At 48.7% G+C, this 57,671-nt stretch carries 52 protein-coding genes, 1 tRNA gene, 1 other RNA gene and 2 riboswitches (2 of these 56 cut by a window edge); of the genes, 15 read left to right on the top strand and 39 right to left on the bottom strand.

All coding sequences use genetic code 11. From position 1 onward, the window contains the following. A protein-coding gene (locus tag ACXAGC_RS12970; protein ID WP_474844846.1) for a M16 family metallopeptidase crosses the window boundary here: on the bottom strand, window positions 1–2,696 show its 5' portion. Its footprint begins 136 nt before the window's first position; only the first 2,696 of its 2,832 coding nucleotides appear in the window; its start codon is at window positions 2,694–2,696; the stop codon falls past the left edge of the window. 200 nt (window positions 2,697–2,896) lie between these two features. On the opposite strand from ACXAGC_RS12970, the gene ACXAGC_RS12965 reads away from it, so the two are divergent. Genes ACXAGC_RS12965 through ACXAGC_RS12955 form a run of 3 tightly spaced genes read left to right on the top strand, consistent with a single transcriptional unit; the run spans window position 2,897 to window position 5,164 of the window. Beyond that, entirely contained in the window at window positions 2,897–3,541 is a 645-nt protein-coding gene (locus ACXAGC_RS12965; protein WP_474844725.1) for an Hpt domain-containing protein, read from the top strand. Further along, window positions 3,534–4,244: a TIGR01621 family pseudouridine synthase gene (locus tag ACXAGC_RS12960; RefSeq protein ID WP_474844724.1), complete on the top strand. Its 711-nt coding sequence runs from the start codon at window positions 3,534–3,536 to the stop codon at window positions 4,242–4,244. The genes ACXAGC_RS12965 and ACXAGC_RS12960 overlap by 8 nt, the downstream gene beginning before the upstream one ends. Beyond that, entirely contained in the window at window positions 4,244–5,164 is a 921-nt protein-coding gene (locus tag ACXAGC_RS12955) for a ketopantoate reductase family protein (RefSeq protein WP_474844723.1), read from the top strand. Before ACXAGC_RS12960 ends, ACXAGC_RS12955 begins: the two co-directional genes overlap by 1 nt. Here ACXAGC_RS12955 and ACXAGC_RS12950 read toward each other — a convergent pair. From ACXAGC_RS12950 to ACXAGC_RS12935, 4 genes are all read right to left on the bottom strand, one after another. After that, window positions 5,161–6,003 (bottom strand): formate/nitrite transporter family protein, encoded by an 843-nt coding sequence (locus ACXAGC_RS12950; RefSeq protein ID WP_303575305.1) that lies wholly within the window; start codon window positions 6,001–6,003, stop codon window positions 5,161–5,163. The two genes, ACXAGC_RS12955 and ACXAGC_RS12950, sit on opposite strands and share 4 nt — an antisense overlap. 140 nt (window positions 6,004–6,143) lie before the next feature. After that, complete coding sequence (lysS, locus tag ACXAGC_RS12945; RefSeq protein WP_474844722.1) at window positions 6,144–7,685, bottom strand: lysine--tRNA ligase; 1,542 nt, start codon at window positions 7,683–7,685, stop codon at window positions 6,144–6,146. A 24-nt stretch (window positions 7,686–7,709) separates the two neighbouring features. Continuing rightward, a protein-coding gene (gene prfB / locus ACXAGC_RS12940) for a peptide chain release factor 2 (protein WP_303575307.1) occupies window positions 7,710–8,808 on the bottom strand; the annotation gives its coding sequence in 2 pieces (ribosomal slippage) (window positions 7,710–8,732 and window positions 8,734–8,808; 1,098 coding nt in all). 199 nt (window positions 8,809–9,007) lie between these two features. Next, window positions 9,008–9,763: an SDR family NAD(P)-dependent oxidoreductase gene (locus ACXAGC_RS12935; RefSeq protein WP_474844721.1), complete on the bottom strand. Its 756-nt coding sequence runs from the start codon at window positions 9,761–9,763 to the stop codon at window positions 9,008–9,010. A gap of 134 nt (window positions 9,764–9,897) precedes the next feature. On the opposite strand from ACXAGC_RS12935, the gene ACXAGC_RS12930 reads away from it, so the two are divergent. After that, a complete protein-coding gene (locus tag ACXAGC_RS12930) occupies window positions 9,898–10,785 on the top strand; it encodes a LysR family transcriptional regulator (protein WP_474844720.1) in 888 nt (295 codons plus the stop codon). A gap of 89 nt (window positions 10,786–10,874) precedes the next feature. On the opposite strand, the gene argS is transcribed toward ACXAGC_RS12930, so the two are convergent. The 11 genes from argS to ACXAGC_RS12875 form a co-directional block, all read right to left on the bottom strand. After that, a complete protein-coding gene (gene argS, locus ACXAGC_RS12925) occupies window positions 10,875–12,605 on the bottom strand; it encodes an arginine--tRNA ligase (protein ID WP_474844719.1) in 1,731 nt (576 codons plus the stop codon). A gap of 24 nt (window positions 12,606–12,629) precedes the next feature. After that, on the bottom strand, window positions 12,630–14,213 hold the full coding sequence (gene prfC, locus ACXAGC_RS12920) for a peptide chain release factor 3 (protein ID WP_474844718.1): 1,584 nt from the start codon (window positions 14,211–14,213) through the stop codon (window positions 12,630–12,632). Window positions 14,214–14,399: 186 nt separating this feature from the next. Then, complete coding sequence (locus ACXAGC_RS12915; protein WP_474844717.1) at window positions 14,400–14,576, bottom strand: hypothetical protein; 177 nt, start codon at window positions 14,574–14,576, stop codon at window positions 14,400–14,402. 140 nt (window positions 14,577–14,716) lie between these two features. Further along, complete coding sequence (gene rimI / locus ACXAGC_RS12910) at window positions 14,717–15,169, bottom strand: ribosomal protein S18-alanine N-acetyltransferase (protein ID WP_474844716.1); 453 nt, start codon at window positions 15,167–15,169, stop codon at window positions 14,717–14,719. 3 nt (window positions 15,170–15,172) lie between these two features. Continuing rightward, window positions 15,173–15,676, bottom strand: coding sequence for a hypothetical protein (locus ACXAGC_RS12905; protein ID WP_474844715.1), 504 nt, complete (start codon window positions 15,674–15,676; stop codon window positions 15,173–15,175). A 62-nt stretch (window positions 15,677–15,738) separates the two neighbouring features. After that, window positions 15,739–15,815, bottom strand: a tRNA-Trp gene (locus ACXAGC_RS12900). 124 nt (window positions 15,816–15,939) lie between these two features. Next, on the bottom strand, window positions 15,940–16,767 hold the full coding sequence (locus ACXAGC_RS12895; RefSeq protein WP_474844714.1) for a phosphotransferase: 828 nt from the start codon (window positions 16,765–16,767) through the stop codon (window positions 15,940–15,942). Further along, a complete protein-coding gene (gene pnuC, locus ACXAGC_RS12890) occupies window positions 16,745–17,365 on the bottom strand; it encodes a nicotinamide riboside transporter PnuC (RefSeq protein ID WP_303575320.1) in 621 nt (206 codons plus the stop codon). Before pnuC ends, ACXAGC_RS12895 begins: the two co-directional genes overlap by 23 nt. Next, window positions 17,358–17,627: a hypothetical protein gene (locus tag ACXAGC_RS12885; protein WP_119500648.1), complete on the bottom strand. Its 270-nt coding sequence runs from the start codon at window positions 17,625–17,627 to the stop codon at window positions 17,358–17,360. The genes pnuC and ACXAGC_RS12885 overlap by 8 nt, the downstream gene beginning before the upstream one ends. Before the next feature lie 9 nt (window positions 17,628–17,636). After that, window positions 17,637–19,691 carry a TonB-dependent receptor gene (locus ACXAGC_RS12880; RefSeq protein ID WP_474844713.1) on the bottom strand — a complete coding sequence of 685 codons (2,055 nt, stop codon included), beginning with the start codon at window positions 19,689–19,691 and terminating at the stop codon, window positions 17,637–17,639. Between the two features lie 57 nt (window positions 19,692–19,748). Next, window positions 19,749–19,851: riboswitch (TPP riboswitch) on the bottom strand. 123 nt (window positions 19,852–19,974) lie between these two features. Further along, complete coding sequence (locus tag ACXAGC_RS12875; RefSeq protein WP_474844712.1) at window positions 19,975–20,655, bottom strand: hypothetical protein; 681 nt, start codon at window positions 20,653–20,655, stop codon at window positions 19,975–19,977. 45 nt (window positions 20,656–20,700) lie between these two features. Continuing rightward, a riboswitch (cyclic di-GMP riboswitch) is annotated at window positions 20,701–20,782 on the bottom strand. 187 nt (window positions 20,783–20,969) lie between these two features. Between ACXAGC_RS12875 and ACXAGC_RS12870 the strand changes: the two genes are divergently transcribed. Then, complete coding sequence (locus ACXAGC_RS12870) at window positions 20,970–22,754, top strand: helix-turn-helix domain-containing protein (RefSeq protein WP_474844711.1); 1,785 nt, start codon at window positions 20,970–20,972, stop codon at window positions 22,752–22,754. A gap of 59 nt (window positions 22,755–22,813) precedes the next feature. On the opposite strand, the gene ACXAGC_RS12865 is transcribed toward ACXAGC_RS12870, so the two are convergent. Beyond that, window positions 22,814–23,233 carry an acyl-CoA thioesterase gene (locus tag ACXAGC_RS12865; protein WP_119500645.1) on the bottom strand — a complete coding sequence of 140 codons (420 nt, stop codon included), beginning with the start codon at window positions 23,231–23,233 and terminating at the stop codon, window positions 22,814–22,816. Window positions 23,234–23,293: 60 nt separating this feature from the next. Between ACXAGC_RS12865 and ACXAGC_RS12860 the strand changes: the two genes are divergently transcribed. Further along, window positions 23,294–25,327, top strand: coding sequence for a GNAT family N-acetyltransferase (locus ACXAGC_RS12860; protein WP_474844710.1), 2,034 nt, complete (start codon window positions 23,294–23,296; stop codon window positions 25,325–25,327). Between the two features lie 92 nt (window positions 25,328–25,419). Here the strand turns inward: ACXAGC_RS12860 and ACXAGC_RS12855 are convergent, their stop codons facing one another. The 6 genes from ACXAGC_RS12855 to ACXAGC_RS12830 are packed head-to-tail and all read right to left on the bottom strand — an operon-like array spanning window position 25,420 to window position 30,399. Continuing rightward, window positions 25,420–26,718 carry a tetratricopeptide repeat protein gene (locus ACXAGC_RS12855; RefSeq protein WP_474844709.1) on the bottom strand — a complete coding sequence of 433 codons (1,299 nt, stop codon included), beginning with the start codon at window positions 26,716–26,718 and terminating at the stop codon, window positions 25,420–25,422. A gap of 2 nt (window positions 26,719–26,720) precedes the next feature. Continuing rightward, window positions 26,721–27,332: an energy transducer TonB gene (locus tag ACXAGC_RS12850; RefSeq protein WP_119500643.1), complete on the bottom strand. Its 612-nt coding sequence runs from the start codon at window positions 27,330–27,332 to the stop codon at window positions 26,721–26,723. Window position 27,333: 1 nt separating this feature from the next. Continuing rightward, window positions 27,334–27,732, bottom strand: coding sequence for an ExbD/TolR family protein (locus tag ACXAGC_RS12845; protein ID WP_119500642.1), 399 nt, complete (start codon window positions 27,730–27,732; stop codon window positions 27,334–27,336). A gap of 11 nt (window positions 27,733–27,743) precedes the next feature. Then, window positions 27,744–28,268 (bottom strand): MotA/TolQ/ExbB proton channel family protein, encoded by a 525-nt coding sequence (locus ACXAGC_RS12840; protein ID WP_119500641.1) that lies wholly within the window; start codon window positions 28,266–28,268, stop codon window positions 27,744–27,746. A 1-nt stretch (window position 28,269) separates the two neighbouring features. Continuing rightward, complete coding sequence (locus ACXAGC_RS12835) at window positions 28,270–29,628, bottom strand: MotA/TolQ/ExbB proton channel family protein (protein ID WP_474844708.1); 1,359 nt, start codon at window positions 29,626–29,628, stop codon at window positions 28,270–28,272. Between the two features lie 6 nt (window positions 29,629–29,634). Beyond that, window positions 29,635–30,399: a DUF3450 domain-containing protein gene (locus ACXAGC_RS12830; protein ID WP_119503338.1), complete on the bottom strand. Its 765-nt coding sequence runs from the start codon at window positions 30,397–30,399 to the stop codon at window positions 29,635–29,637. A 674-nt stretch (window positions 30,400–31,073) separates the two neighbouring features. On the opposite strand from ACXAGC_RS12830, the gene ACXAGC_RS12825 reads away from it, so the two are divergent. Beyond that, on the top strand, window positions 31,074–32,714 hold the full coding sequence (locus ACXAGC_RS12825; RefSeq protein WP_474844707.1) for a tetratricopeptide repeat-containing sulfotransferase family protein: 1,641 nt from the start codon (window positions 31,074–31,076) through the stop codon (window positions 32,712–32,714). Here ACXAGC_RS12825 and ACXAGC_RS12820 read toward each other — a convergent pair. The 3 genes from ACXAGC_RS12820 to ACXAGC_RS12810 all read right to left on the bottom strand — a co-directional run bounded on the left by ACXAGC_RS12820 (window position 32,711) and on the right by ACXAGC_RS12810 (window position 38,975). After that, entirely contained in the window at window positions 32,711–34,444 is a 1,734-nt protein-coding gene (locus ACXAGC_RS12820; protein WP_474844706.1) for a 2OG-Fe(II) oxygenase family protein, read from the bottom strand. The genes ACXAGC_RS12825 and ACXAGC_RS12820 overlap by 4 nt on opposite strands. Window positions 34,445–34,628: 184 nt before the next feature. Next, window positions 34,629–37,463 carry a TonB-dependent receptor domain-containing protein gene (locus ACXAGC_RS12815; RefSeq protein ID WP_474844705.1) on the bottom strand — a complete coding sequence of 945 codons (2,835 nt, stop codon included), beginning with the start codon at window positions 37,461–37,463 and terminating at the stop codon, window positions 34,629–34,631. Window positions 37,464–37,886: 423 nt separating this feature from the next. Then, window positions 37,887–38,975: a tryptophan 2,3-dioxygenase family protein gene (locus ACXAGC_RS12810; RefSeq protein WP_474844704.1), complete on the bottom strand. Its 1,089-nt coding sequence runs from the start codon at window positions 38,973–38,975 to the stop codon at window positions 37,887–37,889. A gap of 241 nt (window positions 38,976–39,216) precedes the next feature. Here ACXAGC_RS12810 and ACXAGC_RS12805 point away from each other — a divergent pair, with 241 nt between their 5' ends. Beyond that, the gene (locus ACXAGC_RS12805; RefSeq protein ID WP_119500635.1) at window positions 39,217–39,495 is read left to right on the top strand and encodes a late competence development ComFB family protein; all 279 of its coding nucleotides are present in this window, start codon (window positions 39,217–39,219) and stop codon (window positions 39,493–39,495) included. Window positions 39,496–39,509: 14 nt separating this feature from the next. On the opposite strand, the gene ffs is transcribed toward ACXAGC_RS12805, so the two are convergent. Beyond that, window positions 39,510–39,606: signal recognition particle sRNA small type (gene ffs, locus ACXAGC_RS12800), an RNA gene on the bottom strand. 95 nt (window positions 39,607–39,701) lie between these two features. After that, window positions 39,702–40,757 (bottom strand): Glu/Leu/Phe/Val dehydrogenase dimerization domain-containing protein, encoded by a 1,056-nt coding sequence (locus tag ACXAGC_RS12795; protein WP_474844703.1) that lies wholly within the window; start codon window positions 40,755–40,757, stop codon window positions 39,702–39,704. 196 nt (window positions 40,758–40,953) lie between these two features. On the opposite strand from ACXAGC_RS12795, the gene ACXAGC_RS12790 reads away from it, so the two are divergent. Then, window positions 40,954–41,421, top strand: a complete 468-nt coding sequence (locus ACXAGC_RS12790) for an Lrp/AsnC family transcriptional regulator (RefSeq protein WP_119500633.1) — start codon at window positions 40,954–40,956, stop codon at window positions 41,419–41,421. Window positions 41,422–41,492: 71 nt separating this feature from the next. Here ACXAGC_RS12790 and maiA read toward each other — a convergent pair whose 3' ends face one another. The 9 genes from maiA to pspA all read right to left on the bottom strand — a co-directional run bounded on the left by maiA (window position 41,493) and on the right by pspA (window position 49,752). Beyond that, window positions 41,493–42,149 (bottom strand): maleylacetoacetate isomerase, encoded by a 657-nt coding sequence (gene maiA / locus ACXAGC_RS12785; protein WP_474844702.1) that lies wholly within the window; start codon window positions 42,147–42,149, stop codon window positions 41,493–41,495. Window positions 42,150–42,179: 30 nt separating this feature from the next. Beyond that, window positions 42,180–43,190, bottom strand: coding sequence for a fumarylacetoacetate hydrolase family protein (locus tag ACXAGC_RS12780; RefSeq protein ID WP_474844701.1), 1,011 nt, complete (start codon window positions 43,188–43,190; stop codon window positions 42,180–42,182). Next, window positions 43,187–44,335, bottom strand: coding sequence for a homogentisate 1,2-dioxygenase (locus ACXAGC_RS12775; protein WP_474844700.1), 1,149 nt, complete (start codon window positions 44,333–44,335; stop codon window positions 43,187–43,189). Before ACXAGC_RS12775 ends, ACXAGC_RS12780 begins: the two co-directional genes overlap by 4 nt. Next, entirely contained in the window at window positions 44,328–45,434 is a 1,107-nt protein-coding gene (hppD, locus tag ACXAGC_RS12770; RefSeq protein ID WP_474844699.1) for a 4-hydroxyphenylpyruvate dioxygenase, read from the bottom strand. Before hppD ends, ACXAGC_RS12775 begins: the two co-directional genes overlap by 8 nt. Before the next feature lie 204 nt (window positions 45,435–45,638). Beyond that, on the bottom strand, window positions 45,639–47,195 hold the full coding sequence (tyrR, locus tag ACXAGC_RS12765) for a transcriptional regulator TyrR (RefSeq protein WP_474844698.1): 1,557 nt from the start codon (window positions 47,193–47,195) through the stop codon (window positions 45,639–45,641). Between the two features lie 77 nt (window positions 47,196–47,272). Further along, window positions 47,273–48,073, bottom strand: a complete 801-nt coding sequence (gene phhA / locus ACXAGC_RS12760; RefSeq protein ID WP_474844697.1) for a phenylalanine 4-monooxygenase — start codon at window positions 48,071–48,073, stop codon at window positions 47,273–47,275. Window positions 48,074–48,294: 221 nt separating this feature from the next. Next, complete coding sequence (gene pspC / locus ACXAGC_RS12755) at window positions 48,295–48,756, bottom strand: envelope stress response membrane protein PspC (RefSeq protein ID WP_474844696.1); 462 nt, start codon at window positions 48,754–48,756, stop codon at window positions 48,295–48,297. Continuing rightward, window positions 48,753–48,992 (bottom strand): envelope stress response membrane protein PspB, encoded by a 240-nt coding sequence (gene pspB / locus ACXAGC_RS12750; RefSeq protein ID WP_303575340.1) that lies wholly within the window; start codon window positions 48,990–48,992, stop codon window positions 48,753–48,755. Before pspB ends, pspC begins: the two co-directional genes overlap by 4 nt. 88 nt (window positions 48,993–49,080) lie before the next feature. Beyond that, window positions 49,081–49,752, bottom strand: a complete 672-nt coding sequence (gene pspA / locus ACXAGC_RS12745) for a phage shock protein PspA (RefSeq protein ID WP_474844695.1) — start codon at window positions 49,750–49,752, stop codon at window positions 49,081–49,083. 227 nt (window positions 49,753–49,979) lie between these two features. Between pspA and pspF the strand changes: the two genes are divergently transcribed. Genes pspF through ACXAGC_RS12715 form a run of 6 tightly spaced genes read left to right on the top strand, consistent with a single transcriptional unit; the run spans window position 49,980 to window position 56,435 of the window. After that, window positions 49,980–51,092 (top strand): phage shock protein operon transcriptional activator, encoded by a 1,113-nt coding sequence (gene pspF / locus ACXAGC_RS12740; RefSeq protein ID WP_474844694.1) that lies wholly within the window; start codon window positions 49,980–49,982, stop codon window positions 51,090–51,092. 2 nt (window positions 51,093–51,094) lie between these two features. Then, on the top strand, window positions 51,095–52,729 hold the full coding sequence (locus ACXAGC_RS12735) for an ABC transporter substrate-binding protein (protein WP_474844693.1): 1,635 nt from the start codon (window positions 51,095–51,097) through the stop codon (window positions 52,727–52,729). After that, on the top strand, window positions 52,726–53,757 hold the full coding sequence (locus ACXAGC_RS12730; protein WP_119500621.1) for an ABC transporter permease: 1,032 nt from the start codon (window positions 52,726–52,728) through the stop codon (window positions 53,755–53,757). Before ACXAGC_RS12735 ends, ACXAGC_RS12730 begins: the two co-directional genes overlap by 4 nt. Beyond that, complete coding sequence (locus ACXAGC_RS12725; protein WP_119500620.1) at window positions 53,744–54,637, top strand: ABC transporter permease subunit; 894 nt, start codon at window positions 53,744–53,746, stop codon at window positions 54,635–54,637. Before ACXAGC_RS12730 ends, ACXAGC_RS12725 begins: the two co-directional genes overlap by 14 nt. Beyond that, entirely contained in the window at window positions 54,637–55,632 is a 996-nt protein-coding gene (locus tag ACXAGC_RS12720; RefSeq protein WP_119500619.1) for a peptide ABC transporter ATP-binding protein, read from the top strand. Before ACXAGC_RS12725 ends, ACXAGC_RS12720 begins: the two co-directional genes overlap by 1 nt. Next, on the top strand, window positions 55,629–56,435 hold the full coding sequence (locus ACXAGC_RS12715; protein WP_474844692.1) for an ATP-binding cassette domain-containing protein: 807 nt from the start codon (window positions 55,629–55,631) through the stop codon (window positions 56,433–56,435). Before ACXAGC_RS12720 ends, ACXAGC_RS12715 begins: the two co-directional genes overlap by 4 nt. 26 nt (window positions 56,436–56,461) lie before the next feature. On the opposite strand, the gene ACXAGC_RS12710 is transcribed toward ACXAGC_RS12715, so the two are convergent. Both ACXAGC_RS12710 and oadA read right to left on the bottom strand, forming a co-directional pair. Continuing rightward, window positions 56,462–57,592 carry a sodium ion-translocating decarboxylase subunit beta gene (locus ACXAGC_RS12710; RefSeq protein WP_119500617.1) on the bottom strand — a complete coding sequence of 377 codons (1,131 nt, stop codon included), beginning with the start codon at window positions 57,590–57,592 and terminating at the stop codon, window positions 56,462–56,464. Then, window positions 57,592–57,671, bottom strand: the end of a protein-coding gene (gene oadA, locus ACXAGC_RS12705) for a sodium-extruding oxaloacetate decarboxylase subunit alpha (protein ID WP_474844691.1). The gene runs 1,708 nt beyond the window's last position; 80 of the gene's 1,788 nt are visible here — the last part of the coding sequence; its start codon lies beyond the right edge, outside the window — the gene reads right to left on this strand; the stop codon is at window positions 57,592–57,594. The genes ACXAGC_RS12710 and oadA overlap by 1 nt, the downstream gene beginning before the upstream one ends.

The raw sequence follows: 57,671 nt of genomic DNA, 5'->3' as shown, positions 1-57,671 counted from the left end.
GTTGTCATATTCCTGATAAGGCTGGTCTGGGTTTCACGGTAATCATCTGCCAGATCGTAGGCCAGCAGTTGACGCAGAAATGCTACCTTGCTGTTCGGCGTTTCGTATTCCAGCGCATCACTGAGCGTAAAGGCGTTCTGCATGAAGCGGAGTTCTTCTTCCGTCATGCCCTGCTCTCTGTACAGCTTAATTTCTTTCATCATTTCTTTGATGGAGTCAGCGGTATTCGCCGCTGTCACATTTGCATGGGCTTCAAACCAGCCCAAGGTTTTACCGCCAATGAAAGACGTGGACGCACCGTAGGTATATCCCTTATCTTCCCGCAAATTTAGATTAATGCGGCTGTTAAATGCTCCGCCCAGCGGGAAATTCATCAATCGTGCTAAAAAGTAATCGCCGGTTGCATCGAAGGTCAGCGCCCGTTTCACCAGATATACCACCGACTGTACGGCCTGAGGATTATCTACAACGAAGATCTGTGTTTTATCATACTCAGGAAAATCGCTGAACACAGGAATGGTGTAGTCCGCAGGCTGCCACGTTGACAGGAATGATAAAGCAGAAGCCATCTGGATCTGCGTTAAATCACTGACTGCCACAATGGTGGCATGGGACGGCGTGTAGTACTTGCTGTAGAAGTCTTTAATGTCAGCCAGTTCGATATTAGCCAGTGTTTCAAGGGTACCGGAGGCCGGCAGACTTACCCGGTTTTCTTCTCCGTACAGTACTTTTTCTTTTGCACGGTTTGCCAGGTAATCCGGATTACGCATACTTTGCTGCAGACTCTGCGCCATGCGGGCTTTCAGCCGGTTGAAATCGTCTTCATTGAATGCAGGATGAAACAGCTTTTCCTGCACCAGTGCCATGGTTTCATCCAGATTCTTTGTCAGCGACGATACTGATACCTGGGTGTAACGGCCGGACGCACTGAAGCTCACCGAGCTGCCCAGTTTCGCCAGTTCATTTGATAACGCTTCGTTGGAATAATTTTCCGTTGATTCATTCATCATCGCAGCTGTGAGATAAGCCAGACCGGCCTTATCCTGCGGGTCGAGCAGCATGCCGCCTTCCAGATTCAGCGTCAGTGTCACCGTTGGCGTTTCTGCGCTGGTTACACCGAGCATATCGATACCCGGCGCAAGCTTGGTTTTCCAGAACTCAGGCACATGCACCGTCGGCGCAGGACCCGCTTCCGGTACCACTGTCCGGTCAAACGAATCTTTAATTTCCGCCGTCATCACGTCACCGGCAGACTCATCAGGTCCGGGAATACTACGGGGCGGAAGCGTGAAGTTTTGCGGGGCAGCCGCCATTTCCGGATGTCCTTTGGGTACCACAGACACGGTCACAGCATGCTTGCCTTTAATATACTGACGGTAAACCCGCATAACATCTTCTGCTGTCACGTTACGGTAACGGTCAAGATCAGCCTGAACCAGGTCAGGTTGGCCGTAAAAGGTTTCTCCGCCGGACAGGGCACTGACTTTACCCGATACACTTTGCAGACCGAAAATGGTTGATGCTTCAATCCCGCCTTTGGTGCGCTGAAGATCATCTTCATTAACGCCGCGGCTTTCAAACTCTGTCAGTGTTTCATCAACCAGCGTGTTCAGCGTAGCAAGCTTTTCTACCTTCTGCGGGTTCGCCAGTGCCAGTAACTGAAACTCGCAGGCCAGTTCACGACAGGGGTGAGAAACACCCGCCTGAACCGCGACGCCTTCTTTCACCAGGTTTTTATAGAACAGCGATGTTTTACCGCCGCCGAGAATGTCAGCGAGTACATCAAGGGGCGCTTCATCAGGGTGTCTGGCGTAAACCGTTGGAAACGTAATTTGCAGTAAAGGCAGATGCACTTTGTCTTCTACCGTCACGTACCGGTCTTCCGTCAGGGTTACCGGCTGAGGTTCAGGATCTGCCACCTCAGGACCACGGGGCACCGGGCCAAAATATTTTTCCACCCACGCTCTGGTCTGCGCAACATCTATGTCGCCACCAATGGTCAGCACGGCATTGTTAGGGCCATACCAGCGTTTAAAGAAGGCTTTCAGATCGTTGACATCAACACGGTCTAGATCTTCCACATAGCCGATGGTAGACCAGGAATAAGGATGGCCTGCCGGATACAGGGCTTCACCATTTTTCTCAGACCGCAATCCGTAGGGTTGATTATCCACCCGCTGCGCCCGCTCATTTTTCACGGTATCGCGCTGGTTCTCAAACTTCGTCTGATTTACCGCCGGCAGCAAAAAGCCCATGCGGTCGGCTTCAAGCCACAGTACTTTTTCAAGCTGATTAGCCGGTACACTTTCAAAGTAGTTGGTCCGGTCTGTATTGGTGGTCCCGTTAAGAGTACCGCCGGCTTCAGTGATGATCCTGAAGTGTTCTTCATCAGCAACATGCTCTGAGCCCTGGAACATCATGTGTTCGAAGAAGTGGGCAAAGCCGGACTTACCGGCATCTTCCCGCGCACTGCCTACGTGATACGTCACATCCACGTGTACCAGTGGATCGGAATGGTCCTCATGCAAAATAACGGTAAGACCGTTATCCAGCGTATATTTTTCGTAAGGGATATGGACTTGCTGCTCCTGCACCGCAACGGTTGTCTGCTCAGCAGGCTTCTGAGACTGACATCCGCTTAATGACACTGCAACGCTCGCACACACTAAAACTTTTGTGGCCAGAGATAACGCCATCAGGCTTCCTTTTTTCATTGTAAGTTCGTCACTGCTAAGACAATCCGTCTTAAACAGGTCTGCCCCGTTGTGCCGGAACAGAATACAGATTGTTACTGAGACTACCAGAATTTGGCTCAGAAAGCCCAGGTCTCCTTAACCCCTTTGTATCAATTTATTTATTAATGAAATACACTGGTGTAAACACCTGGAGAGACTGTATGGATTCTGCCGAAAAGATAATCAATCTCGAATTTGGCCTTTCTCAGTTAAGTGGGAATAAAACGCTGTTTCTGCGACTTTTGCAAAAGTTTGCCGACGAATACCAGCACGCCTCAGATAAACTTCAAACTTTACTCGATAACTGTGACTGGCAGGAAGCCAGAGTGTATATTCATACCATCAAAGGGGTATCGAGTAATCTGGGGATTAACCAGCTTCACCTGACCTGTAAAGAAGCAGAAAACGAGCTTAAAGCGCAGGAAACGGTGCCGGCTTCCCTCCCCGCCCTCAAGCAAACAGTGGTTGTTACCCTGGACGCTATCGCAACATTACAGGCTAATCCGGCCTTGCTTGACGACCTGCAAGCCGCAGAAGCCGCTATGAATGCGCCGGCAGCCGGTCATCAGGACAGCGAGCCTGCTGTAGCCACCGCCGGTACCGCTGAATCCCCGGCTTCTGCTCCGCAAACCGGTCAGGCGCCTGCAGCCTTTATTCAGGCGCTGGAACAAAGTGAATTTATTGCACAGGACCAATTGGACAGCTGGCTGGCCGCCACCACGCCGGATCCGGCATTACAACAAACCCTGCGCGATGCCATTGACGAACTTGATTACGATACCGCACTGAACCTGATCCGTGGATAGCCCCGCAACCTCTGTCGGGATGTGTTTTGAACATCCCGACTTCTATGTCATTCATAAACCTGTCGGCATGCCTATGCACGATGACGCGCTGGGCGTAATACATGCAGTCCGGGCACTCACTGGTGAACAGCAGCTTTACTTATGTCACCGTCTCGATACTGTGACTTCGGGCTGCCTGTTGATCGCCCGTAATGCTTCTGCAGCCGCACAGTTAAGCGGACTGTTTGCCGGTCGTGACATACAGAAATATTATCTGGCCATCCTGTCGGGAAAACCGGCGAAGAAACAGGGCACCATAGCCGGTGATATGAAAAACCGGCGCCGTGGACAGCATGTGCTGATGAAAACCCGTGACAACCCCGCTGTCACCCAGTTCTTCAGTTATCACCGGGCTGAAACCGGACGCATTGCGCTGGTTAAACCGCTTACCGGGAAAACCCATCAGATTCGTGTTGCCATGAAAAGTCTGGGTGCGCCTATTCTGGGTGACACGTTATATGGCGGCAAAGAGGCTGACCGGGTATATCTGCACGCGTGGCAATTACACTTTTGCTATAACGGCGAGAATTTCAGCATCACCTGTACGCCTGAGGAAGGCTCGCGCTTTGTCTCTGAGGCATTTTCCGGCTGGCTTGCGGAACAACCGGACAACCGGTCACTGCCCTGGCCATCTTTCACCCTGCCGGAAATAAAGAGCCGGTAATGTCAGTCAGGCTCTGTGTTATAGGCAGCGGCGCTGTAGGTTCACTCTTTGCTGCAAAGGCACTGAAAGCCGGCTTTGATGTCACCCGTGCAGTGAGACAGCCCCGCTCTGGTGCGCGACAGACCACCGTAAAAACGGTGACATTGCAAAATGACAGCACGGTTTCCTTGCCTGACGCCATTATTACTCCTGACGGTCCGGTGGATATCCTGTTCGATCTGATTGTTATTCCTGTGAAGGTTTATCAACTGAAAGAAGCGTTGACACAGTGGTCTCACCTTTTCACGAATAATACGCCGGCCTTGCTGCTGCAAAACGGTATGGGAGGAGATGAGATCTTTCGTTCTGTTTTGCCTTCTGTGAGACTTTATCAGGCAACCACCAGCCACGGCGCTCTGCGTCAGCAGAACGCTGTGCGCCATACCGGTTTTGGTGAAACGCTGGCAGGCCCGGCAGCAGGACAAAACAGGAATGACAGTGCGGATGAAAAAGTGTTTCATATCCTTGAGCAGGCATTTCCGCCGGTAACACGCTGCGACAATATTGCCCTGGCTCTCTGGCAGAAGTTGTCTGTCAATCTGGTGATTAATCCGCTCACGGCACTGCATAACATCCGAAACGGGCAACTTCTGGAGCCGGCATATGACGCAGTGATTTCATCGTTATGTCGCGAAACCAGCCTGGTCATGCAGGCTTGCGGTTACAAGGAAAGTGCAGATGTTGTGAAAAACCGTGTATTACGGGTTGCCGGGGCCACAGCGGCTAACTACTCCAGTATGCATCAGGACGGTGCTCACGGCCGCCCGCTGGAAACCGGCGCGATTACCGGATACCTGTTACAGAAAGCTGCAGCGCATCACATTCCGGTTCCCGCTCATCAGTCTTTGTTTGATGCACTGACAGACCGCTTTCCGCCTTAATCGATTTCGTGGGCGACCTGCCCGTGAGCCAGCATGGCAAATAACCCTGTCCCGCCGGCAATATTCCCCAGCAGCGTGGCAAAAATCAGCGAGCAGAGTTGGTACAGTGTGACTTCCCCCTGCATCGCAAGCAGGAACAATTCCGTAGACCCGGCAATCACGTGGGTGAAATTCCCCATAGCAATGAGATAAGTAAACATAACGATGACGAAGAAAGCCGCACTCTGCACCGACGGTTTCATCCAGACAATACCGGCAATAATGAAACCTGAAATGACCCCGTAGGAAAAGGCCTGCCCGAATTCCAGCTCCACATAATGTCTTGAAATAGCGTTCATCCCCTCAATGTATTCCGCCGGCACGGTATGTAACTGATACATTAACGTCGCGGCCAGTAATGTACCCGCCATGTTGGCGGCAAACACGATAGCCCACAACCTTGCGGTGCAGCCAAGCATGGCGAGAGAGCGGTGGTTAAGCAGCGGTAAAATGACAGTGAGAGTATTTTCAGTAAACAGTTGCAGCCGGCCCATGATCACAAGAACAAAACCGACGGTATACCCGAAGTTCTCCAGCGCAAACTGGTAGTCTGAACCTTCAAACACCGTATGCAGAATGCCCTCTGCAAGTACTGAGGTTGATATGCCAATGCCGGCAGCCACACCGGACCACCACAGCGACATACCCGGCCGCTCAAGCTCTTCAAGCCCCTCCCGGTGAATTACCGCATACAGAGAAACTGAACTCAGACTCTGGTGATCACGCACATCCTGTTCTTCTTCCTTAGTAAGCGGCGAGTCAACATGACGCTCGTCTTCGTGTTTCTCTTTCCCTGTCATATCCGGTTCCTGCAAAAGTGTTCTTAAATACGCCTTGTTACGAGTGATACGACAGGCCGGAGTAAAGCGATTGAATCAAAGACATAAAAAAAACGGTATGGGCTTACGCGCATACCGTTTTTAACAATCAGCAGAGAAATTTATTCCTGTACTTCCGGCTTCATGTGCGGGAACAGGATAACGTCTTTGATTGTCGGGCTGTCAGTGAACAGCATCGCCAGACGGTCGATACCGATCCCCTGACCCGCTGTTGGCGGCAAGCCATATTCCAGCGCACGGATGTAATCTTCATCGAAGTGCATGGCTTCATCATCGCCGGCATCCTTTTCTTCAACCTGCTTACGGAAACGGGCTTCCTGATCTTCAGGATCGTTAAGCTCGCTGAAACCGTTAGCCAGCTCACGGCCGCCCACGAAGAACTCGAAGCGGTCAGTGATGAACGGGTTGTCGTCGTTACGACGGGCCAGCGGAGACACTTCCCAGGGATACTCAGTGATAAACGTAGGCTGGATGAGTTTCTCTTCAGCTGTCGCCTCAAAGATTTCACAAAGGTACTTACCTGCACCCCAGATCCCGTCTACTTCAGGCTCTTTAATGTGCAGCTGTTTCGCCATGGCTTTCATTTCATCAAGGTGCGCTTCCGGGTCGCGGATAGCAGCCTCGTTGGCTTCTGGCCAGTATTTCAGGATAGCCTCGCCCATGCTCAGACGATCGAAAGGCTTACCGAAATCATAGCGGGTTTCAGACGTCACTTCGCCTTCGCTGTCACGGGTAGTATTAACCAGTTCTGTCGTGCCAAGAATGTCCTGAGCCAGCTTGCGCAGCATGTCTTCAGTCAGATTCATCAGGTCATTGTAATCAGAGTAGGCCATGTAGAATTCCAGCATGGTGAACTCAGGATTGTGACGGGTCGACAAACCTTCATTACGGAAGTTACGGTTGATTTCGAATACCCGCTCGAAGCCACCCACAACCAGACGCTTCAGGTACAGCTCCGGGGCGATACGCAGGTACATGTCGATGTCCAGCGCATTGTGGTGAGTCACGAAAGGCTTGGCCGTTGCACCGCCGGGAATGACCTGCAGCATAGGCGTTTCCACTTCCATAAAATCACGTTCGGTCAGGTACTGACGGATGCCGTTAATCAGGGCACTGCGGATTTTGAAGTTGCGGCGGGTATGTTCACTGGTGATCAGATCCACATAACGCTGACGGTATTTGGTTTCCTGATCGCTCAGACCATGGAATTTTTCTGGCAGCGGACGCAGTGATTTGGTCAGCAGTTGCCAGTTTTCCATGTTCACGTACAGGTCACCTTTACCTGACTTGTGCAGGTCGCCGGCTACACCGATGATGTCACCGATATCCAGGCTACCGAATTTCGCTTTAATTTCTTTTTGTGTTTCTTTGTCGGCGTAAGCCTGAATACGACCGGTCATATCCTGCAGCAGCAGAAACGGACCGCGCTTGGCCATAATACGGCCGGCCACGGAAACCTTATTACCCTGTTCCGCCAGCACTTCTTTTTCCACTTCACCGAACTGCGCCTGCAGTTCTTCAGCGTAGTTTTCGCGGCGGAAGTCATTGGGGAAACCATTTGCACGGCAGTTTTCCCGAATCGCGCTCAATTTAGCCCGGCGCTCGGCAATGAGTTTATTTTCGTCGAGTTGTTGGTCGGTCATAACCTGTTCACTTTTTAGTGTAATTTACAGGCCAGATTTCAAACTGGCTTGCAGGAATTTATCTAAATCACCGTCGAGGACGGCTTGCGTATTACGGGTTTCTACACCTGTACGTAAATCTTTAATACGGGAATCGTCCAGCACATAAGAGCGGATCTGGCTGCCCCAGCCGATATCAGACTTGTTATCTTCCAACGCCTGCTTCTCAGCATTCTGCTTCTGCAACTCAAACTCATAAAGTTTGGCTTTCAGTTGCTTCATCGCCTGATCTTTATTCTTGTGCTGTGAGCGGTCATTCTGACACTGCACTACGATGCCCGTGGGTTCATGCGTAATACGAACCGCCGAGTCTGTTCTGTTAACGTGCTGACCACCGGCACCGGAGGCGCGGTAAGTATCAATACGTAAATCAGACGGATCGATATCGATTTCAATATTGTCATCAATTTCAGGATAAACGAACGCAGAAGAGAACGACGTGTGACGGCGGTTCCCGGAGTCAAACGGTGACTTACGTACCAGGCGGTGTACGCCGGTTTCCGTTCTAAGCCAGCCAAACGCATACTCGCCTTCAAAGCGGATTGTGGCACTCTTAATACCCGCCACTTCGCCTTCTGACAGTTCGATAATTTCTGTTTTGAAGCCGTGTGCTTCACCCCAGCGCAAATACATACGCAGAAGCATATTGGCCCAGTCCTGAGCTTCCGTACCACCGGAACCCGCCTGCAAATCGATATACGCATCGCAGGCATCGTTAGGGCCTGCGAACATACGGCGGAATTCGAGGACTTCCAACACTTCAACAAGGGAATCCAGTTCAGATTTCGCTTCTTCGAAGGTTTCTTCATCTTCCGCTTCGATGGCCAGTTCCAGAAGGCCTTCAACGTCTTCAGCACCCTGTTCGAGCTTCTGAATGGTTTCAACCACCTGCTCCAGGGCTACTTTTTCTTTCCCTAAGGCTTGTGCGCGCTCAGGCTCATTCCAGACGTCCGGGCTTTCAAGCTCACGGTTAACTTCTTCTAAACGTTCAGACTTCGTATCGAAGTCAAAGATACCCCCTAAGTGCTTCAGAGCGCACCCGGATATCTGCTATGGCATTTTTGACAGGATTTACTTCAAACATGATTTCGCCAGGAGATAAATTAAAAAACAGGACGGCGGATAGTACCGAATCTGGCGGGATTTTGATAGTAGGCGCACCGGGAATCAGGCGAATTTCACCAGATTTTCAGTGGTTATGACCGGTTACGGCGAAGGGATGTGTCCGGCAACTGCTATGTAGCCTTTACCGGACGGTATAAAAACAAACAAATCTGATGATTTTACAAAAACATGCCGCCGGAAATTTCCACGCGCTGACCGGTCATCCATGCGCAATCATCACTGAGTATTTTGGCGATTGCCGGGCCGATATCGGAAGCTTCCCCTACTCTGCCCTTAGCCGTTACACTGCTGACAAACTGGTTCACGTCAGGGTTGTCTCTTACCGTACCGCCAGCGAAATCTGTGGCAATGGCACCCGGTGCGATGGTGTTTACGCTGATCCCCCGGCTGCCCAACTCTTTTGCCAGGTACCGCGTCAATACTTCCACACCACCTTTCATCACTGCATAAGCACTTGAGCCGGGCCAGCTGAACCGGGCCAGACCCGATGAGATATTCAGAATATGTCCGTTATCTTCAATATCACTGAGCAGTGCCTGCGTCAGAAAGTACGGTGCTTTCAAATGCAAATCTGACAGGGCATCGAACTCTTCCATACTGGTTTCGCTGAATGCTTTATGCAGTCCTGTGCCGGCGTTATTTACCAGATACTTCAGCTTGCCGCCCCCGAAGTGTTGCTGCAGGCAAGTACGCACGGTACTGATAAATAAAGAATAATCGCTGAATTTCGTTGCATCAAACTGCAGCGCCACGGCCTTTACGCCCCGCTTTTCTGCTTCAGCAACCACATCCTTTGCAGCGTTCTCGTCGTGAACAAACGTGAAAATGCTGTTCACCCCTTTGTTTGCCAGAGCCAGTACTGTGCTGCGACCAAGGCCACGACTGCCACCGGTGATCAGTGCGGTATCACTCATAGTTATTTCCTTACTGTGTCCGCCTGATTTAAGGCGGAAATTAATGACAGGTTCAGAGTATCGTTCCGCACTATATTGATAAACAGGGCAAATAAAGACACACTGTTCACATAAAATGAACAATGAGAAGTGTGATGGACACTGTAGAATGTATGCGCCGTTTTCTTGCCGTGGCTGAAACCGGTAGTTTTTCTCAGGCAGCCAGCCAGATGGATGTGCCTAAATCCGCGGTGTCATCCTCAGTGACAAAACTGGAAACCCGTTTGCAAACCCGCCTGTTTCACCGCAGTACCCGCCAGGTCACGCTGACAGAATCCGGCAGACAATACCTTCCTGAGTGTCAGCGTATTCTGGCCGATCTCGATGCAGTAGAGAGCCAGTTACAGGACGATGCCGGCCAGCTGACCGGAGACATTGTGGTAGATATGCCGGGCCGGTTATATGCCTCCGTCGTCGCACCGAAACTGGCTGAGTGGTTCCGCCTGCACCCGAAAACCCGCATCCGCCTGCTCGGCGCGGACTATCGCATCGATCCGGTGAAGGAAAGCGTGGATTGTGTGATCAGGGCAGGTACGCTTAAAGACAGCGAACTCATCGCCCGCCCGCTGGGTAATTTTGCGATGGTGAATTGTGTCAGCCCCGCTTACCTGAAAGCATATGGACACCCTGCTTCACCGGCTGATCTGAGCAATCATTTCGTGGTGGGCTACTCACCGGATATGCGCCCCGCTGCAGATTCCTTTGATTATTTTCACAACGGGCATAACTATCAGGTAGCGATGACAAGCCGGGTATCTGTGGCCACTACAGACGCCTACCTGACCTCCTGTCTGGCGGGACTGGGAATCATTCAGGTGCCTCATCACGGGGTTAAGCATTACCTTGCCAGTGGCGAGCTTGTAACAATTCTGGATGATTTTACCTGCCCACCCCTGCCACTTTCCGTGGTTTACACATCAAGACGCCATATGCCTAAACGAATCAGCACTTTCATAAACTGGCTCACAGAGCAATTTGCCTGATCCGGCGTACAAATTTGACCGGAAACAAAAAACCGGCAGACGCCACAAGCGACTGCCGGTTTCTCTGATATCAGTACTGCCTGATAAACTTACATTTTTTCCAGTGTTTCGATACCCAGCAGGCTCAGACCCTGTTCCAGTGTATTGGCCACCAGCGCAGCGAGTTCAAGCCGGCTGTTACGCACCGCTTCATCAATACCGTCTTTCAGGATCGGGCAGGCTTCGTAGAAACTCATGAATGCGCTTGCCACATCGTACAGGTAAGTACACAGCACGTGAGGCGTTGCTTCACGGGATACCAGACCAATCACTTCTTCAAATTGCAGTAACAGCACAGCAAGTGCATGCTCCTGCTTTTCGGTAAAGGTCATTGCACCTTTCAGATCTGCCACCGCAATTCCGGATTTACGGAAAATACTCTTAACGCGGGTAAACGCATATTGCAGATAAGGCGCGGTATTACCTTCAAAACTCAGCATGGTGTCCCAGTTAAACACGTAATCCGTGGTACGGTTTTTACTTAAGTCAGCGTATTTAACCGCACCAATACCCACTTTACGGGCCACTTCAGCCAGCTCAGCTGCTGACAGGTCATTGTCCCGCTCGCTGATCAGTTTGCCTGCGCGCTCTACCGCTTCGTCAAGTAACTCAACCAGTTTCACCGTGCCACCGGTACGGGTTTTAAATGGCTTGCCGTCACTGCCAAGCATCATACCGAAAGGACAATGCTCGTAAGTCTGTTCTGCTTTCATGAAACCGGCCTTACGGCCCACAATTTCAGTTTGCTTAAAGTGCAGCGCCTGGCGGGCGTCGGTAAGAATAAGGGTACGGTCAGCGTTCAGTTTGCCGCTGCGGTAGCGCATAGCTGCAAGGTCGGTAGTGGAATACAGGTAGCCGCCACCGGATTTTTGCACAATGTACACCGCCGGATTCCCTTCTTTGTCCGCCAATTCAGGAATAAACACAACCTGTGCACCCTGATCTTCTACCGCAATGCCTTTTTCTTTCAGGTCACGGATGACATTCGCCAGATCATCATTATAGGCAGACTCACCCATAATATCGTCACGGGTCAGACTGACATTCAGTTTGTCATACACTTCTTCGCTGTGCTGAACGGATACATCAATGAACTGTTTCCACAGCGTAAGGCACTGCTCGTCGCCCCCCTGTAATTTCACCACGTATTCACGGGCACGGTCAGCGAAGCCCTCTTCTTCGTCGAAGCGTACTTTCGCTTCACGGTAAAAGTCTTCCAGATCAGACAGTGCGGTTTCCGCAACCTCACTTTCCAGCTTGTCTGACAGGTGTGCCAGCAACATGCCGAACTGAGTCCCCCAGTCCCCCATGTGGTTCTGGCGGATAACCTTATGACCAAGGAACTCCAGCACTTTTACGACAGCGTCACCGATGATAGTGGTACGCAGGTGGCCCACGTGCATTTCTTTAGCAAGGTTCGGGGAAGAGTAATCCACCACAATGGTCTGCTGGCTGTCTTTTGCCACGCCCATGCGGGGATCATGTAGTGCCAGTTCACACTGATTCGCAAGCCACGAATCGCTGAGATGCACATTAATAAAACCGGGGCCTGCCACTTCCAGCTTGCTGGCAACGTCATCCAGGTTAACCAGTTCAACAATTTTCTCCGCAATATCACGGGGCTTTTGTCTTAACTGCTTCGCCAGTGCCATCGCACCGTTGAACTGATATTCACCAAACTCAGGCCGCGAACTGCGTGCCACAGGCACCGGCGCATTTTCAGCACCTAATTTTTCCAGTGCTTCGCTAAAACGGCTGACTAATAAAGCATGTATGTTCATCGTTTCTTCGTCTTCTGTCTGTTCTTAATGTTCGCGGGTTTCTTTGAATTCGATATCCGGGTAACGCTCTTTAGCCAGTTGCAGATTCACCATAGTGGGTGCAATGTAGGCCAGGTTGTCACCGCCATCCAGCGCCAGGTTTTGTTCAGCTTTACGGCGGAACTCATCCAGCTTTTTCGCATCTTTACTGTATACCCAGCGGGCTGTACTCACACTGATATGTTCGTAGATTGCATCTACGTTATATTCCGCTTTTAAGCGGGCCACAACCACATCAAACTGCAGTACACCTACCGCACCGACGATCAGGTCATTGTTGATCAGAGGACGGAAAACCTGCACAGCCCCTTCTTCAGACAACTGTATCAGTCCCTTAAGCAATTGTTTTTGCTTCAGCGGATCTTTCAGGCGGATACGCTTAAACAGTTCCGGCGCAAAGTTAGGAATACCGGTAAAGCGGAAATTATTGCCAGACGTGAACGTATCACCGATGCGGATAGTCCCGTGATTGTGCAAACCAATAATATCGCCGGCATAGGCTTCTTCCAGAAGTTCCCGGTCACCGGCCAGGAAGGTCAGCGCGTCAGAAATACGGACGTCTTTATTAATACGTGAATGACGCATTTTCATGCCCTTCTCGTATTTTCCGGAAACAATGCGGCAGAAGGCAATACGGTCGCGGTGTTTAGGATCCATATTCGCCTGGATCTTAAACACGAAACCACTGAACTCAGGCGCATCAGCACTGATTTCACCGTCTTCTGTCTGGCGTCCCTGCGGCGCAGGCGCCCACTCAACCAGACCATCCAGCATATGGTCAACACCAAAGTTACCAAGTGCAGTACCAAAAAATACCGGTGTCAGTTCCCCTTCAAGGAACAGTTCCTGATCAAACTCGTTAGACGCCCCCTGAACCAACTCCAGTTCGTCTTTCAATGTTTCCAGCAAACCGCTGCCAATAGCAGTTTCAAGTTCCGGATTATCCAGACCTTTGATAATGCGTACATCCTGAATCATGTGACCCAGACCGGATTTATACAAAATCACTTCATCACGGTGCAGATGATAAACACCTTTGAATTCTTTACCACAGCCGATTGGCCAGGTCACCGGCGCGCACAGGATTTTCAGCTCGTTTTCAACTTCATCAAGCAACTCCAGCGGGTCGCGGATATCGCGGTCAAGCTTGTTCATGAAGGTAATAATAGGCGTATCGCGCAGGCGGGTAACTTCCATCAGCTTACGGGTACGATCCTCAACACCTTTTGCCGCATCGATAACCATCAGACAGGAGTCAACGGCAGTCAGTGTGCGGTAGGTATCTTCAGAGAAGTCTTCGTGTCCCGGCGTATCCAGCAGGTTCACCAGATTTTCACGGTAAGGGAACTGCATGACCGAGGTCGTGACCGAGATCCCCCGCTCTTTTTCCATTTCCATCCAGTCAGATTTGGCATGCTGACCGGACTTCTTCCCTTTCACGGTACCGGCTTTTTGCAAAGCTTGTCCGAATAAAAGGACCTTTTCAGTAATGGTAGTTTTACCCGCATCGGGGTGACTGATAATCGCAAACGTACGGCGTTTGCTGATTTCGCTGGTTAGGTTACTCATGGATATTCTGATCTGTCACTGTGTGAGGGTAGACGCGGGTTCAGAGCTTGCGGGCGGCGCCACCTTGAATTTCAAAAATTGGCGCGCATGATACCAGAATTGAGAAAAATTGCCGCCCTTTTCTCTGCGGGGGAAATCCGCCGGCGCATTTGCACCGGCAGGCAGAAAGTTTGTACGCCGGAGGCCTTACTTTTTCTTCTCCGGTGTGGATTTATCGTATTCTACCAGCTCTTCTAACGCGGCCCCGGGATCTTCTTCCCCGGCGACAGAATCGAATTCTTCTTCATCATGACGAAAGTCTTCTTCCGCCAGCGTGATTTCCCGTTCATGTTCACGGGCTTTTTTATTGCTGTCAGCCATCATATTCACCTGCTAATTGAACAAAACACACTCTTGTTAATTATACGTGAAGAGAGGAATTTGGATGAGATTTCAAATTATTTTTCTGACCGGGAGATGGTTTACTCTGTAGGATACAACCGCCGGGTATAATCGCTGACGCCCTAAGCAAGCAACATACGCATTATCCGCGCGTCTTCTTTACCGCCATCACAGGGGTAGTAATTTTTACGCACTTCGATGTCTTCAAAACCGGCTTTTTCGTACAGTGAAATGGCTTTGTGGTTTCCGGCTCTTACCTCGAGCCACAGTGACTCAGCCTGTTGTTGCCGGCACCATGCAATCACACCGTCTAATAACTGTTTTCCGGCACCCTGCCCCCGGTCAGAAACAGCAACTGCAATGTCCATTAACGTGGCTTCGCCGGCAACCAGTAATATCACTGCGTAACCGGAGAGCTTAAGCTCACTGTTCAGTGCTGCCAAACCCGCATAGGGCGGTGTAAGACAGTCCGCAAAGGTAGATAAGGACCAGGGATTATAAGTGGCTTGCTGATGAATAGCATGGGCGTCATTGATCAGGGCTTCAGAAAGTGGCTGGAGTGTGAACGACGGCATCACTTACTGACCGGCACAAATGATCTGCCACAGACGGCGCTTTTCCGCAGCGTCTGATGGCGCAGTTTTATAAGGTAATGAAAGAATATTATTATTCAGGGACAACTCTGAACCATATTGCCAGCGAACAGACTTTGCATCGTGAAACAGAGACAACGCCTGCAAGATGTCTTGTCCGGCAGTTCCGAAGCTGCGGGGATCAATGGTTTCAACCACCGGTGATGCCGGTTTTGCTTCATTGTCCTGCACTTTTTCCGGGGCAGATGGTTTTTTATCCGGTTTATTTCCCAGCATGGAACGAAGCTGCGCAATGCGGGCCTGACCATTTGCGGCGGGTTGACCAGAAGACTGAGATGGAACGGCAGCGCCGGAAGGCGTTAGTTCAGCAGTGTGACTGTTACCGGCAGCAGATGTTGCCTGAGTCTGTGATACAGCCTGAGATTGCCATACACAGATACCCATTTCCTGAAGAACAGCAATTTGATATGGATTTAAACCGGACGTCATGAAAATGGATTTACTTTTGAGTGGAAGAAAGTAGGAACACTATAACTTACTCAGAGGAAAAGTGGCAGGGGTGGAGGGACTCGAACCCCCAACCATCGGTTTTGGAGACCGCTGTTCTACCAATTCGAACTACACCCCTAGCGCGCTGTGCATTATACGTATGCGTTAACAAAGGTAAAGCCTTTTTATGGCAAAAAAACAGCAAAACCAGTGCCTTTGCCTGGCATTCGCACAATACGCACAAAAAGCGCACAGTATGGCTGTTACTCCGGTTCACTCCCCTTCTGCCGGTTAGTGGTTTCCAGTGCTGCCTGCCAGAGGGCAGCAGTGACATTTACCACCCGGCGCTGCTGTTCACAGGCAAAGATGACCTTCTCTTCAGCGGCCCCGCTTAAAGCGGCGTAGTGTTTATACAAGCGCAAAGCGGCTTCGTCATTTAACTGATTAATCGCAGCACAGGATGCCACATCAAAATAACGATTGCCGCTGGCAGCATATTCCCAGTCTACGATAACGGGTTTAGCGCCACCGGCTCCGGTTCTCACAATGTGCGGCAAAGACAGATCGTTGTGACAAAGCACCGCCTGTTCAGCAGGCGGCTGCTGTGCATCACCGGAATCAATCACGTTTCTCAATGCTTCAGCCAGGGGATGACTGCTCTCAAGATCTGCACTTTCAAAATAGCGCACCAGTCTGGGCTCAAGACACAGAGGTGGCGCGTCAATAGCTGTACAGTGAATGGTGTGTAACGCAACGGCGAGCAGAATGATGCTGTCTTCACTGTTTGCGTTGTTCGCCGGTTCCGCATCCGTGGTGACCCAGCGTTCTGCCCACAGCGTGCAGTCAGGACTCAGCCACACAGGTTCAGGCGCAATGCCCTGACGGAACAGGCTGCTCTGAAGCGTAAACTGAGCATGTTTGTTTACACCGGTAAAACTATCACCGGCAGACCACTTAACAGCGAACTCACGCTCACCGTCAGTGATATTGAACAGGCGGTTCACATCCCCGCCCTGCCGTGATTCACAGATGGCATTACCGCTAAGCTTCAACGGCTCTGCTAACGCTTTAACGATAAGCGCGGGCGTCATGTTCCTGCATCTTCCATTGTTTCAGCCATTGTGCATAACCAAATACGGCAAATCCGACATATCCCAGAAACAGACACGCTGACAACATCAGGCCGCTTTGTGCGTAAAGATAAGCTGAAGCCAGATTGATCACTATCCAGTACAACCAGTTCTGTAAAACCTTATGGGCCACCATCACGGTAGTCACCACACTGACCACCTGAATGCTTGCATCAAGCAGCAGATGTTCGCTGTTGAACTGCCCCTGTGCCCAGAGGGATAAGCCCCAGGCAATCAGGAGTAGTCCCGGCACCAGCATGGCATGGGTATACCATGGCCAGGAATGCACCCGGTCGTCGCCGGCAGCCTGACGATTCCACTGATAATACCCGTATCCTGCCATCACCATGTAATACAGATTCAGGATGGCCTGAAACGGCAGTGTGACCTGCCAGAAGAGCCAGGTATAAATAGCCGTGCTGATAAATGCACAAAGCCAGCACCAGCGGTTTTGCCTGGCAGCCAGCCAGACATAGGCCAGCGCCAGCACCACAGCAACCCACTCGGCCAGTGATGTCGCGGCTATCTGTTCAAAGAAATGCGGGATGAAATCAGTCATCCTGATCCTTACGGGCCTGCATCACATCGAAGTTCAGAAACTTGGCCACAAAAATGGCCTGCCCGACTTCTTCATGGGTGCGCTGCATTTCTTTCCCCAGTACCGCCATAACGTCGGCATACTCGCCGGTGACCTGTGTACTGGTAGAACAGGTCGTCACATCAAGGGTGTCGTAACTGTTCAGTCTGTCAATGAACGACTTTATGGGTGGAATGTATTCATTCACCAGAGGATACAGAGATAACTCAACCATGACCTGCATAGAGATTCCTTAAAATTGAAAACGGGCTGTGACGCCGAACTGTCTGCCGTCACCTAACTGATAATAAGGTTCAGCAAACTCATAGTAATCACGGGGGTCGTTACTGAATCCACCGAAACCGCGGGTGTACCAGGTTTTATCAAACACGTTCTTCACCCACAGTGTGGTGCGCAACATGCCTTTTACCCAGGTGATATCTGTGTTGTACAACGTTGTGGCCGGCGCTGTTTCATCATGGCCATCAGAGAAGCGGTATTCGTCTTTAAAGTCCATATCAGCGCGCCATACCAGAGAATCAGTCAGCCACAACTCACTGAACAGGTTCGCTGTATATCTGGGTGCCTGAGCCTGACGCTGCTTACTGACATATTCACCGTCGGCTGTCTCGTAACCTTCAAAGGTGGCACTGAGGTAACCGGCGCTGGCCTGCACTGTCCAGGACGACGTTGCCTGCCAGGAAAGCTCCAGTTCTGCCCCTTTATTTGTGCCCACATCGGCATTCGCCGTAATATCGATAAAGGCGGCAGAACCGTCTTCACGTTCCTGAACATCAAAATCGCTGATTTGGGTATCTTCCCTTTCCATGAAGAAAACTGCTGCGCGGGCTGTCAATTCAGGAACAAACAATTTGCCTTTGTAGCCTGCCTCATAGTTCCAGTTGTATTCCGCATCAAAGAAGCGGCGCTCGCGGCTAACCTGCTCATCATAGTTAATGCCGGCACCTTTGTAGCCTCTGGATACGCTGGCATACAGGTAGTCCCCTCCCATATCCCAGGTCAGTGCAAGTTTGCCGCCGGTCATGGTCGTGTCATCGTCGTACACAACCTGCGCATTATCAGCATAATCATAGGCATAATTTTCAACACGCAGCGCGGACGTCAGCAATAAAGACGGAGTCAGCTGTGTATCAAGCTGACCGTAAACCGCTGTTGTCTGCGGTTCGAAAGTACTGATAAAGTCGCCGTCAGCATAAGTATACTGACGCAGTAGATCCTGTTCACTCTGATTGATGCGGCCGCCGATAACCCAGGTCGTAGTGTCATTGAAGATTTTTTTATCTTCTGCAGAAGTAAAACGCACCTCGGCAGATTGTTGGGAAACATCCCGGTAATATGCATCAAAGGACGTATAGCCCCAGGGGTGGAAACCGGTGTAGGTCCAGTCTTCGTCGTAGCCGTAAGCGATATCATGACCGGCCATAGTCGCAATGATTTCCAGCAAACCTCCGGCAGTTTCATGATTGATATGTGCACTGACCGCTTTAGTTTCCTGCTCATCAAAGCCGGGTTCATCAGACAATGTGTGACGGTTGTTATCCAGTGAGAAAGCATCGTAACCGTTATTGATATCGTACCAGCGTAAATCCACCGCAACGGATGTTTTGTCAGTCACATCCCACAGTGTGCCCAGCCTTACTGCATTCTCATGAATCCCGTTGGTATCGTCGGCACCCAAAAAGTCATTTTCAATAAAACCGTCACTGCTGTTGTGCACAAATGCTGCACGCCAGGCCAGAGAATCAGACGCTTGTCCGCCATGGGCACCTTCAGCGCGGAAGAAAGATGTGTTTCCCACAGACAATTCAAAATGACTGTCACTCTCTTCTGAGGGGGCATTGCTGACAATCTTAACCGCACCAGCCAGGGCACCGGTTCCGAAGACTGTCGCCTGCGGTCCCCGGTAAACTTCTACCTGCTGTGTATCAAAAAGTACACCTGCTGCAGCAAGACCGGAGAAATCAAAATCGTCGACCAGGAAACTGACTGAAGGATTAATCGGTTCAGCAAACTGGCTGCGCTCACCAATCCCCCGGATCTGAATAAAACGTCCGCGGGATGCTCCGGCCGCAAAATTCACATTCGGCGCAATACTTAATACGTTGTCAATATAGGTAGCCTGACGGCTGTCCAGGCGGTTGCCTGATAACACAGAAGCGCTGGCACTGAGTTGATCGAGAGTCGCTGTGCGGAAATCACCGCTGACGGTAATACGTTCGATGTCTGCTGTGTCATCAGCAAAAGCAGGCAGTGCAAGTAGTGCGAGAAGGATTGCGTTTTTTTTCATTAGGATCTCTTTAATCATCAAAAAGATCCGGCTTTACGGCAGGTATTGAGGTTTTCAGATTGCTTTTATCACCATCCCTACGCCGGTATTATCCGGATCAGGTTTAAGGGTTCCCATGGAATGGATCTCAGCCGTAAAGACGGCACCCCTTGGCCTAATGCTTATTACGGAGTCCGCAAATTAAGCGAGGGCAGTCTAACAACTTCAGTGACTTAGTCAAGTTGCCGGCAGCCCCGAAAAAGCAATAAAAAAGCCCGCGATGTGACGTGGCGGGCAATGAAGGTCAGGCGACCTTCTGATTCTGGCGTCTTGTGCGCCATCCCATAAACCCTATTCCCAGAAGGATCAGTGACATGGCGGTTGGCTCACTGACTTCTGTAATAGAGGCATTCCGGAAGCGAACCTTCATATCTCCGCAACCGCTGGCTGCATCACAATCGTTAATGAATACGATGTCGGTAATAAGTCCTGACATGTAATCATCCAGAGTAATAGAGAAGGTCTCCCAGGCTGGTTCGCTGGTATAAGTAAAGTCATCCAGACCGAAATTCTGTGTGCCACCCAGAGCAAACGTGCGGCTGGCATCGTTATTCTGTTCACCGGCAGAGAAATCTGCCAGCCAGATCCCGCCAATCTCAGAGTAAGGGTTTGCATTAGTATTGTTGTTGCCCGGCGTCATACGAAATTCAAATGACAACAAAATATCTGAAGCAGAATTGTCTAAATCCAGGCTCTGGATCCCGAAAGCATCATCCAGATTTAGTGTGAACCAGCTGTTTTCGCGCAGGTTCAGTACGCTGCCATTATTTGTCCATGTTCCGTAGTTAGACGTGCCGCTTTGTTGATGTGCAGTCAAAGTCTGGGCTGCGAAGTCAATATCGTAGCTGCTGATAATGTTGGCGTTAGCCGTGAATGCCGCACAGAAGCCGGTTAGCAGGGCTGCAGTTTTGATGCTAAATTTCATTTATGTTCCTTGAGCAGTGTGTGCCTGAAAATAGTTAAACAACTTCACTGCAACCCGGCTGTCTTATGGCGGTATAAGACCCGTGGCTTTCCGTCCCTGCCTCACGACAGGTTTGGCAAATCTACTCTGTGGAAGTGACGTTTCCACCAATGAGTCGACGGTTGTAATGATAGGGAGAGGCCCGCAAGTAAAACAGGACACTTCTGAACGAAATCCGGTACAAATTTGTACCAACACAAAATTCACCCTTTTTCTGTCAAGCCACAGGTAATTCTTATATCCTTGACTGAAGGGATCCGGTATAGGGAGCAAACGTGCAGTATCACGGTTTTTTCTGGTCGGCAGTCATCCGCGCTTTATTGAGTCTGAGAAGGGATAACGGACTTGATAACGAATATGACACAACGATGCTCGAAAGCGTCACACAAATAGAAAATGAGAAAATGGACGATGACGGGCTGGCGTCTATTCTTCACTCTCTTTGTCCTGCCAGTGAATATGAGACAATTGGCCGCTCCCTGATTGGCTATCTTGATTTCAACAAAATGAGTAATCTGGTGGTGTATCTCACGGCCAGTAAGCATATTGATGACGCACTCCATGTACTGGGGAAACACTACCACTATATTCTGGGCAACAGTGCAGCATTGACCGTAAAAACTGACGGAAATGAAACCTGTCTCCGGTTTCAGCCGTCATCACACCCTGTTCTTACTGAATTCCGCTGCTATTTTCTCCTCGCTTTGTGTCGTCACCTCGCCGGCAGAAAATTCGACTTCACCACGGTCACCTTACCGCCATCCGGCGAACATCTGGTAAGCCTGTTAAAGCCAGTCAGCAGCGGAGATATCAGACATGAGGGAGTCGTTGTAAGCCTGGTTTTTAATAGTAAGTGGCGTACACAGGCGTCGTTTTACTATTCTCAGTCGATTAAAAAAATGCTGGCGGGAAACCTCGACACCAGCAATGATTTGCCGTTAAAACAGCAGGTTAAAGAAGCATTTCTCAAAGCCCCGAGCCCGGCACGGATCCGTTCGGAATGGGTAGCGACGCAACTCGGTCAGACGGAGTCCGCTTTTCGTCGCCAGTTAAGGCAAGAGTCAATTTCCTTCAGCGCATTACTCAAAGAGTACATTCATGACCAGTCATGTCACCGGTTACTCAGTGGCGAAAAAACGGAAGACACCGCCGCCCGCCTTGGCTTCTCTGACCGCCGATCCTTTGAGCGCAGTTTTAAGGAACATGCCGGGATCAGTGCAGGACAGCTACGCCAGCTTGGCAACCGCCTGCGTTTTCAAAAAGGTAACGGTAATCTCATTAATGTGGTGGAGAACCTGCCTCCCCTGCCCAATTCAATTCAGTCTCTGCTGAATATGGACTGCGAAACAATGACGCTGGCGGATGTGATCTCCCTGATTGAAAAAGATCCGATTTTTCAGGCCCACGTTATGAGCAAGGCCAGCAGAGCGGTTTATGGCTCTGTACCCAAAAATCTTGAACAGGCAATCGGCCGGAATCTCGGGCTCGGCAATATCCGGAATCTTGCCGTAATTTTCGCAGCGCAGCAGTTGCTAACCTCTCAATGCCGGTTTGATAAAGTTAACCTGCTCACTGATGCGATGCTGCTGAGCCTGACTATCTTTCAGCGCCTGTTCGGTTTTAACCGCTTAAACGAGGACCAAACTGAGCAGGTCAAACAGCTTTTACTGTTTGGCACATTATCCCTGTTTCTAATTTTTCACGACGAATGTCTGTTTTCCGACGGCGCAGTCACTCACTGGGACGAAAGTGCTTCATTTGACGTTTTCCTTAACCGTATCAATGATGAATACGGCGTTTGCCTGTATGGTGCAACATCGTTAATGTTACTGAGATGGGGTTTTAACAGTGCAGTGAATCAGCAATTGTGGAAACTGTGCAGCAACGACGAAAATGGAAATTCTGACAACCTGACGGGTCAGATCACATTGTGTCATACTATTGCATTTAATCTGTTGAATTCACAGGAAACACCTGAATACAGTCAGGATACGCTGACTAAGGTGCAAAGTGAGATGCTGGAAGAGATCGTGACGAGCTGGCGGATTTCAGCGGCCTGAGATCAATGATCAGTGCCGCTTACCCGCATCAGAACTTGTGAGCAGGCGGCTTTAACCGTTTATTCTGCATTCAGATTCAGGCTGCGGATTTCAGCCTCTGTTTGTGCTTTCAATATCTCCATCGTTTTACCATGGGGCGTCGGAGTACGGGAATCCGGATCGAGAGTTACAAAAACAATATCATCAGCGAGACATATGGTTTTCTTGGTCGCTTTATTTCTCACCAGACATGTTACCGTAATCGACGTACGCCCCACCGATTTAGTTTCCAGACCAAACTCAACGATATCGCCCTGTAACGCCGGGGATTCAAACGTAATTTCACCAATATGCTTTGTGACCAGACAATTTGTTTCCAGCTGACAAATAGCGAAAATTGCCGCTTCCTCATCAATCCATTCCATCGCCCGGCCACCAAATAAAGCATTGGCGTAGTTAAGATCATTGGGCATGACAAGCCGGCGGGATAAAAAGCGCATTCGAATTCCTCGTAAACAATAGATAAAATAGCGGCTGGATTATACGTTAAATGATATCAAATGGCTCAGACAACTGTGACTGACTGGCTTACAGCACCCTTGTTTTGTAATACCAGCGATTATCACCGGCAAAGACTGGTGATCCATGGCGATAAGCATCACCTTGCCACCACAGTAGAAGGCATACTTTCATCACTGCCTGAAGGTATTTCTGTTTGCATTGCCGGCGAACTTAACGCCAGGCCTGTTGATACAGCAAAATCCACGATAACGAAGATCACGCCACTCAATTTATACCGGCAGTGTTTAGGCAGTGAGTATGACATTGTTATCATCGACTTCTCGGAGCAATTCAGGCCATCTGTACTGACGGCTCTGGCCGGCACAGTAAAAGTATCCGGAACACTAATACTCCTGACACCGCCATCAGATAGCTGGCACAATCATCCGTCGGTTACCCGCCCCTATTTTTTAAGCTACGGAGAAACACTGAATAGCAGTGTGTATATCGATAAGATTCTGCGCCCTTTAACAGACACTCCGGAGACGGGCGTGATCAGCCGTGACAGCGTGTACTTCCCCTCCCCGCAGCCTGTGGAAGTTTCCCGCATTTCAGAGTCTGACAGACTGACAGTTGCCCAGCAGAAGGTGTTTGACGAGATCACGCAGAATGACTGCAGCACTTACAAGTGTGTTTGTATTGAGGCAGCCAGAGGCAGAGGGAAGTCTTTTTTATCCGGTAAAATTATCGCCCACTTTCTGAAATTGGGGTTAAATGTAGCTGTTACAGCGTATTCGCAAGCCTCTGTCTCAGGATTACTCGCGTCCTTAGAATGCGAAAGCGGAAACAGAGCGCAGTGGATGGCTACGGACAACCCGCTGTTATCCGAAGATAACATTGACGTTCTCGTCATAGACGAAGCAGCAGCGCTGCCACTGCCGCTGCTACAGCGCTTATTATCAACACCTGCGTTTGTTATCTTAAGCTCTACCACAGACGGTTATGAAGGCAGTGGACAAGGATTCAGAACCAAGTTTCTCCAGCCTCAAAATATTCCGGTGAGAAAGCTGTCAGAGCCTGTACGATGGCGCGGTGGCGACCACCTGGAAACTCTGGTATCAAACCTGACATTCAGACAACCGCTGAGCCGTGAAGAACCAGGCGACCCGCGGGAACCTGTTTCACCGGAGCACCGTGTCCTGCAGGCAAAAGACATGGAACCGTCAACACTCCGCCAGGTACTGGAAATGCTTACTGCTGCGCATTACCAGAGTAGTCCCGATGACATGTTAAGACTGACAGACTCTCCTCAAGACAACTTCCACCTTCTTACTGTGAAAGGCAAGATTATTGCTGCCGCAGCAGTAGAGCATGAAGGCAGCATTGCGCCGGTAGCCCTCACGGAGCATATTGCAGAAGGAAAACGTCGTGTAAAGGGTCATCTGACGGCACAGAGTCTGGCTTTGATGAGCACTGATGCTAATTTTGCATCCATGAAAATAAGGCGGATTAACCGCATTGCCGTGAGTCCTGGCTGGCAGTCAAAAGGTCTCGGGTCAAAATTACTCAAGCAAATTGTTTTCACCTGCCAGACTGAAGGTGCTGATTTGATCACCTCATCGTTTGGCGCTGATGACCAGTTACTGAGATTCTGGGTAACTAATGGTTTTACCATTGTAAAACGGGGCAACAAACCGGACAAAGCATCAGGATTGATCAGTGCTCTGGTCGTCAATCCGGTCTCTAAGAGGGCAGAAGAAGCTATTGACCAGCTTTTGGCACTGGAAGAAAACGATGAGATCCCCCCGCTACTGCGTAGTCGCCATTTATTAAGGATCCGCCAGTTCGTTGAAGGCAGCCGGAGTATCGACCATTTATATTCCTCGCTGAATTATTTAACCCAACTGGCTGATAAAGCCCATTCCGGCACTGATATCGAATTAGCTGCAATACTTCGCAGATTATCTGCAGGTGACTCTTTGAAACAGTTAGCGGACCGCACGGGACTGCAAGGTAAGAAAGAGATGGTTAATGATCTGAGACACCGGTGTGAAAAACTACTGTCGTCGGTGCAAGACGGTGGTCAGGTGTGAAATCAGGTTCCGGGCCGGATACAAAAGATAAAATTAGAAGTACTGAAACAAAAAACCCTGCTGATGCAGGGTTTTTTAATTCTAATTAAGCATTAAATCTTAATGCCGCGGTTTTTAGCCTTATCTTTAATATAAGGTTCCCACGCCATCGCATTTCTACGTAAAGACTTATCTTTCTTAGCAATCTGAATGTGATCGTAAGCTGCTTTGTAGTTACCGATATAGAAGTTCGCTTCCATTAATGAGAAGTGAATCTTAGCGGGATCTTCAGCACCACGTTCCAGAGCATTGTTAAGAGCTTTGATAGCACCTTTATAATCTTCAGCTACGAGTAACAAAGTACCCTGCTTACGATAATATTCAGGATCGCTATCTGCTTCTGCAGCTTTGCCGTAATAACTGGCCGCATCTTTATAGTCCTTCGCCTGGTGATAAGAGTTAGCGATGTTTGCATACATCTCCGCATCTTTCTTCAGCAGGCCGCTCTTAACATACTTAGACAGTAGTTCAGCAGACTTATGTGGATTACCCGCATTTGCATATAGGGAAGCAAGCTGTTTGATTTGACTGTCTTTCTCAAGATAACCCGCCGTGTAAGCGATATCCAGAGTTTGTACAGCTTTATCAAAACGCTCAACCATCATATAGAAGCTACCCAGTTGAACCCAGTAAGTTGGATTCTCAGGGAACATGTTAACAAGCACTTCAGCAACGCTTACCGTTTCAGGATACTTTTTGTCTTCAAAGAAAGCAGAAAGTTTCAATAGATAAGGGTTCTTGTCTGGCTTGCCAGCTTCAGAATTCAGTTTGATAGCTTTGTCAGCAGTTGCTGCAACCTGGCTAAACTTCTTCTGCTCATACAATGCTTGTGCTTTACGTGTGTAAACCTGTGCATCTTCTTTACAGGTAAAGTCCATCCACTTGTCATAGTACTTAACAGCGTCGTCGAACTTTTGTTCCTGCATGCTTAAGTCACCAAGTAACTTCAGCGTGCCTGCGTGCTCAAGGTCATTCAGTACTTTAGTTTGTACCGCTGACTGAAGGTAACCGAATGCTTCTGCACCCTTACCTTCCTGAGACGCAATCAGGTTACCCAGGAAGCGGTTTACGTATGCCTTATCGAAGTCGTCACTTGGATCCACTTCTTTAAGGATATCGATAGCTTCCTGAACACGGTCTTCATTGTAGGCTTCAAAAGCAGCCTGAACTTTCTTACCGGTACGCTCGCCAACAAGAGTAGTTTTACCCTTGACATAGCCAGGACACAGTACAGGGCCAGAAGGTTTAGCCGCTGCAGGCGCTGTTTGCGCTGCGGCCATTGGCGCTGCAATCGCAGCACCAATACCCATGACCAAAGCAACGGCGGACATTTTAAATGTACGTAGTTTCATGATCATTGCTCCAGTTTAAAGTCCAGTTGAACGAACATGCCTTCTTGCTTAACCGCTTTACCGTCAACAATTTTTGGCTTGTACTTCCACTTGCTCAGCGCGCGACGCGCTTCACGGTCGAAGATACGCTTGGGATCTGCATCGATAACACTGATGTCATCAACACCACCCTGTTCATTAATAGTGAACTGCAGTTTTACCCAACCTTCACGTCCATCACGGGCAGCATCAGGTGGGTACTTAGGATCGATACGTACGATTGGTGTAGCGTCACCATCGCGTTGCATCGCACCAACACCGCCAATATCTACACCAACACCACCGGTATCAACTGACGGAATTGCCAGACTGAAACCATCTGTGTTTGGTTCAGCAGCTTCCGGTTCAACAGGTTGAACTTTAGGTGGCTGCTGAGGTGGCGGCGGAGGCGGAGGTGGCTTACGCGTACGCGTTTGCGTCTCATCATCCGGCTCCTGCATCACGATATCAATAACTGGTGCTTCCGGTACCTCGTCTGCAGGTCTGGCAGAGTTCTCAATGAGCTTTGCCATAACAACAAACAGACCAAAGGCAACTAACGCACCTAATAATATAGAAACGATTATCCTTACCATCTTAACCCCTTGCCGCTACCGATATACGGTCAATGCCTGCGGCTTTAACCTGGTCCATAACCTTGACTACGATACCATGCTTGGCTTTGACGTCAGCCTGGATAAAAACATAATCCGTTGGCTGCTCTGTAAGTAATCGCTCTAAATTAGCCCTTACGGTGTCCACAGCGACTTCACGTTTATCTAGCCATACAGTTCCATCTTCTGTTACAGCGATGAAAATGTTGGCATTCTTGTGAAGAAACGCTTGGCTCGCCTCAGGCTTGTTAACTTCAATGCCTGCTTCTTTAACGAAAACAGTAGTAACGATGAAGAAAATAAGCATGATGAACACGATGTCGAGCATCGGCGTCATATCAATTGCTGCATCTTCCTCTTCGGTTCTGACTTTTCGAGCCATAATCGTTCTCTCTAGTGATGTGGCAGGCTATCAACTAAGCCTTCTTTTGCCATCTTCGCTTTAGCTTCGAGACGAGAACTAATGAATAGTCCGGACAATGCCGCAACCATACCCGCCATTGTCGGGATTGTTGCCATTGAGATACCAGATGCCATCAAACGTGCATTACTGGTTCCCTGCGTTGCCATAGTCTCAAATACTGTAATCATACCGGTAACTGTACCCAGCAGACCGATTAGTGGACACATTGCCACTAACGTGCGAATGATTAGCATCCTGGCGTCCAGATCATCTGACGCCTGAGAAATCCATGCGTCACGGATTCTATGCGCATACCAAGAGGTAGTATCACTACGAGCGTCCCATTTGGCGATGATGTCTTTCTTCACCTTTGGAAACACTGAAGTCATATACCAGTAGCGCTCAATCATAAGTACCCACATGAGAAAGAGCGCGAGGGCGACGAAATAAAGTACGTCACCACCGGTAGCGATAAAATCCCTGACAGATTCCCATAATCCAATCAGGTAAATCATATTACGCCTTCTCCGACTCTGAGTGAGCAGCGATGATACCCGCTGTTTGCTCGTCCAGGATGTGAACGATAGACTTGCTGCGTGAAGCTACAATGCTGTGAGTAAGGATCAGAGGCAGAGCCGCGATAATACCCTGAGCAGTAGTTACAAGTGCCATCGAGATACTACCTGCCATCATACGAGGGTCACCAGTACCGAACAATGTAATCGTCTGGAACGTCGCGATCATACCAAGTACTGTACCTAACAGACCCAGCAGAGGTGCGATTGCAGCGAAAATCTTGATTACGTTGATACCGCTTTCGATAGTCGGTAATTCTTTCAGAATTGCTTCGTCCAGTTTCAGTTCAAGGCTTTCTGCATCAACAGTTTTGTTTTCTTTATAAACTGTCAGGATACGACCCAGAGGGTTGCTGGTAGAAGGATTGCCAGGGTTTTTCTGTTGCGATTTAATTTTCGCACCAACTGCACCCAGCTGAATCATCTTGAATACGCCGATTAACAGACCGATAACCAACATACCTGTGATTACATAACCTACAACACCACCTGCATGGTAGCGCTCAGACATTGTCGCTTTTTGCTTCAACAGACCAAGGATTGCACCTTGAGAAGGGTCAGCATTGAAAGCTACAAGGCCAGAAGTAGCGTTAACCAGGTCTTTTGCAGACGCTACCAGGTAACCGTCAGGTTGACGACCCAGAGGCTGAACAACTTCGTTTTCTGCATCGTAAGCCAGGTAACCTTGATCACTGATCAGGTTGAATGCACCAACACGAACAACTTCCTGCTCAGAAGAACCACCTTCAAGGCTCACAACTTCAGTGTTGAAACGAACAACTTCGCCAGACTGAGTCATTTCAGTTTGAAGAGCAAACCACAGATCTTCCAGTTCACTGATGTTTGGCAGACCTTTAGATTCTTCTGACATTTCTGCCAGGAAATCGTCACGGCCAGGATACTGTGCACTTACGATAGACGTAGAAATACGTCCGAATGCTTCAGAGGAAGCCTGACGAACAACACCGAACATTTCGCCCAGTGTACCAGTTGCCTGGTCCAGCTCAGCAGCTTTGTCGTTCAACGTAGTTTCGTTGTCAGAGAATTGTTGTGCTAAACGGTCACCACGATTCTGCTCTGCAGTCAGGTCAGATTGGGCTTTTTTCAGCAATGCTTGCTTATCAGCACGTGCAGATTGGAATTCTGCTTCACGCTGCTTGTTAATGCGAGATTCAGAGACACGGTTTTGCTTAACCTGCTCCAGTAGATCCTGCAGGCTCACTGCTTCTTGTGCCTGCGCACCGGAAGCTACCACTGCTAATGTTGCAGCGGCTACAAGAGATTTGAATACTGGTTTCATTAACGCTTACTCCGCTGCTTTGATTGGTAACTTGATCAGATCAGGTGGAATAGTTCCCTGAGCCATTTTTACTGCATTAACAGTAGAGGCCAGGTATTCGTCACCTAATTTTTCCCATGAACGGGCATCGTTGTTCCATACCCAGGCATGTGTCTGGTCAAGAGACAGAGCCAGCAGTGCAGTACGACCCAAGTTGAAGAAATCAACAGTCTGTTCTGCGCCATCAGCTTCAATAGTACCCTGGTAGGAAGACATCTTCGTACCGTACTCAACTTCTACCAGATAGGCTTCAATTACCTGACGGAACTGCTCAGAAACCGTTACGTTAGAGTTAGCCATCAGGTCACGAAGACGTTGAACACGTTCGCGACGCTCTTCCAGGTGGATAGGCGTATCCAGCTCGATGAATTTTTCAAGACTATCGATCATGCGGAACATAAGAGGAACAATGCCCTGCTTAGTTGCTTCAATGCTGTCGATTTGACGTTGCAAAGAATCGATACCACGTTGCTGGTCAGCAACCAGGCTAGCGATGTAGTCATTATAGATCTTCAGGTTTTCTGTTTGATCTACAACTTGACGGTATTCAACAAGTAGTTCTTGAGACTGTTCGAACAGCGTGTTGATTTTTTCTTGAGATTTCGCTGCAGCAGCCTGAATCTTCGCGTCTTCTTTTTGAAGATCGGATAGCTCCACTGCAGAGACAGCTGCACTACCAGTTAGTGCGAAAGCACCGATCACAGTAGAAGCAATAAGAGTTCTCTTGCTCATCTTGGACATAGTTCCCAACCAAATTTCTTATTTGAATCCTCGCGCGATACATAAAATTATGTTCGAGCCAGGGGCGTAAAAACTTTATCAATGTTTTTAAGGAAGGTAGTGATTGTCGTAAAACGCCAACACTACGAACTCTAATACTCACACGGATTAATAGAATGAGTCAAGTAACACAGTCTTAACACCGCATTTTAAAATGACTGAACGATTACTGAATAACCAATTTTGCAATGGTCTTACCAGAATAAGTTATGAAAACCGGCATATTTTGCCCTCCTTTGTAGATAAAAAGGCGTAAAATTGCGATAAATGTTGTCGGATATCGCTTTTTCCTTAATGCAGCCTCCCCGATCAAAATACCCGTGTTTAAAGCGTTTCAGGATTTGACGTTAATAAAACGTTATTCAGTTATTGTAACTTTGCTCTGTTTTCGTACTTTTCTGAAGAAAGAGGCCATTTAGAGCAGTTTTTTTGCTTTAACTCCGGCATTTTTTCTCAAGTGTTACAAATAAGCTACAAGCAAACTTCGGTTATTCATGGCCAATTATCAACCACTCACCGCACATAAATAGCAGGTTTACCAATTCGGATTCCCGTGGAAAAATGTTACCCTGCTCAATGAATTTACCCGCATTCGCTGAGAGTGCGATTCAGCAAAAGAGAACCCGATGAATATAGCTGTACTTGTTTCCAGTTTCCGTCAATTGCTTGATAAGCAACAATTTGATGAAGCAAGGCGTATGGTAGATGAGGAGCACTCTCTGACAGAACGTGAAAGGGTTTCCTTTTATTTTGAACTGGCAAAAGCACAACCGGGATCCGTTTTTTCAATACGTTTCTATGAACAACAATCAGAGCGCGAAAGTGACAATCCTCTGTGGAGTGAAAAACTGGCTGAAACCTATGCTTTCAATAACGAGGTTTTTAAGGCAGTTGAAGTACTGGAAACTTTTAATCAACGCCATCCCGATAACCATAATATTTTGTTTAATATTGCCTGGTATGCAGAAGGCTGCGGGGATTACGGGAAAGCAATTCGCTTCTACAAACTGTGTCTCGAAAAAAATATTGAACAACCGGAAGAAGTGCATCTTAAGCTCGCGGTTATCTATACAGACCATTACCTTGATAAACTAACAGCGCTTAAACATTACCGTGAGGCGCTGTCTTTGTCCCCCGGTTACAAAGCGGGGTTGTTTGACTACGGCGGATTTTTACAGAAAACCGGAGACTATCCTGCGGCAAAACGCACGTTTGAGTCGTTGCTTTCATCTCAGGAATATAAAAAGCGTGCCCTTGCCAGATTAGTTGAATTTCCGGGCGATCATCAGTCTGCGGATATTGCCCGGCTCGCAAGTCAGGTATCTTCGCATTTTGTGTCTCCGGGCGCATTTAAAGATAACGATGACGTTGATCTTGTTTATGCAGTTGCCCGCTGGTTTGACAGCAGAAATGATTACGACACAGCCTCCCGGTTAATAGTACAGGCTAACAATGTCGACCTGGCTCTGTTTCATTCACATATTCAGTCGATAAAAGAATGTCACCGGAAACGGTTGTCCGGCATACAGGCATGGCACAAAACCTATTGCAGGATTCCGCAGAACCCTGTCTCAGAATCAGATGATGTGTCGCCTGTGTTTATTTGCGGCCCTTTCAGGAGTGGCTCAACGCTTCTTGAAAAACAACTGTCAGCTCACCCTCTTCTCTGTTCAGGTGGAGAGATTGATCATTTCTTCAAATTCGCTCCCCTAATATGCGGAGGATTTCCACCTGCTGCTGAAATAACATCTGAATCTATTGACCGGATCAGACGAACCTACCTTATGCGGCTCGATGCTTTACGAACAACCGGTGATACCATGGTGCTTGATAAACGACCGGACAATATTGAAAAAATCGGATTTATTAAAACCCTCTTTCCCCGTGCGCGGTTTATATGTACCGGCCGCAATCATAAAGACATTGCGACATCTTTATTGTTTAACCGTTTTGGCCCGGCAATGTCTTATTCATTGACGACAGAAACTGCGCTGGACTACCTCGACCGTCAACAGTCATTACTGTCTTACTGGCAAACACACTATGAAGAGGACATATTGACTGTGTCTTACGAAGACCTGGTTGCAAATCAAGCGGACACCGTTAATACCGTGCTCAAATGGCTTGGTCTTGATCCCGCTGCCCGCAACAGCGGGTCAGATGATAACGGGATTATTACCACAGCTTCTATGGAACAGGTCCGTCAGCCCCTTCATAACCGGTCCGTCGGACGCTGGAACCATTACAGCGAACTATTCGGCAACTAACCGTAAACCGGCTCTATATCAAAAATCACGGTTAACCGTGAAGCCCCCTGCTCTGCAACGTCGACCTTAAACGGATTAGTGCCGTGCCAGAAATACGCCGGAAACAACATCAGATTGCCCGGCACCGGCGGGTACGAGGCATCAGGCGCAACATCCGGCACAATGTCTGAGACACCGAATTTTATCCAGCCCGCTTTTTGTTCCATAGCATGGCTATTTAATAATGACGATGGCACATCGACATACAGGCAACCTGAAAGCCAGCCTACCGGATGGACATGGTTGGTATGAAAGCCTTCACCCCGTAATCTTACTGACCAGCTTCCCGAACAACAAAAGCCGGAGCCTTTTCGTTTTAAAAACGGATGGTTGGGATCATTTGGCAAGTTTTTGAGATACTGCTCAACAGCTCTTTCGAGCACCTGTTTGAGATTGAAGATGAGGGGATCGGTTAACGAGAACAAATTGCCGGTTGTTTGTGAACCGCCATTAACACTCTGATCCAGAGGGTCATACTGATTGCTGTGTAACTGTTTGAGAAACCCGGTGAGTTGATGCCAGGCATCCTCTGATTGTACAAGCTGTTCGAAATCGTCTTTAACCTGTATGCACTTCACGAACTCATGCTGATTAACCAGCCAGTTGCGGTGTTGTGCTTTATTCTGCTGCCAGCAAACACTGAGATACCCCAATACTTCCTGATCGAATGGCGCAATATTGGCTGCCTTCATCAAAAACGACTCTGCAGCGGGAAAATCCCCTCTTCGCATGAGATAAAAAGACTTATCAATAAAGAGTCGCTTGTCAGGGCCGCTGCCATTGATACAAATATCCAGTAATTGCTCGGCTTCAGCATATTTTTCCAGCCGGCAAGCAACCACAGATTTCAAATATGTCAGCCTGAGTTGCGAGGGATAGCGCTGGCTCAGAGAGGCCAGATATTTACCGGCTTCACTGAATGATTTAATGGTAATGAGTATTTCTGCTTTAAGAAACGCCAGCGGTAGTACCTGCACACTACTCTGATTAAGACGGGCAATGTGCGCATCCAGTACCTCAAAAATATTCCCGTCAGGGTCTATGGTGCGTAATGTCTCTGCCAGCATCTTGTGCAGGGCAATACTTTGAGGATGAACTTTCAATCCCTGATGCAAAACCTCTGTTGCTTTTGCGTTCTGTTGTTGATGGAGGTGACCGTGTGCGAGTTCCAGAAAGTAATGTTCTGAAGTCCCTGATTTTGCTTCTAACGCTTCAAAAGAAGGAGACGGGTGATTAGCCAGGCGATGATAGAAAGCACTGGTAATCAAAAACTGTTCATCATGTTGAAATTTAGCTGAAGCACTTCTCAGATGATTCAACAGAAGCTCTGCCATGCCTGCTTCATGCAGCAACTGGCAATACAGTAATGCCATATTCAGAGTCACATCCGAGAGATTATACTGCTGGTACTGATTGATAGCTGTGTGTATTTTTTTTAGCTTTTTCAGAACAAAAAGAAAGTTATAGATCTCATTACATTTAATGAGCGCCGGGACCCCGATTGTAAGGTAGCTTTTCTCTGCGTCAGCATACCTGTGGGTGTATAAACATATTCTGGCGCGAAACAATGTTGTATCAGTTGATGGCCCGAATGCCCGCTCGAGTTCATTTATAGCATGAAGCGCTTTGTCGTAGTGCTGCTGTTGCATCAGCAGCTGAATTTCCTTCAGACCGTGATTGAGTGTTTCCACGTAACTACCTGCTTATATTTATTATTTTATTTTCCGGATTCTTCAACCTCTCTATTTTTGTAACAGCGGGACACACAAATCAAGTACTTTAAGCAAGTCAATTGCGACCAGTAACACTTTTTTAACGATATAAAAACAAAAAAGCCCCGACTAAGTCGGGGCTTTTACAAAGTTAAATTTTATCTTAGTAGCGAACAGTTACGCTAGCGTGCAGGAAACGACCCAGTGTGTCGTAGAAACCAGCAACTGCGTTACCGTTAGAAGACAAGCTACCACCAACCAGAGGCGGCTCTTTATCCAGAACGTTGTTCACACCAATCAGTACGCCAACGTGGTCATTCACATCAAAAGTACCTTTCAGATCAAGGTAGCTTTGTGCAGAAATGCCGTCTGCAAGCAGAGTATCTGTTGCGCCGTCATAGTTAACTTCGCCGTAGTAACGCCATTTAGCCTGTAAAGACCAGAAGTCACCGGTGGTGTAGCTAACTGTCAGAGTGTGACGCCATTCAGGCTGAGCAAAACAGTCTGTGCTGATTTCACCGGAACAGTCATATGCTTCAGTAACGCCAGGAATTGTATCGTATTCCTTAGTCATGAAGTAAGTACCTACCATACGGGCAGTGATTGTACCTTCACCCACTTCCAGCTCATAGTTCGCGTCTAAGTCGATACCTTCCCAGGTACGGCCGGCAAGGTTGATGTTAGTAGCAGCAACATAACCTTCAGTACCTAACCACAGAGAACCTGAACCAGAACGAACAACGTTATCACAGAAAGTAGCGCTGCCAGTCAGGGCACACTGACGAACTGTCAGTTCAGAGCCAACTGTACCGATAACGTCTTCCATTTCGATTAACCAGTAATCAACAGAGAAGTTCAGGTTTTCGATTGGGTTTGCAACCACACCTAAACCGTAAGTATCAGCAACTTCAGGGTCAAGGTTAGGGTTACCACCAGTGTAGTTGTTGTACTGGCTTGCAGGGCTGGCAACAACGTTACCGTACTGCGCAGCTGTAACACCAGTCAGAGCACATTGTGCTTCACTGTATTCAGGCGTTGCACCGGCACATGGATCAACACCAGACCACAGACCCAGCTCCTGAGGAGTAAACAGGTTTGCAACGTTAGGTGCACGAACCGCACGGTTATAGTTAGCACGGATCATCCAGTCATCACTAACCTGGAATTCACCGGCGATTTTGTACGTATCCGTACCGCCTGAAGTGCTGTAATCAGAATAACGGTAACCCAAGTCTAAAGTCAGTGACTCAAGAACAGGTACACTTAATTCTGTGAACAGCTCTTTAACGCTGTAAGAACCGTAGATGCTAGGCGTAGGACCGCCCTGACCAGCCAGTGCGCCGGTTGCGAATACAGTGTCAGAAGTACGTGAGAACTCTTCTTTACGGTACTCAGCACCGAATACAGCCGCGATTGGCGCGTCAGCAGTAGGTAATGTGTAATCGAACTCACCGCTTACGTAACCGTTCACGATAGTTTCAGCAGTTTCACCATTCAGGATTGCAGTACCGGTTAAGGTGCTTGCAGCTTCTGAAGTGATGCCCTGATAAGTAAATACTTCGTAAGGGATACAGTCGCCATCACAGTCCGGAGACAGTGCTGCAGCGATGTTTTCCAGGTAGAAGTCGTTGATGTAAGCAGCAGAAGAACCGGTAGTACCGTACTGTGCAGATACATCATATTCCCACATGTCGTTGATCGCACCACGAGTACCCACAACCATACGTAAAGAGTTGTGCTCAAGGTTAGAAGAACGTGGACCACCTTCAGTGTTACGCTTACCGATGTAAGTCGCAAACTGTTGACCACTGGTAATACCCAGCTCAGATGTCAGGAAGGCACGCTGAGAATCGTTCAACAACTCACTGTCGTAGTCCAGCAGATAAGTTTCAGCGAAGAAAGTACCGGATTCGGCGATCTGCGCACGTGTTACGTCACGCATGAACATGGTTTCCATGTACGGGTTAAAGTGCTCGTTAACTTCATAGTTTACGAAAGCACCGATGCTGTAACGCTCATCCGGACGCATGAAGTGGTTGATAGGCGCATAGTTATACACGTTACCCACTGAATCAATGAAATCACTGTTAGTGTCCAGGGTGTAGTAACCGTAGTTATCCCAGTCAAACGCACCGTCAGCTACGCCACCAAGGTAGAAGTTTGGTACTTCAGCGTTACCGGAACCACCACATGCAGTACCTGCAGCGTTCAGAGCACATGAAGAGTAATCACGGGCTTCCTGACGTAATTCATTATCACGACGGTAAGTTGCATAAGCAACAGCATGGCCTTTACCACCGTCGAAGCTACCACCGATCGCCAGATCATAGTTGAAAGAAGTACCGTCAATGCCAGAGCTGCCTGAAGGGTACTCGAAATCACGCTGATCCATCAGACCTTGCATGTAAGCATTGTCGTTATCGTGCTGGTAGCCCTGAGCGCCGGCAGTGAACTCGAAACCTTCGAAGTCAGTGTCCATTACAAAGTTAACAACACCTGCTACCGCATCAGCACCGTAAGTGGTTGATGCACCACCAGTCAGTACTTCAACACGCTTAACCAGACCGGCAGGGATTTGGTTAATGTCAGCAGACTGAGAGTAAACACCGCCCGGCTGCAGGCGACGACCGTTAACCAATACCAGAGTACGGCTCGGGCCAAGGCCACGAAGGTCGACAGTTGCCGTACCTGAAGCGCCGTTAGCCTGGAAAGCTGTTTGACCAGCTTCGATTTGAGGCAGGCTGTTCAGAAGGTCTTCAACACGGGTAAAACCAGACAGTTTGATTTCAACGTCTGATGTAATTTGAACCGGGCTGGAAGATTCGATGTCTGTACGACGAATACGAGAACCAGTTACCTGGATCTTCTCAACTTTTTCACCATCTGCCGTGGCTTCCTCTTGCGCGAATGCGCCATTGCTGGTCATTGAGGCAGCAGTTACTGCGCCGAAGGCACAAGCAAGCTTTACTGACTTCGCCAGTCTTGTATTTTCAAACATGTATTGTCTCCCTGGACCACTAAATAATTAGTGTGTGTGTTATTAAATCGTTTTTTCACGACTTATTATTAAAAGGTATAACACCTCAGCGATGATAATAACCACATACTTATCAGACGGTCAACTTACTTTGCGGGGGTCAGTTCCAAAAGTTCAAATTTTTTTTGAATTTTTACATTATTAGGAAATCAATCATCTTTAAGGACAATAAAGCCGCACTTAATGAGATAAAAACACTAAAAAATACAAGTACGTAAAACACTCATCCTTATAAAAGCAAAATTTGGAAATATTCTTCATTACAGCGTTAAACATAAGTCACGATCAAGTAACATTTTGATAACTTAATACGACATATTTGATCATACTGTAAATTTATCTATACAAAAAATGAAGCAAGTGCGCAGGTAATACGAATCAATGCTATTCGCTTAAATAAAAGCCACAGTACTTACGGATATTTTCCGGCAATGGAGGGAGTGAAGCCTTAGGTAATAAGAAAGATGCCATGTTGAAAAAATCAGTAAAAATGCGATTCGACTCCGTAGTCCGCTTGAGATAATGGTGTCCGGACGAACCTCCGGTTCCTATTTTGCTGCCAATCATACGCTGAACCATCATTGCATGGCGGTATCGCCATATCGTCAGCTTCTCATCAATTTCCGTTAATGCGGTAATCACCTGGAACGGAAGATTAAATATAGGTTCCTGAGAATATTGCTTGATGAACAAGGCAGCCAGCATGCCGTCATGGCTGAGTCTGAATGTCCCTTTCTCTCTTAGTGCATTATATTTTTTATTGTCGAACAGCGCGGCGAAATTATCTCTTGTTGTTTGCCAGTCATGTAATTCCTGACGCCGTGATGCTTCATCGGGTGCTGTCGATTCGATAGTGGCTTTGTCTTGAAGTAACAGTGCTTCTGCAGTTTCCTGATAATGCTGCCAGAAGGTGAATTCATCTTTTTTGAGCAGCGGTAGCCTGCTTAGCCAGCGGTCAATCAGTTCAAACAGACTGTCCTTTGACTCCAGCGCTTCAAGCAACGCACGATCCTGATCTGTCAGACGGTTATAAAAGCTCTGTTTATCGAAGTCGATTCTGAACTCTCTCTTTAATCCAAGAGATATTTCCAGACGTTTGAACTGAATACTCTGAAAACCCGAAGCAGGCACGAGGTAATCACGGAAAGACATGAAATCCTGTGGCGTCATGGTCTCCATTACTGAGATCTGGTCATTCATCAGTTGCTGAATTTGAATAATGCGGTGCAGACGGTGAACCACTTCGATAAGTTGTTCATCTTTTACTTTGTCCTGAGAAAAGGTATCAATGACCGCATTCAATTCATGCAGCACCTGTTTAAACCACAGCTCATAAACCTGATGGACGATGATGAATAACATTTCATCGTGGGCCGCAGCACCATACTTTTCACTTTGCAGACCCTGTGCGCCTAAAATTTTATCCAGTTGCAGATAATCGCCGTAATAAACCGGCGTGGTATTCCTTTTCATATTCCTGCCTTATTGGTAAGGAGATTTCGACTGTCGTGAACATCAAACTGATTGCCGCACCACTAAACATGCTGATGTGGCGGATAATTCTCGACATTTACACGAAACAAACTATAAACAGTAGAGGGAACTGTGCGCCAGACTCAGGGCATTATTGTGCTGGCAGAACAGGTTTACACCCTGTTAAGGTAAGCATGGCAACATGGGTAAGTTTAGTAATTACCGGTAAAAAGGAAAAATTATGAAGTTAGATGATGATATCCATAACTATTATGAGCACCTTGTTTTGCAGCGGCTTAGCGAACTGGAGCTTGATAAAACTAAATCATCAGACTATCTGGCAGATATTTGCTGCCTTGCGCTGAATCAGGTACCGCCACGGTATATCCGCTTTGAAGTTGACATGGCGTTTTATCTTCCTCAGAGTGAAAGACAACAAATGGAAATGAATGTGGAACACGCCGTGGACAAGGCGATAAAATATCTGGACCAGGCAAAATCGAAACGAACAGACGAGTGAGGAGATTGGGTGGCGGGCCCCAGCCACATCCCGGCACATGAGTCGTCTGCTGCGGCTGCTCCCTTCCGGGCCTGACCGGGTTCACAGAGTATCATTGCGAGAGGACCAGGGCCCACCATTGAACTTTGCGTGCTCCTGAAAACAGATACTATGCCGTGACGGCTGTCTTCAGGAGCGGCGCATTATGACGATTTGAAGACGAAGTTTCAAGCCTTGTGATTAAATCGTTCTTCAGCGATAACATTTGCCACAATATTGGTGGCTTTTTCATCAGAATCAGCACGTTGATAGATTTCTTTCAGCGTCAGGCCAATCTGCTCAATATGCTCACGCATAGCTTCACTGGATGACTCCATGCGCTGGTGATAAATATCAATCACACCACCGGCATTAATCACATAGTCAGGTGCATAAACAATTCCCTTCTGGCGCAGAACTTCCCCCATAGATTCTCTGGCAAGCTGATTGTTCGCAGCACCGGCAATCACCTTGGCCTTTATCTCAGGCACCGTTTCATCATTAATGGATGCGCCGAGCGCACAGGGGGCAATCACATCCACGTCCAGTCCGTATAGTTCTTCCGGCTTCACCGCCGTCGCACCTAATTCAGAGACAGCCCGTTCTATGCCTTCCGGGAAAATATCGGTGACGAACAATTCAGCGCCGTTGGCATGAAGATGTTGCGCCAGACGGTAACCCACGTGACCAACACCCTGAATGGCCACCCGCACCCCTTTCAGATCTGTTTTCAGCGCGTGTTCGACTGTTGCTTTCAAGCCGGTGAAGACACCATAGGCTGTTGAAGGAGCAGGATTGCCGTCAGGCTGCTCATTATTGTAATGATACTTAGCACTTACACCGGTGATGTATTCCGACTGTGTTGCCATGGTTTTCAAATCAGTCACTGCAATGCCGGAATCTTCAGCAGTGAAATACTTGCCGCCCAGAGAATCTACAAATCTTCCCATAGCCAGCATCATTTCTTCAGACTTGTGCTTACGGGGATCGCCGATAATCACCGACTTCCCGCCCCCCAGCTTCAGGTTGGCCATAGCAGACTTGTAGGTCATGCCTTTTGAAAGCCTGAGAACATCTGTCAGCGCTTCATGACTGTTGATATACGGCCACATTCTGCAACCGCCTAATGCGGGACCGAGATTCGTATTATGCACTGCAATAATCGCTTTTAAGCCCGAAGCTTCATCGTGGAAAAATGCCACATGTTCGTGACTGTCAAACTCTGGATGTTCAAAAACTGACATGGATTTTCTTCTTCTGATCGTGACTGATAACCCGGCTATCTTATCCGAACATCACGAGGACAGATTTTGCATTAATTTCAAGCTATGTTTACAAGAGGAAATATGGTTATTCACAAGAACTATAGACTAGGATATATATCCTAGTATTATGTGAGTGTTATAATAATTATCATACACCTGACGAGATGCCTGATTAATGAAATTAGATAAATTTGACCGCGAAATTCTTCGCGTGCTTCAACAGGATGCCACTGTCTCCATGGCCGACTTGAGTCAAAAGGTCGGATTGTCACATACGCCGTGCTGGCGCCGTGTTAAACGCATGGAATCAGAAGGAATTATTCTTCGAAAAGTGACGCTGCTGAACAGCAAAAAACTGAATCTCGGCGTATCGGTTTTCATATTCGTGACGTTGAAAAACCACGACGGAGATTCACTCACCGATTTCGAAGCGGCGGTACAGTCAATCGATGAAATCGTAGAATGTCATACCACCAGCGGAGAGAAGGATTATCTTCTTAAAGTGGTTGTTGAAAGCATTGAAGAGTATGAATATCTTTTGAAAACCAAGCTGACCCATCTGCCACTGGTCGATCACTTAAGCTCCACTTTTGCATTGAAGCAGGTGAAGAACACCACAGAGTTACCAATAAAAAGTCAGTAACCGGTCATCACACACGAAAAAGCCCGTTAATACATGGCAGTATCAACGGGCTTTTTGTTTTTATGTCATGGTTATTCAGGACAGTCCGGCTGATTCTCTGGTCTCGCTTTTTCAAACGCATTCAGCGCCAGACAGTTATCAACAATTTTGGAAATGAGCGGAAACGGTGTCATGTCCAGTTTAAACCGCTTAGCAATGTATACCTGTGGCACCAGGCAAACATCAGCCATGGTGACATTAAAATCAAAGCAGTACTTTCCGGCTTGTGTTTGCAAACGACGTTCAATCGCCTGAAATCCTTTTTCTGACCACTTGCGCACCCATGCGGCAATGTCTTCATCTTCCGCATTGAAATCATCCCGCAATGCATTTAGCACCCGTAAGTTTCCTAACGGCTGCATCTCCATGGCGATATCGTGGGCCAGTCCGCGAACCCGTGCTCTTTCAAGCGCGTGCTCGGGGATCAGACGGCAAGTATCAGGGTACTTTTCATCCAGATATTCGATGATGCTGAGAGACTGATTGAGTACGAAATCTTCATCGTCATCCACCAGTGCAGGTACCAGTTGCGCCGGATTCAGACGCTTAAACACCTCATGAGTTTGTTCACCGCCTTCTTTTACCAGGTGAACCGGTACATATTCGTAATCCAACCCCTTCAGGTTCATTGCAATGCGCACCCGGTAGGTTGCCGAAGAACGCCAGTAACCGTAAAGTTTCAGACTCATGTTTCGCCCTTTTTTGCTTGCCACTTCTTGTTAGCTGAGTGGTTTAATCTGTTGTTCGATCGCGCCGAAGATACTGTGTCCCTGCTCATCCAGCATCTCTATGCGGATCCTGTCGCCAAACTGCATAAAGGGAGTGGATGGCTTGCCGTCACGGATGGTTTCAATCATCCTGATTTCGGCAATACAGGAATAACCCACACCACCTTCTTTTACAGCGCTGCCATGGTCCGTACCCTGTTTATTCGATACGGTACCTGAGCCAATAATAGCTCCTGCTCCCAGATTACGCGATTTCGCGGCATGCGCAACCAGTTGCGCGAAGTTAAATGTCATGTCGGTGCCCGCATGGGGCATGCCGAATAACTCGCCGTTATAGGTTGAGCGTAATGGCAGGCAAACCTGTGCCTGGTTCCATGCACTACCCAGTTCGTCAGGTGTTACCGCCACCGGAGAAAAACTGCTGGCAGGCTTAGACTGAAAGAATCCGAATCCCTTAGCCAGTTCACCGGGAATGAGCCCCCTGAGTGACACATCATTCACCAGCATAATCAACCTGATGCGTTCAGCCGCGACAGTTTCACAACATGCCATTGGCACATCGTCGGTGACAACCGCCACCTCCCCTTCGAAATCAATACCCCAGTCATCACTGGGTAAAATAACGTCATCCCGGGGGCCGGTGAAGTCATCAGACCCGCCCTGATACATCAGCGGATCTGTCCAGAAGCTCTCTGGCATCTCTGCACCGCGGGCTTTACGCACCAGTTCCACATGATTCACATAGGCACTGCCGTCAGCCCACTGATAAGCACGTGGCAGAGGCGACTCACAGCGCTCTTCTTTGAACGCCTCACTTTCAATTAATCCATCATTTAATTGTTCATATCGTGACTGCAATGCGCCGGCAACCTGCGCCCAGTTGTCCAGAGCGTGTTGCAATGTCAGCGCAATATCATGTACCGCAGCAGTACGGGTCAAATCCCGTGAAACCAGCATCAGTTGCCCGTCACGGCTGCCATTTTTATAGGTCGCAAATTTCATTGTTCATTCTCCTTCACCGGTGTCTTCCAACTATTCACATACTCCGGATTTTCTGTCGCCAGTGCGGCATCCCCCATCTCAAGTGCGTCACGGGTATCCAGCATCACAGCGACTTCATCAGTAAATGTCTTTTTATGGGCACGACCGGCGGCAAAGGCTTTTGGATGGGGGCCGTGAGTGAACCCCGCCGGATGAAAAGTCACCATGCCTTTTTCAATGTTGTCACGGCTGAAAAAGTCGCCTTCGTGATAGAACAGTACTTCATCATAATCGTCGTTATTGTGATAAAACGGCACCTTTAAAGCGCCGGGGTCACTTTCTATTGGCCGTGGAACAAAAGTACAGACAACAAAACGCGGAGCTACAAACGTGGTATGGGCTGACGGTGGTAAGTGATAACGGTGACTCATTAAAGGTCTGATATCCCGCCAGTTCAGCTTGACCACACACACTTCACCGTGCCAGCCAATGGCATCGAGAGGATTAAAGGGATAAGTGATCACCGACACCTTGTTGCCCCGTTTCACCTCTACCTGCCAGTTATTCTCGTCTTGCTGGCCGATAAACCTGTCATTGATTTGCGGTATTTCCAGCACGGCGGGGTCGAAAATCGCCTGACCTCCCAGCATGCCTTTATCCGGCAACTGATACGCTTCGTTAGTCGCTTCAATCATTAACATGGTCATGGGCTTTGCCGGCTCCAGCCGCCATAGCGTGGAGCGGGGAATAAGCACATAATCACCGGCGGTTACCGGCAGATGTCCGTAATCACAAAAAAGTTCTCCTTCACCTTCATGAATGAACAATAAGTCGTCACCGTCAGCATTACGGGCCAGGCGCGGCATGGCAGTATGGCAATGCCATAAGCGGTATTTACAATGAGCATTGCCGAGGATCAGAGGAGCGGAAAAAGGCCCGTGCTCTGCATCACGGGGCAACTTATTCAGGTCGAAGGCGCGGGGTCGTAAATCCCCCTCCCAGTCAATCCAACCGGTCGGCGCATGCTTATGATGTAAATGACTCGCAGGGCCAAAAAAGCCACTGCGACCAATTTCACGTTCATAAATGCCCTCTTCCGGAAAATCGGCGTGGGCCTGCTTCGAGTGCGTCCCCTGCGCAGCCGGAAACCGGATCCAATTACGCATTTTCTTTCTCGTCCTGCGCCTGGCCATCTAAAACGCCACGGCGGATCTGGTCGAGTTCTATGGACTCGAATAACGCTTTGAAATTCCCCTCACCGAAACCTTCGTTACCTTTGCGCTGGATAATTTCAAAAAATACAGGGCCAATGACTGTATCGGTAAAGATTTGCAGCAGGATGCCATCTTTCATTGGTGCACCATCGATTAAAATGCGCAATGCTTTGAGCATATTCAAATCTTCACCATGCCCCTGCACACGGGCATCCACGCCTTCATAGTAGGTATCCGGCGTGTCCATAAAGCGCATATCTCTGGCTTTCAAATCTCTGACGGTCTGATAGATATCGTCAGTGGCTAATGCGATATGCTGAATACCTTCTCCGTTATATTCACGGATAAACTCTTCAATCTGTGATTTATCGTCGGACGATTCATTAATAGGAATACGAATTTTACCGCAGGGAGACGTCATCGCTTTGCTCACCAGGCCGGTGAGTTTGCCTTCTATATCAAAGTAACGGATCTCACGGAAGTTGCCGATGTTCTCGTAGAAATTGGCCCACAACGCCATGTTACCCCGGCGGACATTGTGAGTGAGATGATCGACAAAACTCAGGCCGGCTCCGGCTTTTTCCATGCTTGCCTGCCAGTCGTCATAAAAGGTGAAATCTACGTCGTAAATGCTGTCATCACCGTAGCGGTCAACAAAGTAAAGCGTGCTCTCGCCGATACCATAAACGGCAGGAATATTCAGTTCCATGGGTCCCAGATTGCCCACGAATTGCTTCGCGCCGTTTGCCAGTGCGTGCTTCATTGCAATTCCTGCATCTTTAACACGGAACGCCATGCCGCAAACACTGGGGCCACGCAATTTGGCAAATTCTTCTGCCTGTGATGCCGGTTCAGCATTCACAATGAAATTGATATCCCCCTGACGATACAACCACACACGCTTGGAACGGTGGCTGGCTACCTCAGCAAAACCCAGCGATGAAAAAAGGTCTTTAAGGGCCGCAATACCTTTCTCATCAGCAGCGGTATATTCAACGAATTCGAAACCGTCTGAGCCCAGCGGGTTATAAGAGTAATCGACTTGTGACATGGTGTTTCCTCACACTTGTAAAAGTTATGTGATCAATAAACACCAAATTTAACAATCAGAAAAGACAGGGCCTGCGGATAGCATTGAAGGTCTGACGGAGGAAAGCCGTAAATAAAACTGAACAACAGGCGGACACCATTAAAATGCCCGCCTGTGAAGCCCCCTGCCCCGGGATTTTTGTAAAGCGGGCAGTACAGAGCGTATCTATAACTTTACAGTACCTTTATTAATGCCATATTCACGCAACTTGTTGGCAATGGCTGTATGGCTCAGGCCTAATTTTTTCGCCAGCTGACGGGTACTCGGGTAGGATGGATACAAACGTTTCAGCAGATCCCGCTCAAATTTCTTCACCTCTTCATCCAGCGTGCCGTCAAAGTTTTCATCGATGTACGTGACACTGGGTGCACAGGAAGGCAACTGAATATCTTCTTTTGAAATTTCATTGCCATCGAGCAACGACAGCGCACGGAATAAGGCGTTCTGTAACTGCCTGACATTTCCCGGCCAGGGGTACTGCTGCAGGAAATCCACACAGGATTTGCTCAGCTTGGCCGGCCGGCGTCCCAGTTTACTGCTGTGTTGCAAAATGAACGCCTCGGCCAGTGGCAATATGTCCGGTCTGCGTTCCTTTAATGACGGCATGACCAGGCTCAGTACATTCAGGCGATAGTATAAATCTTTGCGGAACACGCCCTCTTCCACCATCTGCCCGAGATCCCGGCCGGTAGTGCAAATGAAACGTACGTTTACCGCTACGGGTTTATCATCACCAACGCGTCTGAATTCGTTGTGCTCCAGTACGCGAAGCAATTTAGCCTGCAATTGCGGAGACATATCAGCGATTTCATCCAGCAAAATTGTACCGCCTTCTGCCAGCTCTAGTAAGCCTGCTTTACCCTCCGGTTGATTATATGCACCGGCTGCATAACCGAATAACTCAGATTCTGCGACACTGTCAGGTAACGAAGCGCAATTCAGTACAAGGAACTCACCTTTGTTTCTCCGGCTTGCCTGGTGACAGGCTTTAGCAATCATTTCCTTTCCCGTACCGGTTTCGCCGAAGATCAGTACCGGCGCATCGAGATCGGCAATTTGTTTGGCATCGTTAACAACCTTTGCCATAGCCGGTGACCGGATGATGAAGTGATCGAAAGAATCCGTTTCAGTTTGATGAAAAGCCGTAAATTGCTGACCCAGGCGCATTTCTGATTTCAGGATCACCACCGCACCGGCAAAGATGGCACTGTTCTGACCATCCGGCACTATCACCGGCAAAATATCCGCCAGATAATCCTGCTGGATAAACTTCACCTTCACTGAAGTGGCCGCATTGTCCTTGCTCTCCATCCAGCGGTTAAAGTTAAACCCTTTAACCAGCTCACTGATTTCTGTGGACTCAATATCGGAAAACGGTAATTCAAGACCACTGATCACCGCTTCATTGCACATAAGTACACGACAGCGGTTGTCGATGGAAAATACCGGGTCAGGTAAAGTACGCAAAATGGCCGAAAGCTGATTCCGCTCCCGCTCGCCGGGCATATACGGCGTGGTTTTTACGTCATCAATACCATTGATCCTCCGGATTTTTGGCATGAGATGCTGAAAATCTTCGAATTCGAGATTAGGGAAATTGAGGAAAATTTTGCCCGCTTCATCGATTTCAATGCCCCGTAAATCGATTTCATGAGCCACCAGGATATCCAGGATGTCCTGAGTGATCCCAAGACGGTCCTGACAACTGATTTCTAAGCGCATAGTATTCTGTCATTTTTGTTGTAAATATATATTTACAGGATATCACAATATACTAACATTGGAACGCTTAAATTTGTTTAACTCACCCGTCTGGGCGCAGGTTCAAACAGGGGGTCATAGAGGCCAAGCCGCATGGCCTGACGCACTAAATGCATGATATCGCTTTCTGCCAGCGTAAAAAGATCATCGAAATCGGACAACTCATAATACAGCGGCTGCATAATATCGATGCGGTAAGGTGTACGCAGGGCATCCAGCGCATTCATCGGCACTTTCACAGGGGCATCGCTTTCCAGCGCATAAAGGGTTTCACCCGGCGATGACAAAATACCGCCGCCATAAATACGCTGCCCAGCGGGGGTATTGACCAGACCAAATTCAACGGTAAACCAGTACAGGCGGGCCAGATAGATACGCTCTTCTTTCGACGCATCCAGACCCAGCTTGCCGTAGGTATGGGTAAAATGCGCAAAAGAAGGATTGGTTAACAGCGGGCAATGGCCGAAGACCTCGTGAAAAATGTCCGGTTCCTGCAGATAATCGAATTCTTCCCTACTTCTGATAAATGTTGCCACCGGAAATTGCTTATTTGCCAGTAGCGAGAAAAAGGATGAGAAGTTGATGAGTGCCGGTACCGGCGCGGTTTGCCAGCCTGTTGTTGCTTGCAGGATCCGGTCAATCTCACCTAATTGTGGTATGCGGTGCGCTGGCAGGTCCAGTAGTGCCAGCCCGTGCATATACTGTTTACAGGCTCTGCCCTGTAATAACGAATCCTGACGTTGATAAAGCTCAGACCAAATCTTGTTTTCTTCTCCGGACCAGGAGATCACACCGTTTTCGTCCGGTTGCCTGGACTGATAAGCAGATGACTTCGCCATAAAAAACCTTAATTGCTGTTACTCATTTTAGTCTAAGGAATTTATGATACTGTGGAAGTCTCAGGCTGATTCAGCCTGAGACCTCCGATGTAACATTAATTTTACAAATCAATATAAGCCACTGAATTATTGAAAGTAAATAAAAAGGCCGGTGACACTGATGTGTCACCGGCCCTCATTTGAGTTCTTTAACTACCGGTCGGCTTCTGCCGTCATTTTATTCAGAGCTGGCTGATTTCACGGTTTAACTGAAACTCTCTGGAGGTTACATATTTTTCCATTTTGCGCAGACGCAATTCTGATTCTTTGAACCTCGAGGCGATATCATGCACTGCCTGCTTCGGTGGCTCACCGGCCTGCCAGACTTTCGTCTTTACCGACACCTTGCCGGATGACTCATGCTGCTGTGCGCCGGTATTGCTGTTCGTCCAGCCTTTACCCTGGTGCCCTTTAAACTGGCTTAGCGGATCATCCTGCTGAGCAGAAATATTGGCAGGTTTCGGTTCCAGAATAAACCAGCAGGCGATGTAGCCGATGAACACGAAGGTACCGGCCAGCAAGAAAAAAGCAGACACAACCAGAATTCTGACCAGCCATCTTTCCAACCCGAAATAGTCTGCTATACCACTGCATACCCCTGCAATTCTGGCATTTTCGGTGTCACGATAGAATTGACGGTTCATGCTCTGTCTCTCCACTGAGGCGCTTCACTATCAAGAATGGCTTCCAATGTTTTGATGCGGTCAGACATTTTTTCAGCCTTTTCCGCGAGTTCATTGATCGTTGCGAACTCTTCTGCGCTTAACCCCTGACTGACTTGCTTTTTACTGCGATAGTGCAGAATAAGCCAGATGGGTGCGACAAATATCAAAAACAAAAATAAGGGTACCAATAGCAGTGCCAGTATTCCCTCGTCCATAACCATAACCTCCGATTTCTAGTGAGAACTGCCCACAAAGCCGATTGTCCGGCTTCCTGTGAGCAAGGAAACCGGCACCGGGCGCGCATTATTCTGCGCTTTTATTTTCTTTTATTTTAGCTTTTAACGCCGCTAATTCTTCGTCAATTTTATCGCCGGCTTCCAGCTCGGCAAATTCATCATTCAGCGTTTTCTTACCTAAGTCGTACGCTTCTACCTGAGACTCCAGGTCGTCGATTTTACGCTCATATTGCTCAAACCGGCCCATAGCAGCATCTACTTTACTGCTATCCAAAGTACGTTTCACTTCTAAACGTGAACTCGCCGTTTTCTGGCGCATGATAATCGCTTTCTGACGGGCTTTTGCATCGGCCAGCTTGTCCTGTAACTGTCCAACCTCATCCTGCAGTTTCGAAATCTGCTCTTCCACTACCGCCAGCTCTTTACCCAGAGCAACGGCAGCTTCTGCAGCTTTCTTACGTTCCTGTAACGCCGCACGCGCCAGATCTTCTCTGTCCTTACTTAAAGCCAGTTCCGCTTTGGCCTGCCAGTCCTGTGCATCGGTTTCGTATTTACTGATTTGTGCAGTAATTTCCTTTTTACTGGCGATGGTTTTCGCAGATGCTGAACGCACCTCAACCAGTGTGTCTTCCATTTCCTGAATAATCAGACGAACCATTTTTTCCGGATCTTCAGCTTTATCCAGCAATGCATTAATATTTGAGTTCACTATGTCGGTGAAACGCGAGAAGATACCCATATTCATTACCTCCAGCTCGTATGGAATCATGCAAAAGTGCATGGATTTTAATGCTCGTAGTTAATACGCATCTCTGTCTTAAGCTATTCAATATGCTTGCCAACTAGCTAAGACTTTTTAATTCACTGAATTCATTCATTTTTTCTGAATTAAATTAATGTTCGATTCTGCGAAGTTTTTCATCTACACTAATTATTGGTCTAAATGACTAACAATTGAGGGACTAAATGAGTAGATTTCGCCAACAGGATAACTTGCTGGGTCAGGCCAACAGCTTTCTGGAAACACTGGAACAAATTTCCCAAATCGCACCACTTAATAAGCCGGTGCTGGTTATCGGAGAACGGGGGACGGGTAAAGAGCTTATTGCCGCCCGTCTGCACTTTCTGTCTCAGCGCTGGGATCAAAATTACATCAAGCTGAATTGTGCCGCGCTGAATGAAAATCTGCTCGAAAGTGAACTCTTCGGTTATGAAGCGGGAGCATTTACCGGTGCAGCCAAACGCCGTGAGGGCCGCTTTGAAGTCGCCAACAACGGTACCCTGTTTCTGGATGAGTTAGCGAACACATCAGGTCTGATTCAGGAAAAATTACTCCGGGTCATTGAGTACGGTGAATTTGAACGTGTGGGCGGTACTAAAACACTCAAAACAGATGTTCGCCTGATAGCAGCAACTAACGAAGATTTACCCGCGCTGGCGGAAAGCGGCGAATTCCGCGCCGATTTACTCGACAGACTGGCATTTGACGTTATTACCATTCCACCGTTGAGAGAACGGAAAGATGATATTCTGTTACTGGCTGAAAACTTTGCCATTAATATGGCGAGGGAACTGGATATGGAATTATTCAGTGGCTTTACAGAGAAGGCCCGCCGCACCTTACTCGATTATCACTGGCCGGGTAACATCCGTGAGCTCAAAAACGTGGTGGAAAGAGCCGTGTACCGCTGCAATAACCCTCACCTGCCTGTCCACGAAATCATTCTTGACCCGTTTGAATCCCCCTTCAGACCAAAAGGTCGCATTAAGACTCAGGACAGAATTACCGCTCCCCAGCCGGCATCTGAAATCAACGGCATTCAGCCTGATTTACCCCCGCCTCCCAACGACGCTGTATTTACGCCGGTGCCCGAGGCTCCGCAAGCTCCGGTTTATCCGTTGGATCTGAAGGAGCGCTCCCAGCAATTTGAAATTGATATGATCAGGCAAGCACTTGAAGACAGTCAGTTTAATCAGAAAAAGACTGCAGAAAAGTTGAGTCTGACTTATCATCAGCTCAGAGGCTATTTAAAGAAATACAATTTACTGGATTCTTCAGCGGAATCTGTGGAGGCATAACGGTGCGACGGGGTTTTCGGTGGGCAACTATACTGGTCGCACTAACAGGGCTTCAGGCCTGCGATAAATCAGAGCAGGTTGCTTTTTACCAGTCAGGTATCATCTACTGTTCTGAAAGTAATCCGGTGAATTTTAACCCGCAAACCGATACTTCAAGCACCACCGCCGATGCCACCGCCCACCAGGTTTACGACCGGCTGATGGATTTCGATCCTGAAACCGGTCAGATTGTGCCAAACCTGGCCAGCAGCTGGCTGGTATCTGATGACGGACTTACCTATACATTTCAGTTAAATAAAGATGTGGAATTTCACACCACGCCTTACTTTACCCCGACCCGGAGCTTTAACGCCGACGACGTCATTTTCAGCATTAACCGCTGGCGGCTGGAGGCTAATCCTTATCACAGCGTGTCCGGTGGACGCTACCCTTATTTCGAAAGTCTCGGCATCGCTGCCAATATTGAAGATGTGAAGCGCATCAATGGCTACCGGATTGAGATCACCTTAAAACAGCGTGACAGCTCTTTCCTGGCGAACCTGGCGACAGACTTTTCCGTTATTTTATCAGCCGAATATGCTGATTTTCTGTTGAGCCGTGGCACGCCGGAGAGAATTGACTATTACCCTGTTGGTACAGGCCCGTTTAAATTTGAAAGCTACCGCAAAGACCACTATATCCGTTTTCTGCGCAACGAACATTACTGGGGTGAACAGTCGCTGCCGGAGGGCCAGACAAACACGGAACACCTGATTTACGACATCACGCCGAAGAGCTCAATCAGGCTTGCCAAACTGATCACCGGAGAGTGTGATGCTATCGCCTTCCCTGCCCAGACAGAATTGGAGGTAATCCGTAACCGTGAAGAGCTTGAGTTATCTGAAAAACCCGGTCTGAACATCGGTTTCTGGGCGTTCAATACCAACCGGCCTCCATTCGACAATCCGGACGTGCGTAAAGCGCTGGCACTGGCTATCGACAAAAACACCCTCCTTGAAGCTGTGTACTTTGACAGTGCCACACGGGCAAAAACCCTGCTTCCTACAGCCAGCTGGGCTTTCCAGAGTGATGCCGAAGACACCGCTTACAATCCGGTACTGGCGAAAAAATTACTCACTGAAGCCGGTATTGAACCGGGCTTTACCATGACAATTTGGGCAATGCCGGTGGAGCGCGCTTACAACCCGAATGCCACCAAAATGGCTGAGCTGATCCAGCGATATTTGTCAGCGGTGGATATTCAGGTGAATATTGTCACTTATGACTGGACCACGTTTCGCCGCCATCTGCGGGAAGGCTTACACGATAGCGTGCTGATTGGCTGGTCCGCAGACAACGGTGATCCGGACAACTTTTACCGGCCTTTGCTCAGTTGCGGCGCGATCCCGTCCGGCACCAATCGCGCAATGTGGTGTAACGAACGATACGATTCACTGATTAATGAAGCCCTGCAAACGCAAAATATGGAGCGGCGCAAAGCAATCTATGAAGAAGTGAACCGCTTGCTGTATGATGAATTACCCATCGTGCCTATTGCTCATGCATACCGGTATCAGGCTTACCGTAAAAATCTGAAGGGCATGAGTATTAATCCGTACGGTGGTGTACGTTTTGCCGGAGTGACGAAATCCCTGTGATACAAATTCTGATCCGCTATGCGACCCTGTTTATAACCACTATGCTCGTGCTGGCGGCATTGTCCTTCGCCCTTGCTTATTTGTTTCCCGGCGACGTACTGGTGAATCTGACAGGAATCACGCCGCAAAATGAGGCGCAGCGTGCTGCACTCATCCGCCAGTTTCAGCTCGATAAACCCTATCTGTTTCAATTTATCTATTATGTTCAGCAACTGCTTCAGGGGAACTGGGGGTACAGTTTTATATCCGGTCTGCCGTTAAGGCAGGAAATCGGTATCGCCATGCCCGCCACAATAGAGCTCAGTGCCTATGCGCTTTTTATCGCCATTTTTGTAGGTGTGCCTCTTGGCTGTTACGCGGGGTTACGCAGTTACACCAAACGGGATTACCTGATTAACTCAGCCAGTATGGTCAGTTACTCATTTCCGGTATTCTGGATAGCACTGGTTTTCATCTTGTTTTTCAGTCTGAATCTTGGTGTGGTACCGTTATCAGGGCGTGTGAGCCTGCTATTTGATGTGCCTCCGCAGACCGGCTTTATCCTCATCGACATCATCATTGCTGACAGTGTGGACAGCGGCCTGGCACTCAGCGATGCACTCATCCACCTGCTCCTGCCCACGGTATCTATCGCGCTGGTTTCCACCGCCTCCATGGTCCGGCTGACAAGGCGTTCAGTGATCGACGTGCTGAAAAGCCCGTACATTGCAGCGGCAGAATCCCGCGGACTTTCCAAGCGGCAAATCTTTTTCCGCCATATACTGAGAAACGCTTTACTCCCCATTCTGCCACTGATGGCGATCCAGATTACGACGCTCATCACCAATGCCATGATTGTTGAAACCTTGTTTTCCTGGCCGGGTATTGGCAACTGGCTGATCCAAGCCATTTACCAGCGCGATTATCCGGCACTGCGTGTTGGTATGCTGGCAGTAGCTACAGTGGTGATCAGTTTTACAATTATGATTGATTTGTTTAACCGCTTTATCGATCCAAGCAGGGAAAAGTACGAACGTGGCACGGTTTAGTTTATATCAGGAAGAATCGCAGCCCTCTCCCTGGCAGCGCACCTGGGAAGAGTTCCGCAGCAGTCATGTGGCCTTTGCCGGCTTCATCGTGCTCGGACTGTTTTTTTTCGTGTCTCTGTTTGCGCCGCTGGTAGCGCCTTACGACCCGTTACAACAAAACATCGATGCCCTGCTGGTGCCGCCGAGCTGGGAACCGAACGGTACCATCTCTCACCTGTTCGGTACTGATGCACTGGGCAGAGATGTATTTTCACGCATTATGTACGGCTGCCGTGTTACCTTCGGTTCCAGCCTGATGCTGGTGCTTATCGCTATGCTGGCAGGTGTAACAATCGGCACCATCGCCGGCATGACCAGCGGTGTTCGCTCCAGTGTGATAAATCATACTCTGGATGCACTGATGGCCATCCCTACTCTGCTGATAGCCATTATTATCGTGGCCATTCTGGGTACTGGTCTCGTTAACAGTATGTGGGCAATTACGCTGGCACTTATCCCTCAGTTTATCCATCACACCCGCTCTTATGTGCGCAGTGAAATGAAAAAAGAATACATTCTGGCGTCCAGGCTGGATGGCGCCCGGCCTTTGCAGTTATTTTTTCACTCGGTGCTGCCGAATATGATTGAAATGCTGGTGGTACAGGGTTCACTCGCCTTATCCATTGCTGTCATCGACATTTCCGCACTGGGTTTTCTGAATCTCGGTGCACAGCCGCCCCTTCCCGAGCTGGGCGTAATTCTGGCAGACGGACTGGATGTGGCTTATATCGCGCCCTGGAATGTGGGCCTTCCCGGCCTGACGATATTTTTGATGGTACTGGCGGTGAACATTGTCGGTGACGGACTGCGCTCTGCACTTCGACGGAGGCTGACACACTAATGCCCATGCTCGATATAAAGAATATGACGCTTGAGATAGACAACGGGAATACCCGTGTTAAAGCGTTAGATAAAGTGAACCTGACCGTTAACAGCGGAGAAATCCGCGCGCTGGTTGGCGAATCCGGTTCAGGCAAGAGTTTGATGGTTCAGGCAATTTCCGGTTCACTTCCCCAGCAGTGGCGTATCACCGCTGACAGAATGAGCTGGAACGGCAAAAATATGCTGTCCATGTCAGCAAAAGAGCGGCGTGAACTGATGCGCCGGGATATCGGCGTGGTATTTCAGGATCCGGTATCAGCCATGGATCCCTCCACCACATTAGGTGAGCAGTTAGAGGAAGCCATCCCGGATGAACTGGTAAACGGTAAATGGTTCTGGCAACGTAAGCAGGACCGCCGGAAAACTGCTATCAGTACTGTGCACAAAGTCGGGATTAAAAATCATAAGCACTATCTGAATGCGTATCCCCACCAGGTGCCTACCGACATTGGTCAGAAGTTCATGATTGCTATGGCGCTGATTTCACAGCCCAGACTGCTAATTGCTGACGATCCCACCCGTGGCATGGAAACGACCACGAAGACCAAAGTACTGAAGTTACTGACACGTCTGAATCAAACAAAGTCTTTATCCATATTGTTTGTCAGCCACGATTTGCTTGCCATCGCCAGTATGTCTCACACCATGACAGTGCTGTACTGCGGACAAACTGTTGAATCCGGCAAGATGAAACATATCCGTAAACGGCCGCTTCACCCGTACACCAAAGCTCTGCTGGACAGTGCGCCGAGTTTCAGGAATGACTTACCGCCTAAGTCAGTGCTGCCGGCACTGGACGGCACCATTCCTTCATTGCAGCACGTTCCCATTGGCTGCCGGCTGGGCCCGCGCTGCCCCCGCGCCCAGCGCGCTTGTGTCAGTACGCCCGGCGTGCGTCGTATCCATGACCACACTTACAGTTGTCACTTCCCACTGCACATGGAGAAGTTATGAGTGAGATCATGCATGTCAGCGGCCTGACATTCCGCCACAGTGATAAGAAACGCTGGCTGAAAAAGCCGGAAGTGTTTGCCTTAGGGCCTATAGAACTGAGTGTGAAGCGCGGCGAGACCATTGCCATTATCGGTGAAAACCGCGCCGGAAAATCCCTGCTGGCCAAGCTGCTGGTGGGTGCAGTGCCTGCCGATGAAGGCGAGATATTCCTCAGCAACGTAATGTATAACGCAGCCAAAAAGAAATCGACTAAGAGTTATAACGCCAGCAACGATATCCGCATGATTTTCCAGCACAGCAACGAAGCCATGAACCCCGGTATTCCTGTAGGCCGTATTCTTGATGAGCCATTATCGCTGAACACTGAACTGGATGAAACAGAACGCAAGAAAGTCATCGAAGATATTCTGGTTAAAGTGGGACTGCTGCGTGATCACTACTACTTTTACCGCCACATGTTGTCTGATGGTCAGCAGCAGCGTGTAGCCATCGCCAGAGCCATGGTATTACAGCCAAAGATTCTGGTCGCAGACGAACCCTTTGCCGCACTGGACCCTTCAGTACGCTCGCAGACGGTAAACCTGATCCTGAACCTGCAAAAAGAGCTGGGGTTGTCGTTTATTTTTATCTCACACAACTTAGGCATTGTGAGACACATTGCTGACCGGATCATCGTGATGGAAAACGGACAGATTGTTGAAACCGGCAAAACGGAAACAATCTTCCGCTGGCCGCAACATGATATGACTAAAAAGCTGATCCTTGCATATCAGTCACTGGTGCCCCAGCAAACGTTGACCTGAGTGGTCAACGTTGCCTGGGAAGACAATTAACCCACCAGCGCCAGCAGAATACCCGCTGCGACGGCAGACCCCAGTACACCGGCCACATTCGGCCCCATGGCATGCATTAACAGGAAATTATGCGGGTTACTCTGCAGACCCACTTTATTGACCACTCTCGCCGCCATGGGTACAGCGCTCACCCCGGCAGCGCCGATTAGCGGATTAATCCCGCCACCGCTCATTTTATTCATGAGTTTTGCCATCAATACGCCGGCGGCAGTGCCGATAGCGAAAGCAATCGCACCTAAACCGAGGATCCCTAACGTTTCCACCGTTAAAAATTTATCGGCAGATAATTTAGAACCCACAGCCAGGCCGAGGAAAATGGTCACAATATTGATAAGTTCATTCTGCGCCGTTTTTGACAGCCGGTCTACCACACCGCATTCCCGCATGAGATTACCAAAACAAAACATACCCACCAGTGGTGTTGCAGAAGGCAGGAATAGTATAGTCAGAATGAGTACCGCCAGAGGAAATATGATTTTCTCTTTTTGCGACACGTGGCGTAACTGCGCCATTTCGATTTTCCGCTCATCTTCACTGGTCAGGGCCTTCATAATAGGAGGCTGGATAATAGGAACCAGTGCCATGTAAGAATAAGCGGCGACAGCAATTGCCCCCAGCAAATCAGGAGCAAGACGGGAAGCCAGAAAGATTGCCGTGGGTCCGTCAGCACCACCGATGATGGCAATAGCACTGGCATCTTTTAACGTGAAGTCAAAACCGGGAATGAAATTAAGGGCAATAGCACCGAACAATGTGGCAAAAATACCAAATTGAGCCGCCGCGCCCAGCAACAACATCCTGGGGTTTGCGATCAATGCGCCAAAATCCGTCATTGCTCCCACGCCCATGAAAATTAATAACGGAAACACGCCGGAATGAATACCCACTTCATAGATGTAATATAACAGTCCACCCGGTTCACTGAAGCCAGCCAGCGGAATATTGGTTAACAGCGCGCCGAAACCGATGGGTAACAGCAATAACGGCTCGAATTTTTTCACGATGGCCAGATATAAAAGCAGTAACCCCACTGCCATCATCACCAGTTGCCCGCCCTGAAAATGCGCCAGCGCAGTGCTGTCCCATAAAATTGATAATTTTTCCATCAGTTTAACTCTATCAGCGCCTGACCACTGGCAACACTGTCACCCTCTTTCACCAGAATACGGCCAGCTGTTCCGTCAA

The organism is Alteromonas sp. AWJ4_197, from assembly GCF_056160285.1.
The sequence above is the reverse complement of the archived record's forward strand: the minus strand, read 5'-3'. Positions and strand labels throughout refer to the sequence as shown.

Coding starts and splice junctions, on each gene's coding strand:
- ACXAGC_RS12965 (WP_474844725.1), top strand. CDS start 2,897: ATGGATTCTGCCGAAAAGATAATCAATCTCGAATTTGGCCTTTCTCAG.
- ACXAGC_RS12955 (WP_474844723.1), top strand. CDS start 4,244: ATGTCAGTCAGGCTCTGTGTTATAGGCAGCGGCGCTGTAGGTTCACTC.
- ACXAGC_RS12950 (WP_303575305.1), bottom strand. CDS start 6,003: ATGACAGGGAAAGAGAAACACGAAGACGAGCGTCATGTTGACTCGCCG.
- lysS (WP_474844722.1), bottom strand. CDS start 7,685: ATGACCGACCAACAACTCGACGAAAATAAACTCATTGCCGAGCGCCGG.
- ACXAGC_RS12935 (WP_474844721.1), bottom strand. CDS start 9,763: ATGAGTGATACCGCACTGATCACCGGTGGCAGTCGTGGCCTTGGTCGC.
- ACXAGC_RS12930 (WP_474844720.1), top strand. CDS start 9,898: ATGGACACTGTAGAATGTATGCGCCGTTTTCTTGCCGTGGCTGAAACC.
- argS (WP_474844719.1), bottom strand. CDS start 12,605: ATGAACATACATGCTTTATTAGTCAGCCGTTTTAGCGAAGCACTGGAA.
- prfC (WP_474844718.1), bottom strand. CDS start 14,213: ATGAGTAACCTAACCAGCGAAATCAGCAAACGCCGTACGTTTGCGATT.
- ACXAGC_RS12915 (WP_474844717.1), bottom strand. CDS start 14,576: ATGATGGCTGACAGCAATAAAAAAGCCCGTGAACATGAACGGGAAATC.
- rimI (WP_474844716.1), bottom strand. CDS start 15,169: ATGCCGTCGTTCACACTCCAGCCACTTTCTGAAGCCCTGATCAATGAC.
- ACXAGC_RS12905 (WP_474844715.1), bottom strand. CDS start 15,676: ATGACGTCCGGTTTAAATCCATATCAAATTGCTGTTCTTCAGGAAATG.
- ACXAGC_RS12895 (WP_474844714.1), bottom strand. CDS start 16,767: ATGACGCCCGCGCTTATCGTTAAAGCGTTAGCAGAGCCGTTGAAGCTT.
- pnuC (WP_303575320.1), bottom strand. CDS start 17,365: ATGACTGATTTCATCCCGCATTTCTTTGAACAGATAGCCGCGACATCA.
- ACXAGC_RS12885 (WP_119500648.1), bottom strand. CDS start 17,627: ATGCAGGTCATGGTTGAGTTATCTCTGTATCCTCTGGTGAATGAATAC.
- ACXAGC_RS12880 (WP_474844713.1), bottom strand. CDS start 19,691: ATGAAAAAAAACGCAATCCTTCTCGCACTACTTGCACTGCCTGCTTTT.
- ACXAGC_RS12875 (WP_474844712.1), bottom strand. CDS start 20,655: ATGAAATTTAGCATCAAAACTGCAGCCCTGCTAACCGGCTTCTGTGCG.
- ACXAGC_RS12865 (WP_119500645.1), bottom strand. CDS start 23,233: ATGCGCTTTTTATCCCGCCGGCTTGTCATGCCCAATGATCTTAACTAC.
- ACXAGC_RS12860 (WP_474844710.1), top strand. CDS start 23,294: ATGGCTCAGACAACTGTGACTGACTGGCTTACAGCACCCTTGTTTTGT.
- ACXAGC_RS12855 (WP_474844709.1), bottom strand. CDS start 26,718: ATGAAACTACGTACATTTAAAATGTCCGCCGTTGCTTTGGTCATGGGT.
- ACXAGC_RS12850 (WP_119500643.1), bottom strand. CDS start 27,332: ATGGTAAGGATAATCGTTTCTATATTATTAGGTGCGTTAGTTGCCTTT.
- ACXAGC_RS12845 (WP_119500642.1), bottom strand. CDS start 27,732: ATGGCTCGAAAAGTCAGAACCGAAGAGGAAGATGCAGCAATTGATATG.
- ACXAGC_RS12840 (WP_119500641.1), bottom strand. CDS start 28,268: ATGATTTACCTGATTGGATTATGGGAATCTGTCAGGGATTTTATCGCT.
- ACXAGC_RS12835 (WP_474844708.1), bottom strand. CDS start 29,628: ATGAAACCAGTATTCAAATCTCTTGTAGCCGCTGCAACATTAGCAGTG.
- ACXAGC_RS12830 (WP_119503338.1), bottom strand. CDS start 30,399: ATGAGCAAGAGAACTCTTATTGCTTCTACTGTGATCGGTGCTTTCGCA.
- ACXAGC_RS12825 (WP_474844707.1), top strand. CDS start 31,074: ATGAATATAGCTGTACTTGTTTCCAGTTTCCGTCAATTGCTTGATAAG.
- ACXAGC_RS12815 (WP_474844705.1), bottom strand. CDS start 37,463: ATGTTTGAAAATACAAGACTGGCGAAGTCAGTAAAGCTTGCTTGTGCC.
- ACXAGC_RS12810 (WP_474844704.1), bottom strand. CDS start 38,975: ATGAAAAGGAATACCACGCCGGTTTATTACGGCGATTATCTGCAACTG.
- ACXAGC_RS12805 (WP_119500635.1), top strand. CDS start 39,217: ATGAAGTTAGATGATGATATCCATAACTATTATGAGCACCTTGTTTTG.
- ACXAGC_RS12795 (WP_474844703.1), bottom strand. CDS start 40,757: ATGTCAGTTTTTGAACATCCAGAGTTTGACAGTCACGAACATGTGGCA.
- ACXAGC_RS12790 (WP_119500633.1), top strand. CDS start 40,954: ATGAAATTAGATAAATTTGACCGCGAAATTCTTCGCGTGCTTCAACAG.
- maiA (WP_474844702.1), bottom strand. CDS start 42,149: ATGAGTCTGAAACTTTACGGTTACTGGCGTTCTTCGGCAACCTACCGG.
- ACXAGC_RS12780 (WP_474844701.1), bottom strand. CDS start 43,190: ATGAAATTTGCGACCTATAAAAATGGCAGCCGTGACGGGCAACTGATG.
- ACXAGC_RS12775 (WP_474844700.1), bottom strand. CDS start 44,335: ATGCGTAATTGGATCCGGTTTCCGGCTGCGCAGGGGACGCACTCGAAG.
- hppD (WP_474844699.1), bottom strand. CDS start 45,434: ATGTCACAAGTCGATTACTCTTATAACCCGCTGGGCTCAGACGGTTTC.
- tyrR (WP_474844698.1), bottom strand. CDS start 47,195: ATGCGCTTAGAAATCAGTTGTCAGGACCGTCTTGGGATCACTCAGGAC.
- phhA (WP_474844697.1), bottom strand. CDS start 48,073: ATGGCGAAGTCATCTGCTTATCAGTCCAGGCAACCGGACGAAAACGGT.
- pspC (WP_474844696.1), bottom strand. CDS start 48,756: ATGAACCGTCAATTCTATCGTGACACCGAAAATGCCAGAATTGCAGGG.
- pspB (WP_303575340.1), bottom strand. CDS start 48,992: ATGGACGAGGGAATACTGGCACTGCTATTGGTACCCTTATTTTTGTTT.
- pspA (WP_474844695.1), bottom strand. CDS start 49,752: ATGGGTATCTTCTCGCGTTTCACCGACATAGTGAACTCAAATATTAAT.
- pspF (WP_474844694.1), top strand. CDS start 49,980: ATGAGTAGATTTCGCCAACAGGATAACTTGCTGGGTCAGGCCAACAGC.
- ACXAGC_RS12720 (WP_119500619.1), top strand. CDS start 54,637: ATGCCCATGCTCGATATAAAGAATATGACGCTTGAGATAGACAACGGG.
- ACXAGC_RS12715 (WP_474844692.1), top strand. CDS start 55,629: ATGAGTGAGATCATGCATGTCAGCGGCCTGACATTCCGCCACAGTGAT.
- ACXAGC_RS12710 (WP_119500617.1), bottom strand. CDS start 57,592: ATGGAAAAATTATCAATTTTATGGGACAGCACTGCGCTGGCGCATTTT.